The organism is Mesorhizobium sp. M0410, from assembly GCF_040321435.1.
Classification (GTDB): Bacteria; Pseudomonadota; Alphaproteobacteria; order Rhizobiales; family Rhizobiaceae; genus Mesorhizobium.
Map to the genome: position 1 here is coordinate 1 of NZ_JAMYRN010000031.1, position 54,355 is coordinate 54,355.

Here is a 54,355-nt window from a genome sequence, read left to right on the forward strand (position 1 = left end):
CGGTGGGCGGCGGCTCCGACCGGGTGATCACGTCAGTGAGCCATGCGCTTTCGGCGGGCACCCAGATCGAGCTTCTCGCCGCAAGGTATCCATCCGACACGACGGCAATGAACCTCAGCGGCAACGAGTTCAGTCAGACCATCCAAGGCAACACCGGCGCGAACATCATCAATGGTGGCGGCGGTGCCGACATCTTGACCGGTAACGGAGGCAATGATGCCTTCGTGTTCAACAGCGCTCTTGGGGCCGGCAATATCGACAGGATCACCGACTTCAACAAGCTCCAGGACAAGATCCAGCTCGACGACGCGGTTTTTGCCGGGCTTAAGCTGGGAGGCCTTTCATCCGATGCTTTCTTTGCTGGCACGGCCGCGCATGATAGCTCCGACCATATCATCTACAACAACTCAACAGGAGCACTCTCTTTCGACAGCGACGGGATCGGTGGCGCAGCTCAAATACAGTTCGCCACGCTCTCTCCAGGTCTGTCGCTTGCAGCAGGTTCGTTCCTTGTGATCTGAACGACCCGGAACGGCGGACCCTCTGCTCGAGCCGGTCCGCCGCTCCGTCTTTGTTCAGCACCGGATTTTTCCAAAGCGGGTGCCCATTCGGGCTGATACTCAACCTTCGTCACCAGCGGGTTCGCTAGCAGGGTATCATTGAAGGGTGGCTTGAATCTGCCCGCCACCGAGTTTACTCGGCGCGGTTCGCGGCCCGCTTCCGTGTCTTGAACGGACTTAGTGCATCTCAGTGAAATAGAGGCTCATCGCACGGTGCACGACGACGAAGCAAACGGCTTCGCGACCAATCCGGTTCTCGTCTCTTTACTCTTATTCGATTCTTGTCGGCAACGAACGGTCAGATCCCATCTGAGCCCGGTATCGACTATCAGATCCCTGGGCCGCTATCAGATCCGCTGCGCAATAGCGGCTATGGCTTCACAAACCGCCCCTTCGCAGATCACGATCTATAAATCGGGACTGCCAATTACTTGAGCGCGAGAGCAGGAACCAGGCACCGCGAACCCGGCAGTCATTCCGCAGTTGTCGCTCGCTTGTAAACGTGGGCCGAACCGCTTTAATGTCGCTTAAGTCTTCCTCATGGGCGAGTGCGGCAGGCGCTCCAGCTGGGAACCGCCCCTATTCTCACCTTGAGCGGCTTCCTACATTGACTTGATCTCGATCACGGAGATCTGCCGCCCGCTGAGCGCGCAGATCCCTACGAATTGTCCACAACTAATTGCTTGCGGCAGTGAGACCACGGGAGACCACGGAGCAGTTTGGCTCTTGTGGTTAACGTCTGTCTGATTTTCATCTCGTAAGGTAAATTGACAAATCAAAAGCAAACAAGAATGTAATTTCCCGTAATTTAAACGTCATAAGTTGCGAAGCTACAGCTATTTCAAAATAAAGTCGCGATTCCGCCGGAATTGTGACCTAAGAAAAGCGATAAGTTTCTTGTGTACAACCCGTTTTTATCAAAATAAGCCACAATGCATGCAGCATTCCAACAAACGCTCAATGATTTTATCAACGGGTGTCTTTATGTGATTTGGCGCTAATATACACCCTCTAGTAGGTAGGCCTCGGGCGCTATCGAACGAGAAAAAGGATTACTGGATGGCAACTCTGCACTACACCTCGGGTGGTTCCGCCACCGAAATCGCAAACGCTGGCTTCAATCTGGCCGACGTTCAATATGTTAGCCAGGTCAACGCATTGCCGGATGGCATGAAGGGTTTGGTTTACCTGAATGAGCACGAGGGCGTAACCTCATCCTTCATCGAGAAAATGACCCCCTTCCTCGGCAATCCGAATGTGTTTGGGTTCTATCTTGTTGACGAGCCCGATCCCACCGGCAGGTGGGGCACCTACGCAACCGCTGAGAACCTGAAGGCGGAATCCGACTGGATCCATGAGCATTTTCCAGGCGCCAAGACCTTCATCACCATGATGAACATGGGGTCCCCGACCAATCCGGATTTTACGAACACCTACAATCCGGCCAACACGCATATCGACTATTTCGGAATAGACCCCTATCCGGTGCGCACGGGAACGGACACGGTCGATTACGACATGATCGATCGAGCCGTGGCTGCAGCGGTGAAGTCGGGCATCCCGGCTAACAACATCGTTCCGGTATATCAGGCCTTTGGCGGCGGTAACTGGGAGACTTCCGATGGCGGAAGACATGTCATGCCCACCCCCGAACAGATGCAAACCATGATCGATCATTGGGCCGCATTGGTTCCGACGCCCGGCTTCGACTACACCTACAAATGGGGAACGCAGAACGGCGACACCGCGCTTGAAAGCTCCTCCGAATTGCAAGCCGTTTTCCGGGAGCACAACCTCGCTACCACCGGGGCCGAACCTTCCGACACCAGCGACGGCAGCGCTGCCGCGACACCCCCTTCCGATGCCGCCGCCAGCGATAGCAGTTCGACTGTGACTGCCCCATCCCATGACGCCACCGGCGACAACACTTCGACTGCGACTGCCCCTTCCCATGACGCCACCGGCGACAACACTTCGACTGCGACTGCCCCTTCCCATGACGCCACCGCCAGCGATAGCAGTTCGACTGCGACTGCCTCTTCCCATGACGCCACCGGCGATAGCAGTTCGACTGTAACTGCCGCTTCCGACGCCGCCACCGGCGATATCAGTTCGACTGCCACGGCCCCTTCCGACGCCACCGCCAGCGATAGCAGTTCGACTGCGACTGCCCCTTCCCATGACGCCACCGGCGATGGCAGTTCGACCGTAACTGCCGCTTCCGACGACGCCGGCAATACCAGTTCGACTGCCGCGGCCTCTTCCGAAGCCGCGACGGGCGATAGCAGTTCCACTGCAACTGTGCCTTCCACTGCCACCGCTGCCGATAATAGCTCTACTGTGGCCGCCTCCGACTCCAAGACCAGCCATGGCACTTCTACTGCGACTGCTACCGCCATCGCCCCTTCCGACGCCAGCACTAGCGATAGTAATTCTGCTGGAGCTGCGACTTCCCACCGCACGGCCAGTCACGGAAAAGCCACCAGTGATGCCTCCCATGCAAGTGCAAGCACCGACAAAATGGCGGGCCATAGCGGCAACGACACCTCCCATGTCGACACTGGCGGCAACAAGATGGAGGATTTGGGCAGCGGCGTTGACCGGGTGCTGGCTGTGTTGAGCCATGCTCTTTCTGCCGGCTCGGAGTTTCTCGCCCCCAACAATCACTCCGACAGAACCGCAACCAACCTGACCGGCCATGGGTTCGCCCAGACCGTCCAGAGCGGTGAAAATGTCGGGGCCCAGGCAAAGAACGGCGCCGCCGCCGAGATCATGTCGGGTCACGGAGGCAACGATGCCTTCGACTTCAGCAAGCTTCAGGACAAGCTCCACCTCGATCAAGCCGCTCTTACCGAGCTTAAGTCGAGCGGGCTTTCATTGCATGCGTCTCCTGCTGGTACGGCCACGGATGATGGTTCCCACCACATCATCTTTGACAGCTCAACCGGGTCGCTCTCTCTCGACAGCGACGCGGTCGGCGGCTCAGCTCAAGCGCAGCTCGCCACCCATCTCCCGTTGCAGCATCACTCTTTGATCTGAAAACCGGAGCGGCGGACCTTCAACTCGAGCGTGTCCGCCGCTCCTTCAATCGCGCCACGGAAGCTTGACTAAGAAAAATGCGATATCGGCAGACAGCAGAGAGATCGAAGTTGGTCGCGTTATCGCCAATGCGAATTTCGGATTCGCCACACCCTAAGCAGTCTCGGCAATTTTCAGCACGGCGTCGATCTCGGCCATCACCGCTGCCGGCAGCGGCCCTTTTTCCAGCGCACCGAGATTGTCCTCGACCTGCTCGGGCCGCGTGAAGCCGGGAACCGGCAGCGCGATTGCCGACTTGGCGAGGATCCAGCCGAGCGCGCCCTGCGCAAGCGTGCGTCCGCCCGACGTGAGCAGGTCGCGGATTGCCGAGAGCCTTGACAGATAGTGCGGGTTGGCGGCGCCATCCCTGAAAAATACCATCCATTCGGCATTGCCGCCGCGCACATCGTTGGTGGGCAGCCGCATGGCCGGCGTGTATTTGCCGGTGAGCAACCCCATTGCCAGCGGCAGCCGGCTGAACGAGACGAGGTTCTCGCGCGCCGCAACGGCCATCAGCCCGTTCGCCGGGGTAAACACATTGAAGTCGTTCTCTACGGCGACGAAGCCCTCGCGCGGCGCGTAGGCGGCAAGCCGTTCGCGGTGATCGGTGCTCCAGCCGAAGCCGCCGATCTTGCCCTCCTGGCGCAACAGGCCGAGCGTATCGAACACCTCGCCGGCGCGCTCGATCGGATACTCGTTGATATGTAGCAGCGCGACGTCGATACAATCGCGCTGCAGGCGCTGCCGCGAATTGTCGATCGATGTCCGGATCGCTGCGGCAGAGGCATCCTCGGGAGCAATCTTGCGCGTTTCGGGATCGCCGAAATAGCCGACCTTGGTGACGATGACGGCTTCGTCCTTACCCTTCAACGCTCGCCCGAGGATCAGTTCGGCATTGCCGGCGCCATAGGCGGCCGCCGTGTCGAACACCCGCGCGCCGATCTCATAGGCCATCGCCAGCGCGGCTTGCGACCTGATGTCATCGACCTCGCCATAGGTTGTCGCCGTGTCACGCCAACGCGCGGGGCCACCCGCCGCCCAGGTGCCGATGCCAATGCCCGGTACCGAGCGGCCATCCCAAAGCTCAATCATCTGCATGCCCGGTTCCTCAACGACGCACGCTGGCGTGGCGGGCATGCTCGCGGATCTCTTCGCGAGAAATGCCAGCATCCGCAAGTGTGCTGTCTGGGGCCCGCCTCAAGCTCGCAAGCGTCTGGCGATAGGCAAGCCAGCGGGCGAAACGGTGTCGAAGTTCATCCAACATGATCGTCTCCTTTGGCGTGCAGAATGCCCGCGCGCTTGGGTTGGTCGAAAGCGCAAAGCATCGGCGCGAAGCGCATGCGCGATCGAAAAGATTGCGCTGGCTTCTTAGCCAGCCGAGGCGCTTGTCACTGTCCCGCCAAGCAAGAATGTCCAACGCGTCCAACGCCTGCATACTTGCGCATGATGCCCCTTCGCGCTACAGCCACGGTCGCAAGGAGTTTTTCATTTCTGCAAAATGGATATCGGCTGGGACGATCTGAGGTTGTTTCTCGACGTTGCGCGGCTGGGTGGCTTGAGCGCAGCGACGGGAACCACGCGCCTCAGCGCAGCCACCCTTGGACGACGCGTCACCGCGCTGGAAAAGCAGATCGGCGAACCTCTGTTCGTGCGCCAGCAGACCGGCTACCGGCTGACCCCGGTCGGCGAAGAACTGCTGCGGCGCGCCGAAGACGTCGAGGCAGCAATGCAGTCGCTGACCCGCTGGCGCGAGGGAAACCTGCCCGACCGCATTGTCCGCGTCTCGGCCGGGCCATGGACCTCGGCTTTCATTTCCGCCCATATCGGCGAGATCTGGACGGTCGACGACGGCATAAGGGTGGAGCTTGTCACCACGACCGAGCGGGTCGACATCGGCCGCCGTGCCGCCGACATCGGCATCCGCAGCGAGCGTCCGACCGAGCAGTGGCTGGCCGGCCGTCAGAGCGGCAAAGTCGCTCACGCCATTTATTCCGGACGTCACCTGATCAACGGCATCGCCGCTGGATTGTTCGTCGGCGTCACCGGCGAAGGCGCAAACGTTGCATCGGCGCGCTGGCTGCAAGCCCATCACGGCGACCGCATCGCCGTACGCGGCAACAACACCCATGCGGTGCGTGAACTGGTGGCCGCCGGCGCCGGCCTTTCGGTCTTTCCGTGCTTCGTCGGTGACAGCGATCCGCGGCTGGTTCGCGTCGCTCAGCCTATCCCCGAGCTCGAAACCGACCAATGGATCGTCACCCATCACGAGGAACGTCACTCCCCGCCGGTACGAAAAGTCGCCGACCGGATTGCCGCCTTGATGCGGGCGCACCAGCCGCTGTTTCGCGGCGAGACGCCGATCCGGTAAGCCTCAGGCGTCGATCGGCCGCCAGTGGATCAAGAATCAGATATTTTGTGGGCCGGACGATGTGCCGCCGCCGTTGAGGACGGCGGAGTGAGGCGCGCTGCTCGTCGAGATCCTTGCCTTGGGCGAAGAGAGCGGTACCAATCAGTACCGGGCCGCCTATCCGGTCACTCGTCCTCCTGCCGGCTCATAGCCGTATGCTTCGCCCTTACGCACCACGCGACCGATGCCCGGCCAGCCAAGGTGCGCGCCGGCGATCCACGTCCCCGCCTTGGCCGCGTCACTGAAAACATTTAGGCGGGTTGCGCGCGCCGTCGGCTGATCGTCGTCATAGCCCCAACTGAACGCGGGATTGCCGAACTGCAAGGCCGGCACATGAACGACGTCCCCGAAGAATAGGAAACGGTCCTCGTCCGTGTCGAACGCGTAGCCGGTATGACCGGGAGCATGACCCGGCAGGGCGACCGCCCTCAATCGCTCACCCACCAGGTCGCCATTCTGGACAGGCTTCAGCAGGGGCCGGAACTGCGCAAGGTGCGCGTAAGCGAAAAAGCTCCCAACAGCCGCCTCGGGAATTACGATCGCCGTCAAGTTTGGAAAGAGCACTCGGCCGTCGGGGGTCAAAAGTCCGTGCACATGATCCTCAGCAGTTCGCCTTCACGTATTCTTCCTGAAGTTTGAATCGAAGCAGTATATGATTTCGGAAGCAGCTCTGCATTTCCACAAACGACCCAAACCCGAGACGCGATGCAAGTCGGGACACGGTCGCGGGTGATACATGGCATCGGCGCGCGATTGCGGTGGCATTTTCGAAAGCCACGTAATCCGGCTCCGCAAATATCACCCGGGCGACAGCCTCCGACTTCTCCGGAAGTGTCAGTTCCCTTTTGGCAATCAGCGCTTTGAGCTCGTCAAGCGATGGCGCTCGGCGGTTGTCAACTGATACGCGCTGTCGACCGCATGTCCGTGAGGGATAAGATGAGCCCACAGACATAGTTCTCAACCTTTAACTATCTTCATGAAGATATCGAACTCGGCATCCACAATCGGAACCGTGTGCTCGTAACCGGGATATCTGCCTGAATCGACGTCTGCCTTGTAGTCCTTGAAGGCAGCGACGCGCTCGTCCTGAATCTTCTCCAGCTCAGGGCCAAGGTTTCGATAAACTTTTCCGTGTCGCGGCTTATGGTTCTTGCCGTAACCGCAAACGTCTTCTGTGAAGAGGTACTGCGCATCGGCATATTTGCCAGCGCCCATGCCTAGCATGACAAGCGAGGAGTTTTCGGTGAGGAATTTCGCGACGCGATCTGGGACGACTTCCAGCTCCGCGCCGAAGACTCCTATTTGCTCCAGCTTTTGGGTGTGTCGCCAAATGCGCACTGCTTCGTCCGCGGTCTTGCCGACTGCGCGCCAACCCGTCCAGGTGATATAAGACGGCACTAGGCCGATATGGCCAACGACAGGAATGTAGTTGTCGCATAACGTCTTCTGGATGTCGTATGACGCCGCACAATAAAAGGCGTCGCCGCCTGTGCCGGCAAAGTGGAACGCTGCACGCAGATAGTCCTCCGCTGTTGCGAGCGGGCGGCCCGCGAAACTCCCATAGCTGCCATATGGCAAACCGACTTGTACGAAACAATCGCCGGCTGCTTGGCGCATTTCCGGATCGAAATATCGACCTTCGATGGAGAGCATATGGATGCCGGCAGCGGCTGCGGCAGCCGCCTCATCCGGGGTGCTGACGAAGAGCATGGAGATTTTCTGTCCGCTCTTCTTCATCTTGCGGATGTCCTCGACATGAGGACGGTTGTGATACATGCCCATAATCAGCCTCCGCAGGGGATCAGGCAGTCAAACAGCGCCTTGGCGATGAATGGCCAATTCATTTCGGCGCGCCAAGTAATCGGGCGGTCGCGCCAGAGCATCTCGGCGCAGGCTGCAAGCTGGAACGGCTGGTCCATATGGCTCAGATCTCGATCATGACGCGGCCATTTTCGACCTTCGTCTTGTACGTCTTGAGATTCTCGCAAGCGGGCGGGGTCTCTACGTCCCCAGTCGTGAAGTCGAAAACGGATGCGTGTTTAGGACACTCCACTGTATTCCCCATTACGAGACCGTCAGCGAGGTGAATACTCTCGTGCGTGCAAAGCCCGTCGGTGCAGAAATATTCGTCCGCATCATTTCGAAAGATCGCAAAGGTGCGACCGCCATGATCGAAGCGCTTGGCTTCCTCGGCTTCGATGTCGGCGGCGGCACAGGCGTCGATCCAAGGCATGGAACCTTCCTTCAGATGGCTTGCGGTTTGTAGTCGGCGGGGGCGGACGGCATGACCCCCTGCAGTAGCGCTACGGACTTTTCGAGTCCCTCCAGAGAGTTCAGGAGCACGTCCTCATGCTCGATGGAAAGCCAGCCGTCATAGCCGGCCATCTTGAGGCGATAGCAGAATTGCCGCCACCACTCCTCGCCATGGCCGAAGCCAAGCGTGATGTAGCTCCATGACCGGGCTGGAAGATTCATCAGGCTGCCATTCTCGAGCAGAGATGTCGTCGCCTGCACTGGTGCGTTGAGCATCGTGTCCTTGGCATGAACGTGATAAACCGCCTCGCCCAACGATTGAGCCGCCGCCAGCGGGTCGGCACCCATCCAGAACAGATGCGAAGGGTCCAGATTCGCCCCCACGACGGGTCCGACCGCCTGTCGCAACTTCAGAAGCGAGGGCACGTTGAAGACACACTGGTTGCCGTGGAGTTCAAGCGCGATGCGCTCCACGCCGTTCTCTTCAGCCAACGCCACGATCTCGGTCCAGAAGGGAATCAGCTTCTCTTCCCACTGGTATTTCAAAATGGCCTGTGTTTCCGGCGGCCAAGACGAGATGACCCAGTTGGGCATGATATCTGCAGCGTTGCCGGCCGGGAGGCCGCTCATGGTGCAGACCGTCCGGATGCCCATTTCGCCTGCGACGCGAATAGTGGTTTTCAGCCCTTCGCCCTGGGCCGGGTCGGTCGGGTGCAGCGGATTGCCGTTTGCGTTGAGGCTGATGATTTCTAGCCCGCGCGCCTCGAACGCGCCAACGAAGCGCTTCTGGCCTTCCCTGTTGCCCAGCATGGACGAAAGCCGAAAATGCGGCGCGGTGGACCAGCCACAGGTGTTCACCTCGACGCCGGAGACACCCATGCGCTTCGCATGATCCAGCATCGTTTCGAAGGGCAGGTTGCCGAGGCTGTCTGAAACGAAACCCAGCTTCACGCGTAAAACTCCGGCTTTGCGATCATTTGGACGGGTACGCGGCGGCCCTCGTGCAACGCCTTCACGCCCGCCTCGGCAACGACGGCGGCGCAATAACCGTCCCAGCAATTCGCAGCGGTTGCCGGGAACTCACCAGTCATGGCGAAGCGTAGGAAGTCGCGGTTCTGCCGACGGTACGCATCGGCATAGCGGGTCCGCCAGTCGGCGTCGTAGCTCGTGCTCTGTGCAAGCGCAGAATCGATGCGAGTGTAGGCGACGTTGTTCATCGCAACGGTGCCCCGCTCGCCGATCAGCTCGGCACGGACATCGTAACCATAGGCGGCATTGTTGTTGATCTCGATGTTGACGAGTTGGCCATCGACCGTCTCCAGCACCATGAAGACAGGCGCGACCCGGGCATCTGAGCGCTTCGGCTGGAAGGCCGAAATCGACGCATATTCCGTCGAGAGCACATAGCGCACGACATCGAACTCGTGTGGGGCCGAATTGGTGATAGCCATTGCGCCGGTGAAATCTGCCGCCGGCGTTTCGACATTGCGGTGAAAATTGTGCATCATCAGGGGCCGGCCAAGGCGGCCGTCTGTAAGCGCTCGCTTCATCTCTTCGTAGGAGCGATCGTAGCGCCGCATGAAACCAAGCTGGACGAATTTCGCGCCCGACTTCTGTTCGGCCTCCATCACCGCGATACAGTCAGCGGACGCTTGTGAGAGGGGCTTTTCGCACAACACACGCTTGCCGGCGGCAATACAGGCCTTCGACAGCGGCGCATGCGTGGTATCGGGACTCGCCACGATGATTGCGTCCACGTCCTTCCGCGCGGCAACATCTTCTGGATCGGTGGAGATGTCGGGCGCACCAAAGGTGTCGGCAACAGTGCGGGCACGCGCCTCATCCATGTCGCACACCAGCTGAAGGCTTGCTCCGGGAAGGTCTTCCGCCACTATCCTGGCGTGGTCGGCGCCCATCACACCGGCACCGATCACTGCGATCCGTATTGTCATATTTCTTCTGCTTTGTTCGACGTGAAGAGGCTGGTGGCGCCAAGGGTCATCAGGGCCGGTCGAAGGCAGAGGTTTCCCGAGGAAAACGATCGGGCCGCCCGCCCATCCAGCTCGAGAGGCGGCGCATTTTCATTGTGATCATGCATGCAATTCATGCTCGATTTCCGCCTCGAGGTCAGCCATGGTTTCACCGCCGGCCATCAGGTCGGTGATCTCCTCGCGGGTTTTCTCGCGCTTCCGGAAATCGGCGGCGATCGCACCGCGAATGAGGACGGCGAAATGGTCTCCCACCGCCATCGCGTGCATCACCTGGTGGGTGATGAAGATGACCGCGAGACCGCGCCGCTTGGCTTCATTGACGATGCGCAGCACGTGAGCTGCCTGCTTGACGCCGAGCGCTGCCGTCGGCTCATCGAGGATCAGAACGCGAGCGCCGAAATGCACGGCGCGGGCAATGGCCAAAGACTGGCGTTCCCCGCCTGACAGGCCACCAACAAGCCGGTCACCGTCGTCGATACGCGTGATGCCGAAATCCCGCACCGCTTTCACCGCGATCTCGTTGGCGCGCTTGCGGTCGTAGATCTTGAACGGACCCCAACCCTTTGTCGGCTCCAATCCAACGAAGAAGGAGCGGCCGATGCTCATTAAGGGGAACGTTCCGCCGAACTGGTGCACGGTGGCAATGCCCCGCTCCTGCGCAGCGCTCGGACGGTCGAAGCTGACCGCCTTTCCGTCCATCAGGATCTCGCCGCTGGTCGGCTTGTGGACGCCTGCCAACACCTTGATGAGAGTGGACTTTCCGGCGCCGTTGTCGCCGAGGAGACACAAGACCTCACCCCGTCGAATTTGCAGCGAGATCTTATGCAACACGTCGATCGGGCCGAAAGACTTGTTGACATTTTTCAGTTCGAGAATGGCAGGTTTTTCGCTCATAATTGTCGCATCTTTCGTTCTTCCAAGCAGTCGCTGATCGCAACTGCAGCCGCATCGCTTAGTGCTGTATGGGTGCCCTCGGCACGCTTTGTTTCGAACCTCGCCGGTAAGACAGAGCCAGTTCCCGGAATGCCTGATTCATCAGCACCGCCGTCAAAAGCATCACGCCGATGATCAGGTTCGACCAGTTCCGGTCGATCTGGGTGAAGTAGATGCCTTGGCTGACAATGGCGAACGTGATGGTGCCGACGAAGATGCCGATGACCGAGCCGAACCCTCCCGTGAGCAGTACGCCGCCGACCACCACGGACACGATTGCGTTGAAGATGAAGTTCATTCCGCCGGAAACCTGGGCCGAGTTGAACAGGATCGCCTGGCACATGCCAACGAATGTGGCGCTGACGGCGGACAGCACGAACAGTGCGATGGTCATGCGGTTTATCGGAATGCCTGCATTGCGGGCGCTGACGCGATCGCCGCCCATTGCAAACAGCCAGTTGCCAAAGCGGGTCTTGTGCAGCACGAAGCCAATGATGACAGCGAACACTACCCACCAGACGATGATGACCTGGTGGCTTCCACCGATAAGCTGTCCGAACAGGAATTTGGCCCATTCGGGCGCGGTGACGGCAACGCTAGCGTTGCCAGTTAGCAACACGGACCCACTGAGCACCAAGCCCTGCATCGCAACCAGGGTGGCGAGCGTAATGATCAACGAAGGCACCGAGGTGCGGATCGTCAGCAAACCATTGACAAGGCCGACCGCCACACCGACCGCCAGGGCGCCGGCCATGCCCACCGCGATGGGCAGGTCATAGTAGCCGCTAAGGATGGCGGTGGTCATAGAGCCCGCGGGAATCAATGCGCCGATGGAGATGTCGAGTTCACCCGAGATCATCAGCAGACCGACCGGAATGGCGACAATGCCGAGATTGGCGGCGAAATTCACCCAGCTCGCCGCCCCAAGGAGTGTACCCAGGTCCACGCCACCGAAAAATACGAAGAACAGCACCACCCCGATCAGGCTGAGGATCGAGCCTGCTTCCGGGCGGCGCAACAAGGATTTGATTGCCTCAGTCATGGCGGTCCCTCAAACCTTCTTCGATGAGTAGCTGAGCGCCAGCTGCCGAAAGGTGTCGTTGGTGAGTACGGCGATCAGGAGAAGCGCGCCGATGATGACGCTTCCCATGTTGGGATCGATACTCGTGAAGTAGATGCCCTGGTTTACGATAGAGAAGGTGATCGTGCCGAACACGATACCTACGACCGAGCCAAATCCGCCGGTAAGCAGAACGCCCCCGATGACCACGCACATGATCGAATTGAAGATGAAGGACTGCCCAGCCAGAACCTGAGCGCTCTGGTAGACCATCACCTGGCTGACTCCGACGAACGCGGCGGAAAACCCCGAAAGCATGAATAGACCGATGGTAAGCCGCTTGGTGGGGATGCCCGCGTTGCGCGCGCTCTCCTTGTCGCCCCCGAGTGCATAGATCCAGTTGCCCACGGGCGAGATGTGGAGGAGCCACAGAAGGGCGGCGATGTAGACGAGCCACCAGAGAATCGTCACTTGGAACATGCCCCCGAGATATTGGCCGAGAAGCGTCTTCGTGAGTTCGTCGGGCACCAGCGAGACACCGGTGCTGCCGGCGATCATCACCGTAAGGCCCAGCGTCAGGCCCATTGTGCCGAACATCGTTCCTATTGTAATTATCAAGGACGGGATCGTGGTTCGTGTGACGAACACGCCGTTGATCAAGCCGATGGCAAGACCGAGCCCAAGGGCGGCCGTGATGCCGAGCCAATCAGGCAGGCCATAGTAGCCGGATATGATCGCGGCCGTTAGAGAGGCCGCGGGAATCACGGCGCCGACCGAGATGTCCAGCTCACCAGCGATCATCAGCAGCCCTATCGGCAGAGCGATGATGCCGATCTCGGAGGCGATGCTCAGCCAACTGGCCGTACCGGCTGCTGACAAAAAGCCACTGCCTCCGAATATGGCGAAGAACAGAAAGACTGCGACCATGCCCAGGAACGAGCCCGTCTCGGGCCGCCGCGCCAGACGACCCAGGGCCAGTCCAGAACGGCCGCGATTTGCCATCGGCGTTGGGGTGGATGTCACGGGATGTGCCGTCATGGGTAATCCGCGAGTTATCGAGCGCCAAAAATTGCGGTCGCTATGGAAGTAGAATGCACTGGCCGCCCGCCTCACAAGGCGGGCGGCCGTAAGGACACCTATCGCGCGCCGGCCTTCACGCCGGCAATGGTCAGCTCGACAGTGTTCTTGTCGATGATCCCAGGACCGGTGAGGATCTCGCGCGTCGGCACAGTCAGCCCGTAGTTTACCTTGCCATTCAAGATTGAGACGGCGAGGTAGCCTTGCCAGTAGCCCTGCTGGTCGATCGCGCAGGCCTGTTTTCCATCCTTGATGTTGTTCAGGATGGTCTCGTCAAAGTTGATGCCGCAGAGTTGAACCTGCCCGGCCTTGCCGGCCTGGGTAATACCGTTCATGGCCGAATTGGCGTCGACATTGCCGATGGTGAACACCGCGGTCACGGCTTGATGCTGCAGCAGATAGGCCTTCACCGCCTGCGCCACTGCTGTTGCCGAGCCGAAGGAGGTAGCTGGCAACGGCAACACATCGGCCTCGCCGCCGCCATTCTTCATCCCTTCCCTAAAGCCACCACAGTAGGCCTCGATATTGGCCGCACCCGGCAGTGTGTTGATGCAGACGCCTTTCTTGTTGCCGGCCTTAGCGAGATACTCGCCGCCGGCGACGCCACCTTTGTAATCGTCCGAGCCGACATAGTTCATAGCGCCGAGGCGATCAGCCGCCTGCAAACCGCCGGCATTGTAGATAACAAGCGGAATGCCAGCGTCCACAACCGCCTTGAACGCCGGATCCATGGCTTCCGGCACCCAGTCCGGACCGACAATGGCGTCGGCCTTCTGGTCGATGGCTTGGCGGATCAGTTCGGCCGCGTCCACACCCAGATTGTCGTAGTTCTGCGGCCCGAGCCAGGTGACTTTACCACCTTGAGCTTCGACCACCTTACCGGCGTCTTCGGCACCACGCTTGACGATTGACCAGAATGGATCGTCCGGCTTGCCGCCGATAACGAAGATGTCGGCGGCGAGCGTGCTGCTGGTGCTGTACGCAGCCAGCACTGCTGTGGACACAAGTATCTTGAAAAGCTTCATAGTCTTCCTCCCGGTTTACCCGCCCCGCGGGGTTTCAACAAAAGCCTGGCTGCCCCGCACCCGCTCCTCTCGGGCTTAGTCGAGACAGCGTCTGATCGTCATTCCGCCGGCATTCCAGTGGCCGGGCCGCCGCGGGCTTCCTGCTGCGCGCGCAGCTTTTCTTTCTTTTTGCGGAAGCGCGCCTTCATAGCCTCGTCAGCTTCTTTGCTACCGTCGTGCCAAGTGCCAAAAAGCTTATCGAGAGGAACCAGACCGTCACCGCCGTAGTTCACCTCGAAATACTTGTGGTGCAGGTAGTGGACATAGGAATGGCTATCGAGCTTGATCTTGTCCGTGAGTTCGAAGGTCTCAAACCCAAGATGGCCATTCACCGCTCCGAAGCCGGCCCCATGCAGTGTGAAGTACGCGCAGACAGGGTTGGATGGGATCAGCAGGTGCAGCCAGGCTTCGGCATGGTAGAGGAACCCTTCCACCGGATGCATGGACAGCGACGACCACGGACTGGGGTTGATCGAGTTGTGGTGAACCGAGTGCACCCATTTGTAGAGCGGCGGCCAGTGGATCGCGCGGTGCAGGAAGAAGAAATACACTTCGTGCACAGCCGGAGCGATGATGACGAGGAACGACAGGTACAGCCAATGCGTCGTCCACGGCAGCCAGACGGCCCAGCTGTTCGCGTATGCCCATAGCATCACGATTTCGACCACGGTCCACAGCGGTATGGTGATGAAAAACGACCGGCTGAAATTGTCGATATTCTGGCTCTGAAACCAGAAGACGTCGGACGGCGCGTCGGAGGGGAATTTCGGATTATACTTGAAGCGCGTCTCTTGCTTGCGCTGGATGTAATAGCGCAGCTCAAAGAATCCGTAGAAGAGAAAAATGCCCCCCGCGTTCAGCCCGTAAAGCCAAAGGTAGTTGAGCAGGGAAAAGCTTGCCAGGCTGTCCCAGCTCGGGATGAGCAAGTTGACCCAGATGATTGCCGTGGCCATGTGGAACGCGTTCCAAGGCCAAAGAAACTCGGGAATCCAGGCTAGTACCTTCTTGGCGTTGAACGGGCGATGCCAGATCGGCACCGGCTCGGCGCGGCGGTGCGGGACCCAGTTTCCGCGCTTGTCGCGCATTCCATACTGAAGGTCATCCATCTTAACAGCCTCCCGACCGACCATCCAATCGGCCTTGAACCAGTTCGGGCTCTAGTGCGGAGGCGATTCATATCGGAGGCTTGATATCATCGGAATACAAAAATAGTATGGAGATCGCATTCGTATCATTTAGTGTCAATCATGATGATACAGCATTGGGAGGATTAATGAGGCGGCCTACGATTCGCGACCTCGCTCAAGCCGCCGGCGTATCCGTAGCGACCGTGAACAGAATCCTCAGCGGCACTGTCTCGGTTCGCCCAAAGACTGTTCAACGCGTACAAAGAGCAGCCGAAGAAATCGGCTTCTATGGGATCGGAGCGATCGACGACCGGGCCAAGAAAATATCGCCGCATCATCGATTGGGTTTCCTGTTGCAGCAATCGACCCGTGAACTCTACCAACTGTTCGGGAAGAAAATCATCGCAGCCTGTCGCGATCGTCGCGATGAGGTGGTCGAGGCCATCGTCGAGTTTGTGGATCTACTGACGCCGGAGACTATCTCTAGCCGCCTTATCGCGCTCGGCAACACCTGCGACGCAGTCGCGGTGATCGCACCAGATCACCCTATCATAGGACAGGCCATCCGTTCACTGAAGGAAATTGGGAAGCCCGTTGTTGCTTACATTACCGACCAATCCGCGCCGGAAAGAGCGGCCTACGTGGGAACGGACAACTGGAAGCTCGGGCGTACGGCGGCATTCTTGATTGCGCAAACCACCCAAGGTCCCGGTCGCATTGCGGTTTTCATAGGCAATCACCGGTATCAATGCCAAGACGTCTCAGATGCTAGCTTCCGTTCCTATTTGCGCGAACACGCGCCGCGACTCACAGTGGAGGAGAGTCGACCTACTCATGAGGAATCGAGCGAGGCTTACCGTATGCTGGCTGAGCTCCTAAAGACGACTGATGATCTTGTGGGAATTCTGATCGTGGGTGGTGGGATAACCGGAGTGCTCCGTGCGCTGAGGGAGGTCTCTGCCGAAAGGCGCGCGGGGATCAAGCTGGTTTGCCGTGACATAGGGCCCGAGACGCGAAAAGGCTTGTCTGAGGGATTAGTCACTGCAGCTCTTTGTCATCCACTCGAGGCGACCTCGGCCCTTCTAGTGCAGACAATGATCGACGTGATTGGGCCACAGACACCGTTGGCAACCCTTCAGCGGTCAATACCTTTTGAAATAGTCACGCCGGAAAATATCTGACGCATTTATCTCGGCGATGACTGAAGCGGTGCTTTGCGGATCGGGCTAGTCCGGCCAAGGCTGCCGATCGCTGGTTCCGAACCTCGTCGAGACTGCATGAACAATCTAAAGGCACCATTCATCATTGGTAGGACGGTCACTGTCGCGCACCGTTGGAGAACGTCCTCGAACTATTGATTTTATTGGCTTTTTCGTGGGCCTAAATCAGAGAGTTTTCCCGTATTGTCTCGTATCGTTCCGCCCCCACCGGACGCTTTGAAATTGGCCACACCAAATGCCTGCTTCGCATCATCCACGAAGAGCTGCGCGCCATCTCCAGCGCCGAGCAATCCCGGCTGCAGCGCTTTGAACAACCAACGCTGTGGCCATCGATACAGCCCTTTGCGTGAGCCCTTCAGGAGTTGGCCAACCGCCAGCCGTCAGTGGTTCCTGGCCGACCTCAATGAATTGTACTCCTTTCGTATAAATCAGAAATCTTCCCGCATCGTTCCGTATGGTTCCGCGACCCCGGCGCCACTATTCCGCAGGTGCCGTCTGGCTTGGTTTCCCGAAAATACGCTTTTAGGAAAGTCCTGGAGCCGGATGACCGATCTTGCGACGCAGTTCCGAACCGATCCCTCGATGACGGGCTACCGAACATGGCCCGTCAAAGGTCTGTCGCTTACCAAGGAGCATCGGGACGGCAGCGACCGGTCTTGACCGGTCGGCGAGGATGGCGAGCGTTCTTGTCGGCGACAGATCCGCCCGCCTTTTCACGCCCTTAGCCACGTGATTGGATACGACGTATCTGTATATCAATTTCGTTGCTAGGGTCCTTCATGAACGAGCAAGATCGACGTTTTACGCGCGAGCGCATGACAATCCTCGGCGATGTCAAAGCGGCATCCTTTCTTCCATGGATCGAGCGTCATGCCGCCAAGCTCGGCCTCGCGCCGGCAATATTCGTTGCCGGTGCCGACCGGATCGAACTCGACGTTGCCGGTCCTGCGGAACTGGTCGATATGATGGAGATGGGGTGCTCTCTTGGACCAATCGATGTCTGGGTCGAGGCCATTCGTCGGACGCCGATAGAGAACGAATCAGGCTAGGCTGGACCGGTGCCTTTGCCTCTTTTTTGGGCATTGTTGCCAGTGCGAAAATATTGTGCAAACGTGATCGGGCTGATCGTCATGCCTTGACCGCGAATCTGCATTTGGGAAGATGGGTCGATGTCGTTCGAAGGTTGATGCATGCTGCCCTATCCGTCCGGCTCATGGATGCCAGTTGCCCTCTCCGCGGACTTGCCAGCGGGAACCGTAATGCCGGCGCAAACCCCGGTCGGACCGATTGCCCTTTGGCGAAGCCGGTCCGGCCGCGCGGCGGCCTTCGCGGACAGATGCCCTCATCGCGGCATGCGCCTTTCCCGTGGTTTCGTGCGCGGTGAGGCCCTGTCCTGCATTTATCACGGTTGGAGCTATGCCCAGGCCGGAAACTGCTTGCGCATTCCGGCCCATCCGGGCCTGACGCCGCCGGAAACGATTGGTGTCGCAACACAGCCCGTCGAGGACAGCGGCGGAATCATATGGATTTCCGTAGGCGAACCCACCGCTCGGCCGCCGCGGTTCGACGGCCTAGCCCCTCTTCGCTCCATGATAGTAGAGGCGGGCATTGCAGCCCTGGAGGCGGCCGCCGGTACGAAGGCCGACGGAGGCCTGCTCGACTACGCGCAAAATGCCCAGACCCTACGGCTGCTGCTCACCCCCCAGAAGAAAGCGCGGACGCTGATGCATGTTCTGGTCGACGAAGGCACTGGTCCGGCCAAGCGTATCGCTGCGTCGAGGGCAGCCGAGACGCTACGGCGGACCGCCGAGGATATTCTGCGCGGTGGCGTCGCCCAATGACCCGCAACGCGATGATCGACGAATGGTATCCGGTCGGCCTTGCCGGCCGGCTTGACACGCATGAGCGCCAGACGGCGCTCATGGGCGAGCCGATCGGGGTGAGGCTCGGCGCAGACGGAAACGCGAAGGTTACGGGCAGCAACGGGCGTGCCCTGCCGGTCTGCATCCGCTACGGCCATGTCTGGTCGTCGCTCGGCGACCCGCAAAAGGCGCTCTTTGCCATCCCCGAGGCTGATCAGCCCGGCCGCCGGCTCGTCGATGTCGGGGTTGTGCGCGTGCGCTGCTCGCCGCTGCGCGCGGTGGAGAACTTCCTGGACATTGCGCATTTCCCCTTCGTGCATACGGACATATTAGGGGCCGAACCGCACACGGAAGTCCCGAACTACAAGGTCGAGATACGGGAGGACGAAGACGAGGTTTGGGCGACCCAGGTGAAGTTCTACCAGCCGCAGGCCGCCAAGTCGGCGGAAGGCGGCATAACCACCGAATACATGTATCGCGTGCCTGCGCCGACCTGCTCGATCCTCTACAAGACCTGCCCGCCGCGCCCGGATGAATGGGACGTCATCACGCTTTTCGTGCAGCCGCTTGCCGAAGACCTGTGCGACGTCTGGCCGTGGATGGCGTTGTTCGACGACGAAACATCGATGGCAGACCTGATCCATTTCCAGCAGACGATCTTCCTTCAGGACCGGTCGATTCTCGAAAACCAGATCCCGAGGCTGCTGCCGCTCGATCCGGGCATGGAGATCCCCACAAGGGCGGACCTGACATCGGTTGCCTACCGGCGCTGGCTGAAACGCCACGGCTACACATACGGCGCGCAACTGGTGGCGCAATGAAGCTCTACGACTACGTGCTGTCCCCGAGTTGCTACAAGGCGCGCCTGATGGCGGCGCTGACCGGGGTGAAGCTTGACATCCGCCCCGTCGATTTCCATCCCGGCGCCGAGCATCGCGGTCCCGAACTCATGGCGCTCAATCCGGCGGGTTCGATCCCGATCCTGGAGGATGGCGACCTCGTCCTGACCGAATCCTCGGCCATGCTGGTCTATCTTGCCGCGAAGGCCGCACCGCAATGGCTGGGCAACGATACTGCTCTGCAGGCGGCACGCGTCCAGCAATGGCTTTCCTTCTCGCATCGGCTGACCGGCAGCCTGGGGGCGGCGCGCTTGCACGAGATGCTGCTGCGTCCGGGCGATATCGCCACCCTTCATGGGCAGGGGATAGCGGCCCTGCGGGAGCTGGAAGCCGGCCTCGTCGAACAGCATATCCGCGGCCAGCGCTTCCTCGCGTCGGACAGGCCGACGATCGCGGACGTCGCCTGCTTTCCTTATGTGGCGCTGGCGCCGGACGGCGGCGTTTCGCTCGACCCCTATCCCGCGATCCGGCTCTGGTCGCGGGCGATCCGCAGTCTCGAGGGCTTCATCGAGATGCCCGGTATCCACCGGCTGCACGAACTGAAGCCCGAGCCCGTCCTCGAAGCCGGCGAGGCGTGACTTGGCGGGCCACTTGCTGAAGAACTGCGCAGCGGTCATCGTGGACGAGGGCAACGGTCCGGACATCCGGCGCAATGTCGATGTCTTGACCGACGGCCCGGCGATACGGGCCATCGGCGAAGGCCTCGACAAGGGAGAGTTGCCCGTCGGGACCGTCACGCAGGACGCCGCCGGCTGGTTCGTCTATCCCGGCCTCGTCAACACCCATCATCACTTCTTTCAATGCTTCCTGCGCAACCGCGCCGATCTGGACTGGACGAAGTTGTCGGTCATCGAATGGCTCGACCGCATCTATCCCATTTTCTCGCGGCTGACCGAGGAATGCTTCTACCACGCTTCGGTCACGGCGATGGCCGAGCTGATAAAGCACGGTTGCACGACCGCATTCGACCACCAGTATTGCTTTCCGTGGAAGGCCGGCAAGCGGCTGGTCGACCGGCAGTTCGAAGCAGCCGAACTCCTCGGTATGCGCTTCCATGCCGGACGCGGCGGCAACACGCTACCGAAATCGAAAGGCTCGACCATCCCCGATGCCATGCTGGAGACGACGGACGAGTTCATCGCCGATTGCGCCCGGCTGATCGACGCCTATCATGATGCCGGTCCTTTCAGCATGCGCCAGGTGGCCGTCGCGCCCTGCCAGCCAGTCAGCTGCTATCGCGAGACCTTCGTGGAATCGGTGGCGCTAGCGCGTGATCGCGGGGTGCGTATGCATACCCATGTCGGCGAGGGCGAAAGCCCGGTCATCGAGGACCGTCACGGCATGCGGACGGTGGATTACTGCGCGGAGATCGGCTTCTGCGGGCCGGATGCCTTCTATGCCCATTGCTGGGAGCTAACCCACGACGAGCTGCGCAAGATGGCCTCAAGCGGCACCGGCGTTTCGCATTGCCCTGAGCCGGTCTATCTCGTCGGCGCCGAAATCACCGATATCCCGGCGATGTCGGCCTTCGGCCTCAGCATAGGACTAGGTTGCGACGGTGCAGCCTCGAACGACAATTCCAACCTGATGCACTGCATCCATTCCGCCTACATGCTGCAATGTCTGTCGGCATCGACACGCGACCATCCCGTTCCGCCGCCGGCCGATTTTCTCGGTTATGCGACGACCGGGGGCGCGGCGCTGCTCGGGCGCGGCGACATCGGCAGGCTGACGCCTGGCATGGCTGCCGACCTTTTCGCCATCGACACGCGGCGCATGGACTATGTCGGCACGCGGCACGATCCGCTGAGCCTGCTTGCCAAGGTGGGCATCGGGATGCCGACCGACATGACCATGATCAACGGCCGCATCGTCTGGGCCAAGGGCGAGTTCCCGGGGCTCGACGAGGCGCAGCTGTTCGCTGAAGCCGAGGCGGCGCTCGCGACCGTGGAATTCTAGAAACCGAAAACAAGGGGAACCTACATGCTGACAAATCTTACCCGCAGAACATTGATGAAGGGCGCGGCCGCCTCCGGACTCGTCGCAGCGGTGGGTGGCCGCGCGCTTGCTGCCGACGAACCTCTGGGCATCGTGCTCGTGGTCCCGTCGCCGGTCGGCGATGTCGGCTGGGGCCGTGCGCTCGCCGACGGGCTCGAGCCGGTGAAGGCAGCCTACGGCGACAAGGTGAAGGTCACCATCATCGAGAATATACAGGAAGGACCGGATGCCGACCGCATCATGAACAAGGTGGTCGCCGACGGGAACAAGTTCCTGATCGCCGGCTCCTTCGGCTACCAGAACGGTGCCCTGCAGATCGCGCGCCGTAACCCCGACGTCACCGTGCTGCATGCTTCCGGTTTCCAGGTAGCGCCGAACTTCTCGCCCTTCGCCGCCCAATATTTCCAGGGTACCTACCTGATGGGCATGGCGGCCGCCGCGCTGTCAAAGACCGGCAAGCTCGGCTCGGTCTCCGCCTTCGCCATTCCCGAACTGATCACCTCCATCAATGCCTTCACGCTGGGCGCGCAAGCAGTGAAACCCGATGTCGAGGTTTCGGTCGTATGGGTGAACTCCTGGTTCGATCCGGCCAAGGAGCAGGAAGCCGCCAAGGCGCTGCTGGCGCAGAAATGCGACGTAATCTTCTCCAACGCGCAGGACACGCCCTCCGTCGTGTCGGCCTGCGAGGAGGCCGGCGTCCCTGCCTTCAACCTCAATTCGTCGATGAAAAAATATGCGCCTAAAGCCTATCTAGGCTGCGTGGCGACCGATTGGTCACCCTTCTTCAAAGCCTCGGTCGACGCCCACCTCGCCGGTAAGTTCAAGGGCGTCAACGCTTTCCTAGGTGTCGGCGACAAGGTTGTAGAGGTCGTTGACTGGAACCCGGGTATCCCGGCCGACATGATGAACAGGATCAAAGAGGTTGAAGCCAAGATCGCCGGCGGCAGCTTCTCGCCCTTTGCCGGTCCGTTCGCCAAGGCCGACGGCAGCGAGGGAGTCCCCGCCGGCAAAACGATGACCGATGCCGAGATCGTCGCAATGGACTGGCACGTCAAGGGTGTCACCACGCCGCTGCCCAAGTAACCATGACCACCCCGCTCCTGTCGCTGCGCGGCATCTCCAAGAGCTACGGCCAAATCCATGCCAATAGAGACATCGATCTGGATGTGGCTCCGTGCTCGATCCATGCGATCCTCGGGGAAAACGGAGCGGGCAAGTCGACGCTGATGAAGCTGATCTATGGCGTCGAGCAGCCGGACGCCGGAATGGCGACCTGGAAAGGGGAACCCCTGGCCCTCGCTTCCCCGGCGGATGCGAGGCGCAAGGGGATCGGCATGGTCTTCCAGCATTTCTCCTTGTTCGAGACGCTGACGGTGGTGGAGAACATCCGGCTGGTCGTGCCCAGGGGCAAATCGGATCTTGCGGATCGCATCCGCATGCTCGGCCGCGAGTTCGGACTCGAAGTCGATCCGCTCGCCCATGTGCACGCGCTCTCTGTCGGAGAGCGGCAGCGGGTGGAAATCATCCGCTGCCTGATGACCGAACCCCAACTCCTGATCCTCGATGAACCGACCTCCGTCCTGCCCCCGCAATCGGTGGACAAGCTATTCGAGACATTACGGCGGCTGCGCGACCGCGGCGTCTCCATCCTGTTCATCTCGCACAAGCTGGAGGAGATCCGCGCGGTCTGCGACCGCGCGACCATCCTGCGCGGCGGGCGCATCACCGGCCGCGTGGACCCGCGCGACCACGACGCGCACGACCTTGCCCGGATGATGATCGGCCGCGACATGCCGCAGCCCATGCCGGCGCTTGCGCATTCCGGCGGCGAAAAGCGCCTCGAAATCGTCGGCCTCGACCATCGGCCGGACGATCCCTTCGCGGTGGCGCTTTCCGACGTCAGCCTGACGGTCCGGGCCGGCGAGATCCTCGGGATCGCGGGCATATCGGGCAACGGGCAGAGTGAACTCGCAGCGTTGATTTCAGGCGAAACGGTGCTGCCGCGCGAACAGTCCGACCGTATCTATATGATGGGAAAGGATGTCGGCGCGCTCGACGCGGCCGCCCGCCGCCGACTGGGCTTCGCCTTCGTTCCCGAGGAACGGCTTGGCCGCGGCGCGGTGCCGGAAATGTCGCTCGTCCTCAACAGCCTTCTGACCGCCCATCCGTTCGGCCTGTTGAAACGCGGCCTCGTCGACACGAACCAGGTGAAGGCTTTCACCGAGGACTGCATCCGGCAATACGACGTGCGCACGCCCGGTTCGGAAGCGGAGGCCGGCGCGCTTTCGGGCGGCAATCTGCAAAAGTTCATCGTCGGTCGAGAGATCATGCTGTCCCCGCAATTGCTGTTCGTGGCGCAACCCACCTGGGGCGTCGACATCGGCGCCGCGTCCGCCATCCGCCGGCGCCTCATTGCCCTGCGCAACGAAGGCATGGGTATCCTCGTCATCTCAGAGGAACTGGAGGAGCTGTTCGAACTCTGCGATTCGATCCAGGTGATCCATCAAGGCCGGCTGAGCCCGCCGCTGGTGACGCGCGACACGAGACCCGGGGAGATCGGCCGCTACATGATCGGCGCGCATTCGACGGCTAAAAAGGTCCCTGCATGAGCGCTCTGTCCGCGCCGCTCCTTCCCGTTCTGGTTCGCCGGGAGCATGCCTCGCTTCCCGTCAAACTGATCGCCCCGCCCGTCGCGCTCGCCTTGGCGACGCTTCTCAATCTCGGGCTCTACCTCCTTATGGGCCGCGATCCGGTAGCCGTTTTCCACGCGATGCTTCTGGAGCCCTTCCTGTCTTGGACCTCTTTCTCGGAAGTCCTGCTTAAGACCGCGCCGCTACTGCTGATCGCGCAGGGGCTCGCGATCGGCTTTCGCGCAAAGGTCTTCAACATCGGCGCCGAGGGCCAGTTCATCCTCGGCGCGATTTTCGCATCGGCCATTCCCATCTGGTTCCCAGAGGCAACGGGCCAATGGATCTGGCCCTCCATGCTTGTCATCGGTGCGCTGGGCGGCGCTCTGTGGGCGTCGCTCACGGCCTTCTGGCGCGTGAAGCTCAATGCAAACGAGATTCTGGTATCGCTCATGCTGGCGCTCGTTGCCGCGCAACTGCTCAACTACCTGCTTCTCGGCCCCTGGAAGGACCCAAACGGCTTCAACTTCCCGCAGTCGGTGATGTTCCAGTCCGACGCGATGGTGCCGATCCTGATCCCCGGCACCCGCGTCAACGTCTCGCTGCTTATCGCCTGCGCGTTCTCCCTTGCGGCCTGGATCTTCATGCAGAGGAGTTTCGCCGGCTTCAAGCTGCAGGTCGGCGGCCTCGCGCCACGCGCGGCCGGATACGCCGGCTTCAACGAAGGACGGGCGATCTGGCTTTCCCTGCTCATCGGCGGTTTCGCGGCAGGCCTCGCCGGAGCGGCCGAGGTGGCCGGGCCGCTCGGCCAGCTGCAGCGCTCCATCTCGACCGGCTACGGCTATGCCGCCATCATCGTGGCCTATCTCGGTGGCCTTCACCCGGTCGGCATCACCTTTTCCGCGTTGCTCATGGCGGCCCTCTATATCGGCGGCGATAACGCCATGGTCTCGGCAAATCTGCCGGTCGCTGCGGTCAGGGTTTTCCAGGGCAGCCTGCTGCTCGCATATCTCGTCGCCATTGCCTTCGTCCGCTACCGGCTCGAATGGCGCCATGCCGCCCACGGAAGCACGTCATGAACGCCGTCGAGTTCATCATCGCCGGGATGTTGGCGGCGGCTACGCCGTTTCTCCTGGCGGCGCTCGGCGAACTGGTGGCCGAGCGGGCCGGCGTCCTCAATCTCGGGGTGGAGGGACTGATGGCCCTCGGCGCCGTCATCGCCTTCATTATCGTCTATCAAGGCGGCGGGCATCTCCTCGGTTTCCTCGCCGCGGGCCTCGCCAGCGCGGCTCTTTCCCTGGTCTTTGCCGTCATCGCGCTGGGATTTCGCGCAAACCAGGTTGCGGTAGGCCTTGCCATAGGCATCCTCGGCCAAGGCCTCTCGGCGCTGTTCGGCAAGAGCTATGAGAGCCTCACGGTTAAGGGGCTTCCGAAGCTTTCATTGCCCGGGCTTTCGGATATCCCGGTGATCGGCGGCTTGTTCGCCCAAGACGTTGTCGTGTGGCTTTCGCTTGCCGCGACCGTCGCCATCTGGGCGATGTTCGCCTACACCAAAACAGGCCTCGTCGTCCGCGCCGTCGGCGAGAACCCCAAGGCGGCCCGTGCGCTCGGCTATCCGGTGATCGCCGTGCGCTTCGCCGCGGTCGCCTTCGGCGGCGCGTTGGCAGGTTTCGCCGGTGCCTACGCATCCGTGGTCTACACTCCGCTCTGGGCCGATGGCATGATCGCAGGGCGCGGCTGGATTGCGATTGCGCTCGTCGTCTTCGGCACTTGGCTTGCCAGCCGTATCTTCCTCGGTGCGTGCCTCTTCGGCGCCGTGTCCCTCGCAAGCCTCGCGGCCCAGGCGACAGGGCTGGACGTTTCCTCGCAACTTCTATCGAGCTTGCCTTATCTCGTGACCGTGATCGTGCTCGGCATCATCTCTTCGAACCGCCGTCTGCTCAAGCTCAACGGCGTGGCTTCGCTGGGAGAACCTTTCGAACGATAGTGTCGCTTGGTACGGCCCATCAAGGATCCCGTGAAGAATGGTGGATTGCGCCCGCGCTCTCAAGCCATCCAGCGCGCCTACTCGGCCGCTCTCGTGGCGTGCGGCCGGCAACCAGCGCACCCTCACAGAATGTCAGCCCCGACTCGAAGCATTCAGGCGTGAGCTAAAAGCGATAACGCACTCCGACAGTATTCGCGTTGGAACCCTCTCCCATGTTTCCAAACGTGCCTCCGGCGCCGGATCTGTGATGGAGTTGATAGACAAGCTCGACGTTGGGAGCTTGCCTTAGTCTGAAAGAAAGCTCCGCGCCGATAAAACCAAGGAAGGATGCATCGCCATCGTAATGGATTTCGCGGGCGTGCTCGATCTCGGTGACGCCTGTAACGGCACTGACACCGGCCGTCAGCGCTGGCGCAATCGCCAGATCGCCGATGACAAGGCCCTGGTGGCGAAGCCGCATCCCGGCCCAAAGCTCTCCGGATGTATCGTCGTCCTCGCCAAACCTTATGGCAGCCCCAGTCACACCGCCAAGGACAAAACCGGCGCCAACATCGGCGAAATCACGGCCGTAAGCAGCTCCAATCATGTAATTGTTCGTATAGTCGGCTCCGAAGACGTTGATAGTATCCCCGAAGGACCCGGTCACAAAGACGCCCCCAAAAACATAGACGTCGTTCTTCGTCGGTTGACCGGCAGCGAAAGGATCTTCGGTTGCAAAATAGATGAAGGGAGAACTGTTGTCGGCGAGGGCGGAAGTGAAGGAACCGGTCAGAATCAGCGCAGCCAAAGCCGCTTGCACCCCGCGCATGCACAAGCTCCGAATCAATTCTCAGTTGATCATCATTCCTCCGGTGTTTCCCGTGAAGAAGCAAGTTCCCTGCTCCAGAAATTGGAGGGCTCTACCCCGTTGCTTGACCAAGGTTTTTCGGGACGCTGACCTTCGGCTATATGGGGCAGCCCAACATCCCCCGCGCGCTGGCGATCTGCCGCAAGAAGGCTGGAAGTTCGACATCACGAGATCCTTCTTCCTGTCGCGGCGCTCGCTCAAGACATCGCCCAATTCCGGCATGCCAGTCTGGCGGGACAAGCTGTTCACCGGGCTGGCGCGCACGGCGGCTGATGCGACTGAATATTGCAAGATTCCGACCGGACGTGTGGTCGAGATCGTAACCCAGGTGGCTGTCTAAGCTTCTGCATATACAGTAGGCGCTGGTCCGACTTGGCACCTGCCCATCCGTCAACCCAACGTGAGCCCACAGGCGCATTGGCTCGCGTCGACATCATATGGATTTATCCAACCCATGCGAGCATACTGCCTGAATGCGTTCCTTTAGCGAGGAACAAGCTGATGCGCGTCGGTACGAGAGGCGTTCCGATCGAATACTACACGCTAAGGATTGCCGAGCCGGCAGGCTCGCAATCTGGTGCTGGAGGCGACCCCAAAGCAGAACACCGCAACGAGATAGCCGACGAGACTGAAGCGCAGATCACGAACGGCCAGGCCGGCAATGATGGCCAGTTGCGCAACACCAATGTACCGTAGGATGAGTGTGAGCGAGTCCGTGAGTGCCATCGGATATCAGGCCGACCCCCGGTCGACTATCTGCGGGAAGGTTGGCGCGAACCTTTGGCGGCCTCCTGCATCGCGATGGCAACAATTGCGCCAGAGACAAACGTCAATGCGGCAATCGATGTTATCGCCCACGAGAGCCCGAAGCGATCGGCGATGAGACCTGCTGAGAGCGCGCCGATCGCGTAGCCGAGATCGCGCCAGAACCGATAGACGCTGAGCGAGCGGGCGCGCCAGCTGGGATGCGAGGCGTCGGAAACGGCAGCGATCAGACTTGGATAGACCATTGCCGTTCCAAGGCCGAGCAGAAGACTGCCGATGAGCCACCATTCGAACCGGCCCGTGGCGGCGGTAAGAAACAGACCGCCGGCCTGGGTCCACATCCCGGCGACGATCAGGCCCTTGCGGCCCCAGCGATCGCTCAAGGGGCCGGTGACGACCTGCAGGATTCCCCATGTTGCAGGATAGACCGCCTTCAGGATGCCGATGCGCTCGATGCCAAGTCCGAAGGACACGAAGAACAATGGGAAAATACCCCAGCTCATGCCGTCGTTGAGGTTGTTGACGAGGCCGGCTTGCGAAGCCGCGAACAGATTGCGATTCCGGAACGAGGTCAGCGCAAACACCTCCCGGAAACTGATCGGCACGGATTGCATTGCGTGAGCGGATGTTTCCAACCGGAGGTGGTCGCGCGTGTCACGGATTAGCAGCACCGACAATACGGTGCCGACGATGGCGTAGCCGATCCCGAGATAGATGGGCACCGGGCGCAGACCGCATCGCGAAGCGAGATAGCCCGTGAGGAATGCCGTTACGCCGACGGCGAGATAGCCGGCAAATTCATTGAGGCCGACTGCAAGGCCACGTGATTTCGGACCGACGAGATCGACCTTCATGACCACAGTCATCGACCAGGCCAGTCCCTGATTGATGCCGAGCAGTGCATTGGCCGCAATCACCCATCCCCAGCTCGGAGCCCAGATGATCATGAACGGAACCGGCAAGCCGACAAGCCAGCCGAGGACGAGAACGCGCTTGCGTCCCCAGCTATCGGCGAGTTGGCCGGAGACGAGATTGGCAAGCGCCTTGACCACGCCGAAGCTCACGATGAAGGAGACGACAAGTGTCGTTGACGTGATGCCGAACTCTTCCGATCCGATGAGCGGCACGACCGTTCGCTCGATCCCGACCATGCCGCCGACAAAAGCATTCACCAGCATCAGGAGAGCAAACTGCCGCCAGTTTTCCCTAAGCCCAAGTCTGACAGTCGAGCCTGCTGACCGCGAAACGCCCATCGGTCAGGCCGCGGCGACCAACCCGGCATTGGTGGCTCGGTTGCGCGCCGCATCCGGCGGCGGGGGTGGTGTGTCGGCGACCATCGTGGCGACGAAGGTGCCCTCGTCCTCAATGCGGAATGCTTTGTTGAAGCGCTTCTCGAAGCCAATCGTCGATGTCGGCTTGCCGCTGAGCGAGCGCCCGCAGACCGAGCCGGAATATGCGCCGGGCAGCACCTCGACGTGATCCGGCAGTTGCTTGAAACGGCGCACGCTGGAAAACAGCGTCCGCGCCCCGGCCTCGGCGTCGGTTGCCAGTTCGGTTCGCCCGAGATCGCCAACCATCAGCGTGTGGCCTGTCAGCGCGAACCACGGCTCGCTCGCGCGTGTCCGATCGGTGACCAAAAGCGAAATGTGCTCCGGCGTATGCCCGGGCGTGTGCATGTCGGCCATCGTCATATTGCCGAGCTCGAGCACGTCACCGCCCTTGGCGCGCAGAAACGGGAATCCGGCCTCCGCGCCTTCGAAGAGCAGGTATTCCGCGCCGGACGCTGCAGCGAGCGCCCGCCCGACGGAAATGTGGTCGGCATGGATGTGCGTGTCGACCACATAGAGGATGCGCATGCCCGTCGCCTCGGCGACCCTAAGGTAAGGCGCAATGTCACCGACCGGATCGACCACCGCAGCGGCCGATTTTCCACGACATCCGAACAGGTAGGATGCGGCGACGGGATCGGAATGGAGGAATTGACGGAGGATCATGGCTTGCGCTCCCTACCTCGCCTGCGGTAATATTCAATTATTCTGCTGAATGTTTCACCGAGGAACAGTCGTGTCAAGCGTTGGACCAAAACAGGCGATTTTCGCCAGCCTTGCCGAGGTGGCTCAGGCGCTCGGGCATGCGCACCGGCTGGAATTGCTGGAGCACCTCGCACAGGGTGAACGCAGCGTCGAAGGACTAGCGGCTCGGGCCGGCCTCAACTTTGCCAACGCCTCGCGCCACCTTCAAATCCTTCGACGCGCGCGACTTGTCGAGGCCGAGCGGCATGGCAAGCATATGCTCTATCGCCTTTCAGGAGATGTTCTGGTGGTTGAATTAATGAAGGCTCTGGGGCGCGTGGGCGAGCGGAACGTCGCCGAGGTCAACCGCGTCATGACCGACTATTTCCAGGCTCGCGACGCCTTGGAGGCTGTGTCGCGTGAAGAGCTTGTCTCAAGGTTGCGTGATGGCCTTGTCACGGTTCTCGATGTCCGGTCGGAGGACGAATTCGCGCTCGGACATCTACCGGGGGCGCTCAACATCCCGTTCGCTGAACTTGAAAACCGGCTGGCGGAACTTCCCGCGAACCGCGAGGTCATTGCCTATTGCCGCGGCCGTTATTGCGTTCTCTCGTTCGAGGCTGTCGCGGCACTGCGGGCGCGAGGGTATGTCGCTCACCGGCTCGAGGACGGGTATCCCGATTGGAAGGCCGCAGGCCTTCCAATTGAGGCAGCGGCCTGAGTGGTCCCGCAGCCAAAAGTTTTCGATCGAACAACATGACGCCACCAGTTCCGCGATCACCGCTGCTTGAGCTGAAGGACTATTCGGCCGAGTCCGTGTTTCAGGTTGAAACATGCTTCGCGAGGCGCGGCGGCAAAAAGGCCTGTCGCCGGAACGCATGCCTTCTGTGTGTGTCCTTGATCCGGACGGCGACATAGTGCGCCGGTTGCGCAAAGAAGGCCGCGCCCGCCCATCGTCGGGCTGGGCCTGCTATCATACCGTCCTTCACGAGTTCGAACTGGATGGCCAGACGCTTGGCATCATTTGGCTGTGCGGTCGGCTCCTCGTTCGCCGTGCCGGTCGCCGAGCAGCTTTTCGCGTCGGGGTGCCGCCTGCTGATCAGCATCACCTCGGCCGGCCAGATCACGGTGCTTGGACCACCGCCCTATTTCGTGCTGATCGACCGGGCCCTTCGCGATGAAGGAACTAGCCATCATTCGTTCCGCACGCTGAATTCACCGAAGCCAATCCGGAGCTTATCGCGTAAGTCCTTGATGTCGCAGCATCGGGGACTTGCAAAAGCTGCATTTTGCGGCCAGCGTAGGCGGATGATGGCCCGGCTGTCGCCAAAGCATCTCCTCGTCATGCTAATAGCGGTCTTCCTGACCGCCGGGTTCAGCCTGTCTGCCGCTCAGGCCAGCGTCATGTCGGCCAAGATGGCGGACGCTATGGCGATGTCCACCGGTGCCAGCACAGGCACTTTGGCCGGTGCTTCCATGAACGGCGACTGCAGGGCGTGCCTCAAAGACATCGGCGACAGTGGCAACCCGATGCATTGTCCGCCGACCTGCATCGCACCGGTGCTGGCGGTGCTGCCGCAAGACCTCGCGGTGACGGCAGTTCTCCACGTGCAGCAGCCATCGACGCAAGCTGCCCCGTTCCTGCAGGGACGAAGTTCCCTACCCGACCCATACCCTCCCCGACTCAGCGCTTGACGCCGTTTCAGCCGTGACGCGGCTGATTCCCGGCGCCTGATCGCCTGTGTTGCGCATCGTTGCGCGCGCGGGCGCATACAGCATTCCAGTTCGATGCCGAGTGGCTCGCCATCGATCGAGATCGCAAAGGGCTAGCAGGGTGAAATACGATTTCAGTCATTCGATATCGCGCCGCGGGTTTTTTGCGGCGGCGGCGGGCGCTGCCGTGTCCTGCTCGCTGCGTCCTGCACGCGCCTCGACCGAGGACGAGCGCCGGATCAAGGTCGGCCCGGGCCAGGCGCTGCTCAATGGCGCCGACGGTCCGTCTACCGCAGTCTGGACCTATAGCGGCACCACCCCCGGCCCAACATTGCGCCTGCGGCAGGGCCAGCCGGTCCGCATCACTGTCGAGAACGGACTAGACGAAGACACGGCCGTCCATTGGCATGGCATCCGTTTGCCGAACGCCATGGACGGCGTGCCGGACCTGACCCAGAGGCCGATCGGACCGGGCGAGAACTTCGTCTATGAGTTCACGCCGCCAGATGCCGGCACCTTCTGGTACCATTCGCATGCCGACAGCCTGGTACAGATCGGCCGTGGACTCGCCGGCCCGCTGATCGTTGAGGAACGGGAGCCCGTCGCCGCCGACCGCGATCTCCTCTGGCTGCTGCAGGACTGGCGGCTCACCAGTGACGGCCAGATCGCCGGCGGCTTCGGCAGCATGATGGATGCGTCGATGTCGGGCCGCGTCGGCAATGCCGTCACCATCAACGGCGCGGCGCCGGCCGACCTGAGCGTGACGGCAGGTGAGCGCGTCAGACTGCGGCTCGCCAATGCCTGCCTTGCCCGCATGGTGGCGCTGCGCTTCGAGGGTCACCGTCCGGTGATCGTCGCGGTCGACGGCCAGCCCTGCGACCCGCATGAACCGGAAGACGGCCGCCTGGTGCTGGCGCCGGCCATGCGCATCGACATTATGCTCGACATGCAGGGTGGTCCCGGCAGCAGGCACGCCGTGGTCGATGACTTCTATGACGGCCCCGTCTACACGCTGACAACGCTTGCCTATGACAAGGCGCCGCCGCTGCGCCACCATCTTCTCGATGCTCCGCGTCGCCTGCCCGCCAATCCGCTGCCGGCCCCCGACCTGGCCAAGGCTGAACGGCATGAGATCGTCCTGCAAGGCGGCATGATGGGCGGCGGCAAGCTGGCCGGCGTCGGCGGCATGATGGGCATGGCGATGCCCGGCATGAACGGCGCCGCCGCCTGGGCAATCAACGGCATGTCGATGACCGGCGATGGCGATGCCGGCATGGCGCCGCAGTTTACGCTCAAACGCGGCGTGACTTGCCACCTCACTGTGCGCAACGAAACCGCCTGGTGGCACCCCATGCACGTTCACGGCTTCAGCCTGTCGGTGCTTTCGCGCAACGGCTTGCCGGTACCGCACCGCCAATGGCAGGACACGGTGCTGCTCGCCCCCAAGGACACGATCGAATGCGCCTTCGTTGCCGACAATCCCGGTGACTGGATGCTGCACTGCCATGTCGCCGATCACCAGATGGCCGGCCTGATGACAGTGTTCCGCGTGACCTGAAAGTTTTATCCAACCAAGGAGAACTGCAATGAAACTGACCTACCGCCTTGCCGCACTGTCCCTGCTGATCGCAACGCCGCTGCCCGCCTTCGCCGCAACGATCAACGCCGTCATGTACAAGAACCCGCAATGCAGCTGCTGTGAATCCTACGCCAACTATCTTGAGCACAATGGCTTCAAGGTCGATATCAAGCCGGTCAACAATCTCTCTCAAATCAGCAGCGATGCCGGCGTGCCGGCGGACCTTGAGGGCTGCCATACACTGATGGTCGACGGCTATGTCGTCGACGGCCTTGTGCCAGTCGAAATCGTCAAGAAGCTGTTGACCGAGCGGCCAGCCATTAGCGGCATCACGCTGGCCGGCATGCCGGCAGGCGCGCCCGGCATGGGCGGCGAGAAGTCCGAGACCTGGACGATCTACGCCTTCACCAAGGACGGCAAGGGGCCGACCGTCTATGCGACCGAGTGAGCGCACCGTGATCAAGTGCAAATGGGCTATCTTCCTTGTCTGCTCCCTGCTGGCGTTTCCGCCGCCCTCCGTGGCAGCGGGGGCACCTGAGAACTTCACACTGCTCGATACGCCCGCCGCCGTGCCGGAAATCAGCTTCGAGGACGGCACCGGCAAGCCGAAAACGCTCGCCGATTTCTCCGGTAAGGTGGTTCTGCTCAACATCTGGGCGACATGGTGCGCGCCCTGCCGCAAGGAAATGCCGACGCTTGACCGGCTGCAGGCCAAGCTCGGCGGACCGGATTTCGAGGTCGTCGCGCTGTCGATGGACCGGAAGGGTCCCGACGCCGTGAAGAAATTCTTCGCCGAGACCGGCGTTACACACCTTGCGCTGAACATCGATACCTCGGCCAAAGTCATGTTCACGCTCGGCGCGGTGGGCCTGCCGATGACCGTGCTTATCAACCGCGACGGCAAGGAGATCGGCCGGCTGATCGGGCCGGCTGAATGGGATTCTCCCAACATGGTCGATTTCATCCGCAGCCGTATTGCCGCTAGCCCGAAAGGAAAAGGCTGATGCTTGCCAGAAACCGGGAGCCGACCGTTCGGGACGTTTCATCCGCCTGGAACGAATGGATGCGTCTGTTGTGCGGCCTGATCGTCTTCACCGCGGTGATCGCCGGCTTCACGCATGGAGCGCGGGCGCATTCAATGGACGAAGTCGACGCCATGCTGCAGAACGACGAGAAATATTTCCAGCAGATCGACAGGCCAACGCCCGATTTCACGCTGCGCACCGCCGACGGTCGCATCGTGCGGCCGGCCGACCTCATCGGCAAGGTCGTCGTCCTCCATTTCATCTACACATCGTGCCCGGACGTCTGCCCGCTGCATGCCGAGAAGATCGCCGAGATCCAGAAGATGGTGAATAGCACGCCGATGAAGGATCAGGTCACCTTCGTGACGATCACCACCGATCCCACAAAGGACAAGCCCGATGTGCTCAATGCCTATGGACCGGCGCATGGGCTCGACCCTGTCAACTGGCTGTTCCTGACCACTGCCCCGGGCCAGCCGGAGGATATGACCCGCAATCTGGCGGAAGCCTTCGGTCACAAATTCAGCCTGACCAATGATGGCTACCAGATGCACGGGATCGTCACGCATGTGATCGACAAGGAGGGCCGCTGGCGGGCGAATTTCCACGGCCTGAACTTCGCGCCCGTCAATCTCGTCACCTTCGTCAACGCGCTCACTAACAATGTCGAGCGCACGCACCACGAACGGGACGAAGGCTGGCTGGCAAAATTGAAGAGCCTCTTTTGACGGAGAGGCACCGACATTCTCGACGACAAGAAAGGGAGACGCGCATGTTCACCAAGCCAAGAGATGCAGCCAGGTATTGCAGCGGCATCGCCCGCGCCCTGCTCTTTGCCGGCCTGACAGGATGGTTCCTGCTCGATCCGGGCTTTCAAGCCATACAGGCGAATGCTGCAGGCGAAATGTCCCAGGATCAGTTCGACCAGCGGATACACGACTATATCCTGGCGCATCCGGAGGTTCTCGTGCAGGCGCTGAAAAGCCTGGACCAGCGCCAGCGTGAAGCAGATGCAGCCCAGGCCAGGCAGGTGCTCAAGGCGCGCGCGGACGACATCTTCCGTGACAAGCAAAGTCCAGTCGGCGGCAACGCCGAGGGCAACGTTACCCTGGTCGAGTTCTTCGACTATAATTGCCCCTATTGCAGGCAGATGGCGCCGGTCATGGAACAGGCTGCGGCCGACGATCCGCAACTCAGGATCGTCTACAAGGAATTCCCCATCCTCGGCCCAGATTCGGTGTTCGCGGCCAAGGCGGCGCTCGCCGCCGACAAGCAGGGCAAATACACAGCGTTTCACAAGGCGCTCTATGGGTCCAAGACAAGGGTGACCGAGGCGGCCGTCCTCAAGATCGCCGCCGAGGCCGGGCTGGACGTCGAGCGCATGAAGGGCGATATGCGGCAGCCGGACATCCAGGCGCTGATCGACCGCAACATGGAACTGGCCCAGGCGCTGAGAATAACGGGAACGCCGGGATTTATCGCCGGCGACCAGATTTTTCCCGGCGCCACCGATCTTGCGACGCTGAAGAAGCTCATCGAGCAGGCGAGGAGCGGCAAATGACAAGGACCCCAAACCGACGCACCGTCATTCTCGGCGTCTTCGGCGCCGCCGCGGCTGCAGGCTTTCTCGCACCGGATTTGGCAATCGCTGCCGACGATCCCGAATTGACCAAACGGTTCAAAGATCTTAGCGAGAGCGGCAACAGCACCTGCTCGGCCAAGTTTACCGAGTCGATCGCGACCATGCCCGCGATGGCGCGCATCAAGGGCTCGTGCTGCAGCCCGATGGAATTGAAACGCTATCGCGAGCAGGTAAATGGGCTTACCCAATATCGCGCCATCCCGATGATCCCCAGCGACCCGTACGACATACCGGCGGCGACCGCGCAGCAGATGCTGCCTTACTACGATCTGAAGCTCACCGGGGACGAGCAGAAGGCATACGATTACGCGATGGCCAATTCCGAGGAGAAGGGCCCCTGCTGCTGCCCGTGCTGGCGCTGGAGAGTGTATGGCGGACTGGCGAAATACCTGATCCACGAACACGGCTTTGACGGCAGGCAAATTGTGAACGTATGGGACCTGTCCGACGGCTGCGGCGGGGGAATGTAGAATTGCCGGAGTATGCATCTTTCCCCGTTCTGTAACCGGAATCACCGTTGTCTTGACGGAGGTTGCCGGCGACTTAACTTAGCTTGCACTCGCCAATCGTGGGCGGCGAACTCAGCCTTCGCGCCAGAGGATCATTTCCATGATGGATGGGTCAGGGGGCATGTGGTTGATGGGCGGGATGGGCCTCATCTGGATCCTGGTGTTGGTCGCCCTCGTGCTCGCGATTGCGGCGCTCGTCAAATATCTACAACACTGACCGATTGAAGCGCCGAGGCGTTGGCCGCCGAGGCGGGCTTCGGCCGAGATCAGCAACGATGCGGATCAGGGGCTTGCCGTCACGCCCCACGTCGACGACCCTGCCACGAGTCGGCAAGGCTGGCGCTCAGTTCGCACGACCCGCCAGACTGCTACCCTTCGAGGCTCGGGCTCCATGTCGCGTGACTTTTCGGGGCGACGCTTAAGTCTGGCGGCTGTCGCATGCCTCGGTCACGCTGATCGGACCTTGTCCGTCGTCGCGCGAACATAGTTCAGGTTCTTGGTTCCGACGGCGCCGATGTCGCCGACCTTGAATCCGCTCTCGGTCAACAACGAGGCGATCCCATTCATGTCCACGTGACCATGTCGATGAAGTCTCGGCAATCTGGACTTGCGTACCGGCCTGCCGAAATCGATAAGCAACAGCCGGCCAGTGGGCTTCAAGACGCGTGCTGCCTCGCGGACGAAGGCCGATCGAACGGGCTTCGACAGATGATGCAGCATCAGCGTACCGATCACAATGTCGAACTGCGCGTCCTTGAAGGGAAGCTTCTGCGCCGTCCCGTTGACGAAGGTCAGATCGAGGCCAGACCTTTTGGCCTTGGCGCGCGCCCTCTCGATCATTTCAGCCGAAGCATCGACGCCCGTGACGCCTCCATCAGAACCCACTAGCCGCTTCGCGGCAATCGCAAGGGTTCCCGTCCCGCAGGCGACATCAAGCACCGCTTCGCCGGGCCGGAGCTTCGCCAAGCGAAGCATGTGCTCGCGAAACCGCCCCTCGCGGCCGAGGGTCAGAACGCGCGCAAGCCAGTCATAGCCCGCCGCCCGGTGCAGGACGATGCCGATCCCCCTGTCGCTCGCGCCGTGCGTGCCTTTTCCGCCGAGGCCTATGCGAGAAAGGAAGCCCCAGAGCAATACGATCGCGATTGCCGCTAGGATAAGGCCGTGGAACGCCGCCACCCAGGCGCCGGCGCCGATGTAGCCCATGCCAAAATTGCCCAGAAAGAGGAAGCCGGCGACGAGCGACAGTTTGGCAAGCAGGGCCATCGCGATCACGCCCTTGCGCGAATGCCGTCCGTTGCCGGCGCGGTGACCAGATAAGTGCATGTCGGCGACCTTCCGTTGCGGCCTGTCCAATATACGATTTGAGCTTCTGGACTTGGCGTATCATACTGGACACAATGTCCAGCATGAGATTCCGGACACCAGAGCTTTGAATGTCCAGAAGCAGGCGCCGAACGTGGCGATGACCATAAAAATCGACCGAACGAGCGACTCAAACACCATCGATCGCCGCGTCGCGCGGACGCGCGCGCTGCTGCAGGATGCGCTTATTGCCCTGATCCCGGAGCACGCATATGCGGCCAAAACGGTCGACGACATTTGTCAGAGAGCAAATGTCGGCAGGTCTACCTTCTATACCCACTACGCAGACAAGGATGCTCTACGCAGCGCGACCATCGAGGCGCATCTGGGGTCGCTAAGCCGTGGGCGCATGTCGGCAAGTCAGGAGATTGGTGCTCGCCTGTTTGCGTTTAGCCTTCCCATGTTCGAACACGCACTTGCGTTCCGGTCGCTTCACCACGCGCTGCTTGCGAGCAGCGGCGACACGATCCATGACGAATTGCGCGAGCGTATCCGGCGCGCCGTCCGAGCAGAACTTGTCGGAAAGCGGGTCGGTGGAGGTGGAGTGCCCGTCGAATTCGCCGTCCAGTTCATCGCCGGCGCATTTCTTGCGGTCCTCACCTGGTGGGTCGCCACCGACACGAACCTTTCACCGGCGCAAGCGGATGATCTGTTCCAGGGAATGGCGGGAAACGGTGTCGGCGCCTGGGATATATCAGGCTCCGATTCGTAAAACGGGATTGGCCTTGGCGGCGGCAGACGTGGCGCCTGATAGCGGTCGCCAGGAGGACTTATCGGGCTGGACTTGCCGAAGTGCCGATGGCGAGAAAGCTCCACTCCAGCGGCTCGCGCCAGAGACGATCCGCGTGAAGGTCGGCGAGACCCTGAAAGTGCGTTTCATCGGCACCAACAACGGCTTCATCCACCCCATGCACATCCATGGCGGACCCTTCGAGGTGGTCGCCCGCGACGGAGAGACGGTTTTCCCTTCGGCCCGCTTCCTTGCCGACGCCGTTAATGTCGGGCCGAGCCGCCGTCGGCGCTACCCTGCCATCCATGGCATCGCCACCGCGCCGCTCGCCACCGCGATGCCGAGTGCGAGCAACGCGATCCCCACCGTCGCCTCGAAGCGGCGGCCGCGCGGCAACAGCTTCTCGACGAAGACGACCAGCGTCAAAAGCAGCATCCAGGCGAGGCTCATGACACCGGCCGCGACCAGAACGGCAAACAGCGCCCAGCAGCAGCCGAGGCAGTACAGGCCGTGCCGCAGCCCCATGCGAAGGGCGCCGATCCGCCCGTCGCGCCAGTGCTCGGCAATGAAGGCCAGTGGCGAGCGGCAGTGCCCGAGGCAGATGTGCTTGGCCGCCGTGAACTGGTAGAGCCCAGCCGCTGCGAGCGTGGCGCCGAGCGCGAGCGGCGCCCAACGCGAACGCTGAGGCGGATCGAAGCTCATCGCGATATCGCTGCCGAGCTGGACCAGCGCATACACTAGAAAGCCGGCTCCAGCCCAGACGAGGATATAGCCGGCGACGAAGATCCAGGTCGGAACTGCAACGCGGCGTTCGCGCCTTGACTGTGCCGACGCGAACATGAAGATCATCGGCGCAGCAGCAGGCAGCATCATCGCCGCCATCATCACGGTCCATACCGCGAGAAACACGGCGGCGTTGCCGATCGACCAAGGCTCGGCGGCGATGCCGCCCATCGCCATGCCGGCCATACCCTCCACGCCTCCCATCCGGCCGCGCACGGCAATGCCCATCGGCATGTTCATGCTGAGGGTTTGGTAGAGCGTCACCGCCCAGGCTGCCGCCGTCAGCAGCGCGATGGAAGCAAGCAGGCCGAGTGGCACGCCGCCCAGCCTTGTGACAAGCGGCGGCAAGGAGAACCGGCCGATGGCGCGTGGGTCTGCCACCGCCTTAGCTCGGGCCGGTCCACTCGAACGGTATGTGCTTGCTCGAGCGGGCAGTGCCCGTCCAGTCGAGGCCGAAGCCCTTGGTGCTGACCTCGACGGAACGGCCCCAGGTGGCAACCTGGCCGGGACCGACCTCGGAGCCCGGTGGGTTGATCGTCTGCACGCGTTTGCCGGGTGGGGTAGTCGGCCCCGAAAGCGCTTCCGCACGCCCGACGACGCGGCCAGGGATCTCGACCCGCCAGGTGGCGAGGTCGCCCGCCACCTCGAAGGCGATCGGCACAAACTCCATGCCGCGCAGTTCGCCAATGTTGGCGGCAAAGCCCGCCGGCCAGCCGCCGGCCTGCCCGCCGAAGATGGTCTGCAGCGCCTCGCGCTGCTTCTCGTTGGCCTTCTCATCAAGGTACATGCCCATGACGGCCTTTGCCTCGCCGGCCCAGAGATTGCCTTCGAACTCTCCGAGCGCCACCAGCGTCAGGCCGTCGAGCTTCACGTCGCCGTATTGGCCCTCACGCACGTGCCAGGCGAGCACGCCCTGGCAGTGATTGCCGGTCGGCCGCTGTGCAAATTCGCAAGGACAAGGGATGTCGCAGCTGCAGATGTCGAACCAGTCGCCTGCGAGCCGCCATCGAGGAACTGCGTTCATGGCTCTTACTCCCGAGAACTGATGGGGCAAGATTACTCCATCGGCGCTCGCGGCGCCACGTCTTACCTAGGCGGGTAATGGGCCGCTAAGCGGGCGGCTCACTTTGCTACGGCGCTTGGGTGGCGCGCTCCGCTCGCGGCTTTTTGGCGGTCCGTTACCCCATCTAGTCAGCGAAACAGGCGCAACGTCTGACAGCTTGTGACCTTAACCTTGCTCACCGCCCAACCCAGTGGAGTGCGGTGCACATAGAAACCGCCAGCAAACTCTGCCGGCGCATCGACGCGCGCGTTTTCGCACGGCGCACCTTTTGGGCGGCGGCCCGATGGCCACCGCCTCTGAAACCGCCCGCGGATCAAGCTTGCAGAACCTGCCCGGTAGTGGTGACCGGCGGCATCATTCCGTCTTCGACCAGGATGTCTTTCTTCCTGGCGAACTGCACGAGAACGCCGCGCGCCGTCTCCGCGTCGATCTCGCCGGCCAAAGCGGCTTTACAGGCGCGGATCGCAGCCCTTTGTTCAGGGCTGTTCCCGCACCAGTCGGTGACGAACTGGTAGGCATCCACGACCGAATTCAGCTGCCTCGGGAACCCGAGTCCGACCCAGACGCGAACGGGCTTTTCGAAGGGCTGAGAAAGCATGATTTCCTCCCTCCGAAACGGTCAGGCGGCAACGCCGCCCGTCTCGCCCGACTTTGCGGCCGCCACCCAAGGCATCGCCGTTGCGACGTCCTCGAGGATCTTCACGGAGCGGGCAAAGCCGGCGAACGCATCCCGCGCGACTTTTAACGGTATGAGACCGTCGTAGGCGCGGTGACACGCGCGCGTTGCCGTTTCGTAGATCACGCCTCGCCGATGCTTCGGCCATTCGTCGAGAAAATCGAAAGCATCCTCAAGACAGGCGATCTCTTGAATGAGACCTTCCGCGGCTCTCACGAACACGGGACTCTCAAATGTTCTCTCGCTCATCGAAACCTCCAATCTTTGAACGATTTCAGGTGGTTGAGGATGGTCGCCCCAGCAATCGGCAGCGACCTGCGGGAAATATGTGAAGGCCGATTTTCGACGTCAAGACCGCATGAAGCCAGTGCGCTATCCGACAAAAGTCCTCGGTTACGACGGACACGGTGAGTGCTACTCAGGCGACGGCCCGCTCGGTCCAGCCGGTGGGTTGAACGAACGTCACTCGCTTGGTCTATGGCACACGTTCACCATCTGCGTAGAACGCGGACGAGATCGGCCTCTTCTCCTGTCCTATTGTCACGCCGCAGCCGCCCTTTTGCCGACTGGGCAGTCCGACCCGTGGAGAAGTGGATCCGGATCAAGCCGTGCAAGACAGACACGAGACAGACAAAAGCAAGGTGCGCAGCCAGCCGGTGGTCGTCGAATTGCCGTTGCTGCCGGAGCTCGCGGCCGAGCTTTCCTGCGCACCGGCGGGCAATGGCAGCAGTGAGCCAATGGTGGGCCCGGAGGGTGTTCAGAAAGCGATAAAAATCAATTTCTTAGAGATCAGTGGGACTTCAGAGTATTCAAATCTTTTCCAATGTTTTTCGATGTTGTTGTCCCACTCAGAAGTGCCTCAGTCCACCAAGCCGACGCACTGAACGCCTCACTCGGAAGGGAGGTTTGCGCAAGGCGAAAGGAAGATCGCGTCGGTGTGCAGCCTTCCTGAGGAAGGTCGCGGTAGCGCCAACTGCTGACGCTCAGCGCGAAGACATCAATGTCCTGTTATGGGGCCGTTAGAGGACCGGCCGCTTCTCGCGCCAAGAAGCGATAGCAGACATGCAACTAGGTGGTACAAAATCTCTAGCGTGACCCTTTAGAGACATTTGCGTGCGGCATTTGCGTCTCGAAAGCGGATCTTTCAGTGCTACCAGCACCAACGACCGTCTGCGGTCGTTCAGAACACGGGTTACCGTCTCTAAACCGTATATTGGACCGGGCAGCCGCCGGAAATTGATCGAATCGAGGTGATCGCATGTCAGGAGGCGTTCAAAAACGACCTACGACCGCGATCTACATCGCGGCCGTTTTCATGGTGTCATTCCCGGCTATGCTGACAAGTTCTTTATGATCGGCAGCTTGCGGATCGTCTTGCCCGTCGCCGCCCGTAGCGCGTTGGCGACGGCCGGGCCGATCGGCGGCACACCCGGCTCGCCAACGCCCGTGGGCGGCTCGTCGGACGGCACAATGTGCACCTCGACGCGCGGCATCTGCTCGATCCTGAGCGGCATATAGGTGTCGTAGTTCTCTTGGTCTACGACACCGCCCGTCAGGGTCAGCTCCTCCTGGAGGATCGCGCCTAGCCCGAAGCCGATACCGCCCTCCATCTGAGCGCGAATCTGGTCAGGATTTATCGCGGTGCCGCAATCTACCGCGCAGACGACGCGGTCGACTTTGAAATCATTTCCATCGTTGAAGGTGATCTCCACCACCTCGGCGACATAAGTCGAGAGGCTTTCATGCAGGGCCACGCCGCGGAAACGGCCTTCCGGCAGAGGCTTGTCCCAGCCTGCCTTCTCAGCAGCCAATTTCAGCACGCCGACATGCCGTGGATGGTGACCGAGCATCGACAAGCGGAAGTCGACCGGATCACGGTTCGCAGCGGCGGCGAGCTCATCGATCAGGGTTTCCATTGCGTAAGCGGTGTGGGTGGAGCCTACCGAACGCCACCACAGCACTGGGATGTTCACGTCCGTGGTGGTCAGCTCGACCTTCAGGTTCGGGATCGCATAGGGCAGGTTGGTGGCGCCCTCTACGGAGGTCGGATCGATGCCGTTCTCGATCATCGCCGCAAAGGGCGAACCGCCCGCGATCGATTGGCCCACGATGTGGTCATGGAGAGCGACGACATTGCCTTCCTTGTCGAGCCCCGCCTCGACTGCGTGCACATAGGCCGGCCGGTACCGCCCACCCCGCATGTCGTTCTCGCGGGTCCACTGCACCTTCACTGGCTTGCCGGGTCCCAGTGCACGCGCTGTGGAAACAGCTTCGATAATGAGATCTGCGTCCGAGACCGCTCGGCGGCCGAAGCTGCCGCCGGTCTTCATCACGTGCAGCCTCACCTTGTCTGGCGTGGTGCCGCCTACTTGAGCGGCAGCCGCCTGATAAAGGTCGGGCATCTGGTGTCCGCCCCAGACGTCGATGGTGCCGTCTTCGTTGATTCTGGCGGCCGCGTTGAGTGGCTCGATCGAAGCATGGACAAGATAGGGGAATTCGTAGTGCCCTTGGATGACTTTCTCAGCACTGGCCAACGCTGCGGGAGTGTTACCGTCGTCGCGCGCGGTGGCCGCGCCCGGATCGTCTGCTGCCTTAGTGTATTCGGCCATGATCTCGGCCGTGCCGCGCCTTTCGGCCTTCTCTTCGTTCCAGGTCACCTCCACGAGATCGCGGCCCTTGAGCGCCGTCCACATGTCCCTGCCGACCACGGCAATGCCGCGCGGCGTCTGGACGACATCGACAATGCCGTCGAGTGCCTTGGCCTTGGAGGCGTCGAAGCTCTCGATCTCAGCGCCGAACTTCGGCGGATGGATCATAACGGCCGTATTGAGTCCATCTATCTTGAGGTCGATCGTGTAGGTCTGCGCGCCATTGGTCTTGCCGGCGGAATCGTAGCGCTTGAGGCTGTCCGATCCGATCTGGGCCCACTTGTCGCGCGGCTTTAGCGGCACGTCGTCGGGAACCGGCATTCCCGCTGCGGCTTTAGCCAGGTCACCGAAGCGCGCCTGCATCCCTGAGGCGTGCGACACGACCCCGGAAGCGACTGTGATCTCGCCGGCTGGCACGTCCCACCGCTGCGCCGCGGCCGCCACCAGCATGGCCCGTGCGGCAGCACCCGCCTTGCGGTAGCGCTCCCACGACGAGCTCATCGACGTGGAGCCACCGGTTCCCTGCGCGGCCCCGCCCCAGGCGAGATTGCCGTAGAGCGCGGTATTGCCATATCCGCCGACCACGTGGACCTGCGCCCAGGCGCCGTCGAGCTCTTCCATAACCAGGGTGGCGATGCCGAAATAGGAGCCTTGTCCCATCTCGAACTGCGACGAGTGGATGACGATTCGGTTCTCCGGTGTGATCTCGACATAGGTCTGGAAGGGGTTCGCCTGGACCGCTGCAGGCGTCGTTTGTGCGTTGGCGGGCGCGGCCATCATTAGCCGGTAGCCCACGGCGAAGCCCGCGGTGGTGACGGCCGTGCCGAGGAGGAACTGGCGCCGCGTGGGCCCCACGGCATTATGCTTCGGGAGAAACTGCAACATGCCTCAAGTCTCCAGCCGGTTGGCGGTCTCGTGGATGGCCGCGCGGATGCGATGATAGGTGGCGCAGCGGCAGAGATTGCCGCTCATCGCCGAATCAATATCATCGTCCGTCGGCTTCGGCGTCGCTGTCAGGAGGGCCACGGCCGACATGATCTGGCCAGACTGGCAATAGCCGCATTGAGGTACGTCGAACTCGGCCCACACGGCCTGGACCGTTTCGCCGATCTTGCCCGACACGCCCTCAATGGTGGTGATCGAGGCTCCTTCGATGTCACCGACTGCGGTCTGGCACGAGCGCGTCGGCATGCCGTTAACGTGAACCGTGCAAGCGCCGCACTGGGCAAGGCCGCAACCGAATTTCGTTCCTGTGAGTCCGATGCCGTCACGGATCGCCCAGAGCAGCGGCATCTCTGGATCGACGTCGAGTGTTCGCGCCTCGCCATTGAGGGTAAAAGCGACCATGGCTTGCTCTCCTTGTCCTGAGCTGGCTATCTCGTTGCGCCTCCGCCCGGCTAGGAACCGGACTCTTCTTGCTGAGGCATAGCGACCACAGACTAGGATCGCGCAGCTCGAGCAACAAGCCGCTAGCTGGCAATCGCGAGATCGTGAAGTGGCTCGTGTCGAAAGGCTGGAGGCAACTGAATGTCATTTTTGGGCTGACCGGCCGGTCAGTTTCCGGCTCGATGACCTGGTTGGCAGTCATTCCGCTTCTAAGCCGAAACCCCAGACATGAACTGTAGCAGCATCATAAAAGACGACATCAAGCGGCGATTTTTCGTTGCGCTGCACCGCTAGCTCGTTCGCGTGGTTCATGATCCGCTGGTTATCCGCGGATGCTGGTTCACCATAGATGCCAACACAGAGCTTGCGAAACTTGCCACGCGCTATGCGGTTAAGGATGTGGTCGTCATTCGTAGCGAGCGAATGGCCGAAAATGAAGAAGCAATGGCTGGCGGTCTTCACATTCGCGGTGAACTGCTTGAAGCCTTGGTACAGGTAGGCATTGTGACGGATCTTCGCCTTCTTCTGGGCGCTGGTGGGCTGATGAAGGGCGGCTTAGGGTCATGATTTCCGGTTCATCGCGCTGCAATGACCCATGAGTCACAGACGCTGCATTTCGCGCTAGACCGCAGCTGCGGTATTCTCGATCATACGCTCAGCCATCCTATTCGCACCTCGTTGCCGCCGTTCGCCGCACCTATCGATCGGAGGCCTTCCAGCCTCGCGATAGCCGCGCTATGTGGCTGCACACGACGAACAGGAGCAAGATTGGACACATAGAAGCCAGCACAAGATCGCCCTCCCCCTGTCCTTGCTCGTTTTCAACGAAAACAATCAAACTGAGTGCTGCGGGGACAGCGAGGTCGATTTGGCCCACTTCAGAGCGAAGTCGGCCATAAGCCATTGATATAATTTTGGTGGGCCCTGAGGGTGCTTGGAAAGTCAGAACTATCAAAGGCTATTCGACAGTGGGACTGTGTTGCGTTACTATGCTCTCCGGTCTTTTCCGGTTGATTTGTCCCACCCTGATGCCGATTGCGGTCATTCGCCGCTGCCTTGGTCAATTCCCGATTCCACAAGTATCCGGTCCTGAGTGGGCAGACGGCCTTCCTAGTGGTAATTAGTCAGCGACACGTTGACCGTTCTCGTCATGCGCGGGTGAAATCTACGTTCGACCATATACGTCGTCGAAGCGAACGATATCATCCTCGCCGAGATAATCGCCGCTCTGCACTTCAATGATCACCAGGTCAATTCTGCCTGGGTTCTCCAGCCGATGCTTATGGCCGCAGGGGATGTAGGCTGATTCGTTTGTCGCCAGGAACAACTCCTGCTCGCCATTGACGATTTTCGCGGAGCCGCTGACCACGACCCAGTGCTCCGAACGATGATAGTGCATCTGCAGGCTCAGCCGCCGACCGGGCTTCACCTCGATGCGTTTGATCTTGAAGCGCTCGCCTTCCTCAAGAACCGTGTAGGTACCCCACGGCCGGTGTACCGTGCTATGGACCAGGTGAGCTTCATGTCCTGAAGCCTTGAGGCCCTCGAACAGCTTCTTGACGTCCTGAACGCGGTCGCGGGATGCGACAAGCAAAGCGTCCGGGGAATCGACGATCACCAGATCGCTGACACCGACCGTGCCGATGACGCGCTTGTCGGAGCTCACATAGCTGCCGGTCGTGTCGACCATATGCACATCGCCGCGTATCCTGTTCCCGCTTTCGTCGGGGGCGATCAAATCGGCCATTGCGTTCCAGGATCCGATGTCGTTCCAATCCATGTCGCAGGCAACCACGGCAAGTTTGTTCGTCTTCTCCATGACAGCGTGGTCGAGCGAGATTCGCGGGGCGGAGCCGAAATGCTCAGGCGCGAGTTCGATTTTGGCAAAGCCTTCGCCTTGACTGAAGCGCCCGTTCTCGTAGCTGTCGGAGACGGCCCGGATCACCGCGGGGCAATGCGATGCCATCTCGTCGAGCATGGTTTGTGCGCTAAAGCAGAAAATGCCGGCGTTCCAGAAGAAGCGCTTGGACGCGACATAGGCTTTGGCTGTGTCCAGATCCGGTTTTTCAACGAAACGGACGACTTTCTCACCATCCGCTTCGATATAGCCGAATGCCGTGTCCGGTCTGGTTGGGGTGATGCCCAATGTGGCGATCCGCCCGAGCTTCGCATGTTCGATGGCCCGGCACATGACGTCTAAAAATGCAGGCAGGTTGCCAACCATGTGATCGGCTGGGAAGACGCATAGAATCGCGTCAGGGCCTTGCGTTGCCTTGGCATGGATGGCGGCTGCCGCAACGGCTGCGGCCGTATCCCGGCCTTCAGGCTCGAGCAGAAAGGTGCGTGGCAGGACCACGGAATCTAGTTCGTCGAACTCGTCCTTGGTAAGGAAGAGGTGTTCCCCAGATGTCACGGCGACGAGTTCCACTACGCCCTTTATCGAACCGACGCGCAGCACAGTGTGCTGCATCAGTGAATGCCCGTCTGCCACTTTGAGGAAAGGTTTAGGGTGCGATTGCCTTGAGGCGGGCCATAGCCGCGATCCGGCTCCGCCGCTGATGATGACGGGAACCACTTTCATATAACAACCTCGATTTCGTCTCTGGAGTGATTGCCCGCGCCCTTTCGAGCGTTAGCGTCACGATCGCCGTCGCTCTGGCTTGGTCTGCGGCTTCCGAGTAACGGCGAAGTTCTGGCGCGTTGCCGAACGGCCTCAGATGACGACGCTATCGGTATCGTACGACGCTTCCGTGGCCTCGATGAGAAATGGACATTCAACTATGCCTGTTGGTTGCATCCGCCGAATTGTGCAGGGGGCGGGTCTTAACTGAGACCAGAGATTCTTTGGCTGTCTTCTATCAAAATCAAACGACTTGGCTCCTTCAGATCGAACTCAATTACGCGTGGTACGAAAAGGCGTGCATATCGTGTAAAGGCGCTCGTCGGAGGAAACCGAATTACAGTATCGCAGCGCCCGAGAAGATACATCTCAACGAGGGCGGAAATTGCGCCGTCCATCCCAAGTGCTGCAGTGTGTAAGGGGCCGTCTTGATCGGATCGGAAATGCTTGGGGACGGTGAGAAGATCGGGAAACTTGGCCGACAGGTGATCCAGGATTTGCGCGCTGTCCGTGCACAAGAACAGCCGCACAGGCTTGGGGTGCGGTAACGCTTTAGCCTTATCAACCGCAGTGCACACTTGTCGAACGGCGAACTCCGGATCGGCCCAGTAGGGCGCATGTTCCATGATGTCTTCACCGTTACCATGTCGAACATGAACCCCGATGATGCTGTGCCCCTCAAAACATTCTTGGTAAATGGCATCTATGCGTGTTTGAATTTCAGACCGAGGCTTGACACTCTGGAAGACCTGCCGCTCGGCATCCTCATCGCAGCGCCACATCAAACAAGCGTCACACACTACTGTGTTCGCTTCGACATCGTGTTCGGCCTGAAAGAGCTCGCCCAACTCGTCGCGCTCTTGGAAAATCTGCTCATCTGGGCGGTAAAGGCAGTCGATCGCTGGCCTATTCCACCACTCCGGGAAGAATGGACCCGGGAAGGAAAAGTCGTTGATCCGGTCGTCGCAAATAGCCGGTACGCCAGCGATGTCATTGATCGGTTCGAAGAACACCGGAAAGGCATTTGTGAAGGGTTGGTCGAGATAGCAGGACCCGCGCCAGTCGACGGCTAGCGTTCGTCCCGACCGCTGAGCGTAGCGCCAAGCGGCCGCCAGCGACCATAGACAATCACCGAACCCAGTACGCCTCTGAGAGACGACGAACCTGCGCTTTACCAATCCACTGACCTGCATTTTCGGAAATTTCGTTTCAGAGACGAGGTTGCATCTGGCTTGGGATCTCTTAATCGATACTAGTCGACCGTTACGCCGGGCGATTTGGTAGAGGCTGCGCGTGGGGCAGAAGAGCTCCCTCTGCACTGCCTATCCTTATCTCTGTGACGCTCGCAAATCTTGACGCCGGGTACTCCCGCTTCCGGTTAAATTCAGCGTTCTCTAATGCGCCGGGCGACATCTGTAAAATTGATTGCGTGGATGTGGCCCATCCATGTGTTGGATACTAAGGCATTCCTTGACGATGGGCCTCTGCTGACGCGAGGCCGCGCTTTGCTAAGCGAAACAGCCGTTCGAGGCAGTCCACAAAGTCCCTTTTTCAAGTCCAATTCTTAACTGCCTCAACGTAACATGTCATTTGCGGGCGTTTCCTGAAGGACGGATGTGCAGGACCCGCCAGCCGTCGAATGTCAGGCGCAGGCCATCCACGTCATTTATGGCCATCATGGCGTCCGGTCCCATCGAAAGATGCGACACGGCGCCCTCTGACGCTTTCAAGTGCGCCAACATGGCGCAACTCGTGTCGACCGGATAGCTTTCGATCCGGCCGGACTGAGCGACTGGCACGCGATGCTGTGCGACGACGGCCGAGAGAGGAATTTTGGCGTCTGCAGCCATGTGGAGGATCGTTCCAACGGTTCTGCGGGTTCTCGGTGTCGGAGCCGACACCTGTGCGAACCCGCTCTCGTCCGTTTTCGACAGGCCCTTGAGGTTCATGACCCTGTTGTTCGCCGAGATCACCCGCCAGTTCAGCGATCCAGGTGAAGATCGGCACGCCTGTCGATGCGGCGATCATCGCCTCGGCCAGCGAAGATGATGAAGAGGGCCATTGGGTCAAGTACAAGCGCCGACCAGCGTTTCATTGCTTCAAAGCCCATTTCGGTGCCTACGCCGATACGGCCCTTGTCGAGGAGATCGCCGTCACGGCGCCCACACCGAGGACGGCAACGCCGTTCCTGATGCTCTGCCCGACAATCCCGGCGAAGTGTTTGCCGACAGCGCCTACCGAGGCAATCATCTCGGCGACGCGGTGCGCGCCAAGGGTGGAAGGCCGCGCATCGTCGCAACCGCTGTGGGGGCGCGACGAGGCCGAAAGCTCGACGCCTGGAACCAACCGATCCACAGAATTTGTACTCGGATCGAGAAGATCTTCGGCACCTGTAGCCGGATGCGATGGCGAGGGCTGGCAAAGGCGGCCGTTCAAATTCGCCGCACTGCGATCGCCTACAGTATGAAACACAGTTTGATGGTCGCCTCGTCCCCCCATCGTTGAAGCCCAGCTACCGTTTTCGGGCTAGCGCGCCCGAAATTCCTTGGAGGTCAATACGTAATGCCCTACCCGGCTTTTCGCCGCCGTCTCAAATGTGCGGTTCGCCCAAAGCCCCCGACTGCCACGAACTTTGTCTTCGCGCGGAGCGAAACCTCGCGCCCACGACTTTGTGCCGCCGATGTGCCCGCGCTGCCCTGTCAAACAATCCATTTTATGGATGCACCTCATCCAAACAATCGATTTCACTGATCAAAACAATTTCCATTAGAAGACGCTGAAGCAGGCAATGATTAAGATTACTTGGTTAGCGCAAGAGAGCGGTAAGGTGGAGTTGTCGGCTTGGACCCACATGCCCGCCATTTTATCTGGGAATGGCTACGTGCCCTGTTGGCGCAGGGCAAGACGATTCTACTGGCCACCCACTTCGTGGAAGAAGCGGAGCGGCTATGCAACCGACCTGCGTGCTTGAGAACGGACGTGCGTCCTCACTCGCTGATTGATGAGCAAATCGGGTGCGACGTGATTGAAATCTATGTCGCTCACCCCGTGAGCTGAGTTCGGCACTCAGGCCGCATGTGCGACTTAGGCAGGTTAGCGGCGAGACTCTGTTTTGCTATGCCTCCAAGCAGGAGCAGGTGTGCTCGCTGGCTGACACTGTCAATGACGAGCTCCGCGCCGCATCTGTCGAAATCCTACCATAGGGTATGGGGCGGGCCGCAGTTTGCTGGCGGTGTGGCGAGCCGGAGTCGAAACTTCAACTATAATAGAGCAGGAAGAAAATGGGCGAGAACAGGAAAGTTGCTCTGGTTACGGGCATAACGGGACAGGATGGTGCCTATCTTACCCGTCTTCTGCTGGAAAAAGGCTACGTCGTTCATGGGATTAAGCGACGTTCCTCTTCCTTCAACACGGGTCGCATCGAAGACATCTACCAAGACCCGCACGATCCCGATCCGCGCCTAATTTTGCATTACGGTGACCTCACTGATGCGACTAATCTCATCCGAGTAGTTCAGGAATCCCAGCCAGACGAGATTTACAACTTGGCCGCTCAGAGCCATGTCCAGGTGTCGTTCGAAACGCCGGAATACACAGCAAACGCCGACGGTATCGGAACATTGCGACTTCTTGAGGCGATCCGCCTCCTCGGTCTGAAGGACAAGACCCGCTTCTATCAGGCCTCGACTTCAGAGCTCTACGGCCTCGTGCAATCCGTACCGCAGAACGAAACAACGCCCTTTTATCCGCGCAGCCCTTACGCCGCCGCCAAGCTCTACGCCTACTGGATCGTGGTCAACTATCGCGAGGCCTATGGTATCCATGCTTCCAACGGCATTCTCTTCAATCATGAAAGCCCACTGCGCGGCGAAACTTTTGTGACGCGCAAGATCACCCGCGCCGCCGCTGCTATCTACCTCGGCAAGCAGGACAAGCTTTATCTCGGCAATCTGGATGCTCAACGCGATTGGGGCCATGCGCGTGAGTACGTGCGTGGTATGTGGATGATGATGCAGCAGGATCAACCGGATGATTACGTGCTGGCGACGGGCAAGACGACCCCTGTCCGCCAATTCGTCGAATGGGTTTTCGAAGATGTCGGCGTCGCGCTCGAATGGCGTGGTGAGGGAGTCGACGAAAAGGGCTATGATGTCGAGACCGGCAGATGCCTAGTCCAGGTAGACCCACGCTACTTCCGCCCCACGGAAGTCGATCTTCTCCTGGGCGATGCCACCAAGGCGAAGGAGAAGCTCGGCTGGGTGCATGAGACATCCGTGCGCGAGCTCGCCGCGGAAATGGTGCGGGAAGACCTCAAGGTCATGCAGACATCGGTAATCATGAAGGAAGCATAATGTACGATCTGAAGGGAAAAGCCGTGTGGGTCGCGGGCCACAAGCATGGTGGGCAGCGCTGTTGTAGGCCGCCTCGCGTCTGAAGACTGCAAAGTTATGGCCGCCCTGACGTTTCCCCCAATTCTATCCAGTCGTGAGTTCGTTTCCGGGGGTGGATTTGCCCTGATGGCCGGTGGACGCGACGGGTGCTGGCGCGGAGCGTTTCACGTTGCGCAGCGCGAGCGACCGTCGCGGGTTGAAGGTCGATGCACATTCGTTGGGTGTCTGCCATCCGATGTGCGAGTGCGGACGCGCGCCGTTGTAATCGGCGCGCCATACATTGAGCCTCGCGCGGGCCTGGGCCAGGGACGTGAACCGCGGCTCGTTGAGGAGTTCATCGCGAAGGGGGCCGTTGAAGCTCTCGCGTTAGGGTCCTAGCCAACCTCCGACTGTGAACTCGCGGAAGCGATTTACGGCAAGCGCACACAGCAGCTCGTCCACGGCGTTCGTACATGAAGTTTGGAAACTTGTAATACTGGTACACACCTCCATGGGGGAACATTATCTCCAATATCTCAGCGATTACCGGATAGCTATCTGCCTTCACCTACCTCGGCCTAGTGCAGAATCTTGGCCGAATGAACTCGGCGCTCTTGCTGCACACCAATGGTCCGTCCCGCGCGAAGTGCGATCATACCGCCGCAGCTTACCTTCAATCCGGCACTGGCGAGGATCTAGATCCAAGCCGACGGCGCCGGGCATCAAATAAAAAGCCGCCGACCGAAGCCAGCGGGCTTGATTGGGATGGCCCGCGCGGACGGTCAAGGCTGCGCCGGCCGACCATGGCGGAGGGACCACCTCGGTCAACGGCACGGCCCGATGACGGCGTGGCGATGTACCCCAACATACGGCGAGATAGAGCCTTCCGGCGTCGCGGAAAAAAAGCCCGCCGGTTTTGAGCCAGCGGGCAAGTTCTGGAGTGGCTGAGATCAACCCAGCATCAGTCAACGACCGGCGGAAGGGTTGGTTGCAGTGGATGCCAGCTGGCCGCAGCATGCTGTGAATCGTAGCAAAGTGAAAAACAAAACTCTGGACTTCTAGGTCGGACTCGCCCCAATATTTGTTTGGGGGATTCACATGAAAATTGGAGCACTCATCGCAAGTGCAGCCCTGTGCGTCAGCGGCTGCTCTACGAGCGCTGTCGTGTCGGACAGCGATCTCACGGCAATGAATACCGTTGCGCTATGTCACGTTCTCGCCAGCAGCACGGACGAACAGTATCGTAGCAGGGTAGCGGCCCTTCTAGTGCGCAGGGGCGCAACAGCAGAGAAGTGCACCAGGCTTGTGCAAACCGACAATGCTGTCGCGACAGGCATAGCGATCGCGGCTGTCGGCGGCGCAGCTGTGGGTGTCGCTGCCAACAACGGCTATGGAGGCGGAACATATTACCGGCCACCGCCACCACAAACCTATGGCGTCGCGTGGGACCAATTCTATGGCCAGAACTACAGCGTTATCTGGCGCTGCCGCGACCGGTCCACCGGGCGGTTCCTTGACGATTACTATTGCGCCGGCCTGCCCATGGTCGACAGCGCATGGCCGGGCTGGTCGGCGTAGCGGATGAGCAGGCCATACCGCAAATATCGATCCAATCGGTGGCAGAGACCCACCGGTGCCAAGCTGTGGCGGCGCCAACTTGCGAGCGTGCCGGCAATGCTCGGTCTTACGGCAGCGGCGGCGGTGGCCGCCTTCCTGGCGCCGTCGGGCGCGCAACGTAGCGACGATGCATCAAAGGCCAGCCCACAAAGGGCGGCGCCCGCCTCGCTTACCGGTGTCGCTTCCGTCATTGACGGCGATACGATCGAAATCCACGGCCAGCGCGTCCGCTTCAACGGCATCGACGCGCCAGAGAGCCGGCAGCTGTGCCGCGATGCGAATGGCGCCGAGTATCCTTGCGGCCGGCGATCGGCCGAAGCGCTGGACACTTTCCTGGCCGCGTCGAGGCCGCTCGAATGCACATTCGTGACGTGGGACCGCTACCACCGCTTTGTCGGCGATTGTCGGCGCGCCGACGGCGCGGGCGTGGCCGCCTGGATGGTCAAGCACGGCCAGGCGCTGGATTGGCCTCACTACAGCCAGGGCGCCTATGGGGGGCAGCAGGCGCAAGCCCAAGCCTCAAAGATCGGCCTGTGGGCCGGGACGTTTCAGGCACCCTGGGAATGGCGCGCTGCGCACGCCGACGGCGCGGCGCCGTCGAGTCGCCCGCTGGGCATCATCAGCCGTAAGCTGGTCGCGCAGAGCGGCTATTCTTGCGAGCCGCGGAGAACGTGCAAGCAGATCGGTTCCTGCGACGAAGCCAACTGGTACCTGCAAAACTGCTCATGGGGCGGAAAACTCGATCGCGACAAGGATGGGATCCCATGCGAAACACTCTGCTAGGTCGTGAACCCATAAATGGGAATGAGGGAGATGGGTGAAAAGCGATCGTTGCGTCGTTTGACAGATCGCGCATATTGTCGAG

The 54,355-nt window shown here is 60.9% G+C and carries 52 protein-coding genes and 7 pseudogenes; 31 read left to right on the plus strand and 28 right to left on the minus strand.

Going from position 1 to position 54,355, the window contains the following annotated elements; all coding sequences use genetic code 11:
- Window positions 1-521 (plus strand): annotated as a pseudogene (locus tag NKI63_RS27835) (calcium-binding protein); the annotation flags it as partial.
- A gap of 1,098 nt (window positions 522-1,619) precedes the next feature.
- Entirely contained in the window at window positions 1,620-3,599 is a 1,980-nt protein-coding gene (locus tag NKI63_RS27840) for a calcium-binding protein (protein ID WP_352691299.1), read from the plus strand.
- Window positions 3,600-3,752: 153 nt separating this feature from the next.
- On the opposite strand, the gene NKI63_RS27845 is transcribed toward NKI63_RS27840, so the two are convergent.
- On the minus strand, window positions 3,753-4,736 hold the full coding sequence (locus tag NKI63_RS27845; protein WP_352509032.1) for an aldo/keto reductase: 984 nt from the start codon (window positions 4,734-4,736) through the stop codon (window positions 3,753-3,755).
- A 10-nt stretch (window positions 4,737-4,746) separates the two neighbouring features.
- Entirely contained in the window at window positions 4,747-5,055 is a 309-nt protein-coding gene (locus NKI63_RS27850) for a DUF1127 domain-containing protein (protein WP_352509031.1), read from the minus strand.
- Between the two features lie 81 nt (window positions 5,056-5,136).
- Here NKI63_RS27850 and NKI63_RS27855 point away from each other — a divergent pair, with 81 nt between their 5' ends.
- Window positions 5,137-6,006 (plus strand): LysR family transcriptional regulator, encoded by an 870-nt coding sequence (locus NKI63_RS27855; RefSeq protein ID WP_352509030.1) that lies wholly within the window; start codon window positions 5,137-5,139, stop codon window positions 6,004-6,006.
- Between the two features lie 156 nt (window positions 6,007-6,162).
- Here the strand turns inward: NKI63_RS27855 and NKI63_RS27860 are convergent, their stop codons facing one another.
- The 11 genes and pseudogenes from NKI63_RS27860 to NKI63_RS27905 all read right to left on the minus strand — a co-directional run bounded on the left by NKI63_RS27860 (window position 6,163) and on the right by NKI63_RS27905 (window position 15,529).
- A complete protein-coding gene (locus tag NKI63_RS27860) occupies window positions 6,163-6,639 on the minus strand; it encodes an MBL fold metallo-hydrolase (protein ID WP_352823976.1) in 477 nt (158 codons plus the stop codon).
- Window positions 6,640-7,002: 363 nt separating this feature from the next.
- The gene (locus NKI63_RS27865; protein WP_352479337.1) at window positions 7,003-7,827 is read right to left on the minus strand and encodes a 3-methyl-2-oxobutanoate hydroxymethyltransferase; all 825 of its coding nucleotides are present in this window, start codon (window positions 7,825-7,827) and stop codon (window positions 7,003-7,005) included.
- Window positions 7,828-7,877: 50 nt separating this feature from the next.
- A pseudogene (locus NKI63_RS30790) lies at window positions 7,878-7,964 on the minus strand (hydroxypyruvate isomerase); the annotation flags it as partial.
- 5 nt (window positions 7,965-7,969) lie between these two features.
- Window positions 7,970-8,278, minus strand: a complete 309-nt coding sequence (locus NKI63_RS27870; RefSeq protein ID WP_352509028.1) for a MocE family 2Fe-2S type ferredoxin — start codon at window positions 8,276-8,278, stop codon at window positions 7,970-7,972.
- An 11-nt stretch (window positions 8,279-8,289) separates the two neighbouring features.
- Complete coding sequence (locus NKI63_RS27875; RefSeq protein WP_352509027.1) at window positions 8,290-9,249, minus strand: sugar phosphate isomerase/epimerase family protein; 960 nt, start codon at window positions 9,247-9,249, stop codon at window positions 8,290-8,292.
- Complete coding sequence (locus NKI63_RS27880) at window positions 9,246-10,250, minus strand: Gfo/Idh/MocA family oxidoreductase (protein WP_352509026.1); 1,005 nt, start codon at window positions 10,248-10,250, stop codon at window positions 9,246-9,248. Before NKI63_RS27880 ends, NKI63_RS27875 begins: the two co-directional genes overlap by 4 nt.
- Before the next feature lie 138 nt (window positions 10,251-10,388).
- The gene (locus NKI63_RS27885; protein ID WP_352509025.1) at window positions 10,389-11,183 is read right to left on the minus strand and encodes an ATP-binding cassette domain-containing protein; all 795 of its coding nucleotides are present in this window, start codon (window positions 11,181-11,183) and stop codon (window positions 10,389-10,391) included.
- Window positions 11,184-11,241: 58 nt separating this feature from the next.
- Window positions 11,242-12,264 (minus strand): ABC transporter permease, encoded by a 1,023-nt coding sequence (locus NKI63_RS27890; RefSeq protein ID WP_352509024.1) that lies wholly within the window; start codon window positions 12,262-12,264, stop codon window positions 11,242-11,244.
- 9 nt (window positions 12,265-12,273) lie between these two features.
- On the minus strand, window positions 12,274-13,284 hold the full coding sequence (locus tag NKI63_RS27895; protein ID WP_352479442.1) for an ABC transporter permease: 1,011 nt from the start codon (window positions 13,282-13,284) through the stop codon (window positions 12,274-12,276).
- Window positions 13,285-13,418: 134 nt separating this feature from the next.
- A complete protein-coding gene (locus NKI63_RS27900) occupies window positions 13,419-14,384 on the minus strand; it encodes a sugar ABC transporter substrate-binding protein (RefSeq protein WP_352509023.1) in 966 nt (321 codons plus the stop codon).
- 98 nt (window positions 14,385-14,482) lie between these two features.
- A complete protein-coding gene (locus NKI63_RS27905) occupies window positions 14,483-15,529 on the minus strand; it encodes a sterol desaturase family protein (protein WP_352509022.1) in 1,047 nt (348 codons plus the stop codon).
- Window positions 15,530-15,696: 167 nt separating this feature from the next.
- Here NKI63_RS27905 and NKI63_RS27910 point away from each other — a divergent pair, with 167 nt between their 5' ends.
- The 10 genes from NKI63_RS27910 to NKI63_RS27955 all read left to right on the plus strand — a co-directional run bounded on the left by NKI63_RS27910 (window position 15,697) and on the right by NKI63_RS27955 (window position 26,143).
- Complete coding sequence (locus NKI63_RS27910; protein WP_352509037.1) at window positions 15,697-16,731, plus strand: LacI family DNA-binding transcriptional regulator; 1,035 nt, start codon at window positions 15,697-15,699, stop codon at window positions 16,729-16,731.
- Between the two features lie 818 nt (window positions 16,732-17,549).
- Window positions 17,550-17,819: an acylphosphatase gene (locus tag NKI63_RS27915; protein WP_254819364.1), complete on the plus strand. Its 270-nt coding sequence runs from the start codon at window positions 17,550-17,552 to the stop codon at window positions 17,817-17,819.
- A gap of 141 nt (window positions 17,820-17,960) precedes the next feature.
- The gene (locus tag NKI63_RS27920; RefSeq protein ID WP_352823977.1) at window positions 17,961-18,611 is read left to right on the plus strand and encodes an aromatic ring-hydroxylating oxygenase subunit alpha; all 651 of its coding nucleotides are present in this window, start codon (window positions 17,961-17,963) and stop codon (window positions 18,609-18,611) included.
- Complete coding sequence (locus tag NKI63_RS27925; RefSeq protein ID WP_352479347.1) at window positions 18,608-19,453, plus strand: aromatic ring-hydroxylating dioxygenase subunit alpha; 846 nt, start codon at window positions 18,608-18,610, stop codon at window positions 19,451-19,453. The genes NKI63_RS27920 and NKI63_RS27925 overlap by 4 nt, the downstream gene beginning before the upstream one ends.
- Window positions 19,450-20,109: a glutathione S-transferase family protein gene (locus NKI63_RS27930; protein ID WP_254819361.1), complete on the plus strand. Its 660-nt coding sequence runs from the start codon at window positions 19,450-19,452 to the stop codon at window positions 20,107-20,109. Before NKI63_RS27925 ends, NKI63_RS27930 begins: the two co-directional genes overlap by 4 nt.
- 1 nt (window position 20,110) lies before the next feature.
- Entirely contained in the window at window positions 20,111-21,490 is a 1,380-nt protein-coding gene (locus NKI63_RS27935) for an amidohydrolase (protein WP_352823978.1), read from the plus strand.
- A gap of 27 nt (window positions 21,491-21,517) precedes the next feature.
- Window positions 21,518-22,612, plus strand: a complete 1,095-nt coding sequence (locus NKI63_RS27940; protein WP_352704845.1) for a BMP family ABC transporter substrate-binding protein — start codon at window positions 21,518-21,520, stop codon at window positions 22,610-22,612.
- Window positions 22,613-22,614: 2 nt separating this feature from the next.
- A complete protein-coding gene (locus tag NKI63_RS27945; RefSeq protein ID WP_352704688.1) occupies window positions 22,615-24,138 on the plus strand; it encodes an ABC transporter ATP-binding protein in 1,524 nt (507 codons plus the stop codon).
- Entirely contained in the window at window positions 24,135-25,235 is a 1,101-nt protein-coding gene (locus tag NKI63_RS27950) for an ABC transporter permease (protein ID WP_352691291.1), read from the plus strand. Before NKI63_RS27945 ends, NKI63_RS27950 begins: the two co-directional genes overlap by 4 nt.
- On the plus strand, window positions 25,232-26,143 hold the full coding sequence (locus NKI63_RS27955; protein WP_254819358.1) for an ABC transporter permease: 912 nt from the start codon (window positions 25,232-25,234) through the stop codon (window positions 26,141-26,143). The genes NKI63_RS27950 and NKI63_RS27955 overlap by 4 nt, the downstream gene beginning before the upstream one ends.
- A gap of 163 nt (window positions 26,144-26,306) precedes the next feature.
- Here NKI63_RS27955 and NKI63_RS27960 read toward each other — a convergent pair whose 3' ends face one another.
- Entirely contained in the window at window positions 26,307-26,951 is a 645-nt protein-coding gene (locus NKI63_RS27960) for a hypothetical protein (protein ID WP_254819357.1), read from the minus strand.
- 122 nt (window positions 26,952-27,073) lie between these two features.
- Between NKI63_RS27960 and NKI63_RS27965 the strand changes: the two are divergent.
- Both NKI63_RS27965 and NKI63_RS27970 read left to right on the plus strand, forming a co-directional pair.
- Window positions 27,074-27,330, plus strand: a pseudogene (locus tag NKI63_RS27965) (KUP/HAK/KT family potassium transporter); the annotation flags it as partial.
- 161 nt (window positions 27,331-27,491) lie between these two features.
- Window positions 27,492-27,686, plus strand: coding sequence for a hypothetical protein (locus NKI63_RS27970; protein ID WP_254819356.1), 195 nt, complete (start codon window positions 27,492-27,494; stop codon window positions 27,684-27,686).
- A gap of 56 nt (window positions 27,687-27,742) precedes the next feature.
- Here the strand turns inward: NKI63_RS27970 and NKI63_RS27975 are convergent, their stop codons facing one another.
- The gene (locus tag NKI63_RS27975) at window positions 27,743-28,933 is read right to left on the minus strand and encodes an MFS transporter (RefSeq protein ID WP_352509017.1); all 1,191 of its coding nucleotides are present in this window, start codon (window positions 28,931-28,933) and stop codon (window positions 27,743-27,745) included.
- Between the two features lie 78 nt (window positions 28,934-29,011).
- Window positions 29,012-29,749 (minus strand): MBL fold metallo-hydrolase, encoded by a 738-nt coding sequence (locus NKI63_RS27980; protein WP_352823979.1) that lies wholly within the window; start codon window positions 29,747-29,749, stop codon window positions 29,012-29,014.
- Window positions 29,750-29,819: 70 nt separating this feature from the next.
- Here NKI63_RS27980 and NKI63_RS27985 point away from each other — a divergent pair, with 70 nt between their 5' ends.
- From NKI63_RS27985 to NKI63_RS28020, 8 genes are all read left to right on the plus strand, one after another.
- Window positions 29,820-30,488 carry an ArsR/SmtB family transcription factor gene (locus NKI63_RS27985; protein WP_352704682.1) on the plus strand — a complete coding sequence of 223 codons (669 nt, stop codon included), beginning with the start codon at window positions 29,820-29,822 and terminating at the stop codon, window positions 30,486-30,488.
- Window positions 30,489-30,820: 332 nt separating this feature from the next.
- Window positions 30,821-31,462, plus strand: coding sequence for a nucleoside phosphorylase-I family protein (locus NKI63_RS27990; RefSeq protein WP_352823980.1), 642 nt, complete (start codon window positions 30,821-30,823; stop codon window positions 31,460-31,462).
- Between the two features lie 139 nt (window positions 31,463-31,601).
- Window positions 31,602-33,038, plus strand: a complete 1,437-nt coding sequence (locus tag NKI63_RS27995) for a multicopper oxidase family protein (RefSeq protein WP_352823981.1) — start codon at window positions 31,602-31,604, stop codon at window positions 33,036-33,038.
- Between the two features lie 28 nt (window positions 33,039-33,066).
- Entirely contained in the window at window positions 33,067-33,507 is a 441-nt protein-coding gene (locus NKI63_RS28000) for a DUF411 domain-containing protein (protein ID WP_352823982.1), read from the plus strand.
- A gap of 7 nt (window positions 33,508-33,514) precedes the next feature.
- Window positions 33,515-34,063: a TlpA disulfide reductase family protein gene (locus NKI63_RS28005; protein ID WP_352704672.1), complete on the plus strand. Its 549-nt coding sequence runs from the start codon at window positions 33,515-33,517 to the stop codon at window positions 34,061-34,063.
- The gene (locus tag NKI63_RS28010; RefSeq protein ID WP_502900520.1) at window positions 34,063-34,812 is read left to right on the plus strand and encodes an SCO family protein; all 750 of its coding nucleotides are present in this window, start codon (window positions 34,063-34,065) and stop codon (window positions 34,810-34,812) included. The genes NKI63_RS28005 and NKI63_RS28010 overlap by 1 nt, the downstream gene beginning before the upstream one ends.
- Before the next feature lie 44 nt (window positions 34,813-34,856).
- On the plus strand, window positions 34,857-35,645 hold the full coding sequence (locus NKI63_RS28015; protein ID WP_352509008.1) for a DsbA family protein: 789 nt from the start codon (window positions 34,857-34,859) through the stop codon (window positions 35,643-35,645).
- A complete protein-coding gene (locus tag NKI63_RS28020; RefSeq protein ID WP_352479363.1) occupies window positions 35,642-36,196 on the plus strand; it encodes a hypothetical protein in 555 nt (184 codons plus the stop codon). The genes NKI63_RS28015 and NKI63_RS28020 overlap by 4 nt, the downstream gene beginning before the upstream one ends.
- Before the next feature lie 486 nt (window positions 36,197-36,682).
- Here NKI63_RS28020 and NKI63_RS28025 read toward each other — a convergent pair whose 3' ends face one another.
- On the minus strand, window positions 36,683-37,558 hold the full coding sequence (locus NKI63_RS28025; RefSeq protein ID WP_352509007.1) for a class I SAM-dependent methyltransferase: 876 nt from the start codon (window positions 37,556-37,558) through the stop codon (window positions 36,683-36,685).
- On the opposite strand from NKI63_RS28025, the gene NKI63_RS28030 reads away from it, so the two are divergent.
- Window positions 37,557-38,309 carry a TetR/AcrR family transcriptional regulator gene (locus NKI63_RS28030; RefSeq protein ID WP_352740991.1) on the plus strand — a complete coding sequence of 251 codons (753 nt, stop codon included), beginning with the start codon at window positions 37,557-37,559 and terminating at the stop codon, window positions 38,307-38,309. The genes NKI63_RS28025 and NKI63_RS28030 overlap by 2 nt on opposite strands.
- Before the next feature lie 121 nt (window positions 38,310-38,430).
- Window positions 38,431-38,613 (plus strand): annotated as a pseudogene (locus tag NKI63_RS28035) (multicopper oxidase domain-containing protein); the annotation flags it as partial.
- Between the two features lie 5 nt (window positions 38,614-38,618).
- Here the strand turns inward: NKI63_RS28035 and NKI63_RS28040 are convergent.
- The 4 genes from NKI63_RS28040 to NKI63_RS28055 all read right to left on the minus strand — a co-directional run bounded on the left by NKI63_RS28040 (window position 38,619) and on the right by NKI63_RS28055 (window position 41,098).
- Window positions 38,619-39,491 carry a DUF2182 domain-containing protein gene (locus tag NKI63_RS28040; RefSeq protein ID WP_352509005.1) on the minus strand — a complete coding sequence of 291 codons (873 nt, stop codon included), beginning with the start codon at window positions 39,489-39,491 and terminating at the stop codon, window positions 38,619-38,621.
- 4 nt (window positions 39,492-39,495) lie between these two features.
- Entirely contained in the window at window positions 39,496-40,134 is a 639-nt protein-coding gene (locus NKI63_RS28045) for a DUF1326 domain-containing protein (RefSeq protein ID WP_352509004.1), read from the minus strand.
- A 352-nt stretch (window positions 40,135-40,486) separates the two neighbouring features.
- Window positions 40,487-40,771 carry a DUF982 domain-containing protein gene (locus NKI63_RS28050; RefSeq protein ID WP_352479368.1) on the minus strand — a complete coding sequence of 95 codons (285 nt, stop codon included), beginning with the start codon at window positions 40,769-40,771 and terminating at the stop codon, window positions 40,487-40,489.
- Window positions 40,772-40,792: 21 nt separating this feature from the next.
- On the minus strand, window positions 40,793-41,098 hold the full coding sequence (locus tag NKI63_RS28055; protein WP_352509003.1) for a DUF982 domain-containing protein: 306 nt from the start codon (window positions 41,096-41,098) through the stop codon (window positions 40,793-40,795).
- A 359-nt stretch (window positions 41,099-41,457) separates the two neighbouring features.
- Between NKI63_RS28055 and NKI63_RS28060 the strand changes: the two genes are divergently transcribed.
- Entirely contained in the window at window positions 41,458-41,733 is a 276-nt protein-coding gene (locus NKI63_RS28060; RefSeq protein WP_352823983.1) for a hypothetical protein, read from the plus strand.
- Window positions 41,734-42,180: 447 nt separating this feature from the next.
- Here NKI63_RS28060 and NKI63_RS28065 read toward each other — a convergent pair whose 3' ends face one another.
- From NKI63_RS28065 to NKI63_RS28090, 6 genes and pseudogenes are all read right to left on the minus strand, one after another.
- A complete protein-coding gene (locus tag NKI63_RS28065) occupies window positions 42,181-44,382 on the minus strand; it encodes a xanthine dehydrogenase family protein molybdopterin-binding subunit (RefSeq protein WP_352823984.1) in 2,202 nt (733 codons plus the stop codon).
- 3 nt (window positions 44,383-44,385) lie between these two features.
- Window positions 44,386-44,844 (minus strand): (2Fe-2S)-binding protein, encoded by a 459-nt coding sequence (locus NKI63_RS28070; RefSeq protein ID WP_352739852.1) that lies wholly within the window; start codon window positions 44,842-44,844, stop codon window positions 44,386-44,388.
- A gap of 237 nt (window positions 44,845-45,081) precedes the next feature.
- Window positions 45,082-45,408, minus strand: a pseudogene (locus NKI63_RS28075) (DUF4917 family protein); the annotation flags it as partial.
- Between the two features lie 640 nt (window positions 45,409-46,048).
- Window positions 46,049-47,464, minus strand: coding sequence for a mannose-1-phosphate guanylyltransferase/mannose-6-phosphate isomerase (locus NKI63_RS28080; protein ID WP_352467056.1), 1,416 nt, complete (start codon window positions 47,462-47,464; stop codon window positions 46,049-46,051).
- 242 nt (window positions 47,465-47,706) lie between these two features.
- Complete coding sequence (locus tag NKI63_RS28085; protein ID WP_352823985.1) at window positions 47,707-48,696, minus strand: nodulation protein NodZ; 990 nt, start codon at window positions 48,694-48,696, stop codon at window positions 47,707-47,709.
- Between the two features lie 393 nt (window positions 48,697-49,089).
- Window positions 49,090-49,452 (minus strand): hypothetical protein, encoded by a 363-nt coding sequence (locus tag NKI63_RS28090; protein WP_156937465.1) that lies wholly within the window; start codon window positions 49,450-49,452, stop codon window positions 49,090-49,092.
- A 44-nt stretch (window positions 49,453-49,496) separates the two neighbouring features.
- Here NKI63_RS28090 and NKI63_RS28095 point away from each other — a divergent pair, with 44 nt between their 5' ends.
- From NKI63_RS28095 to gmd, 3 genes and pseudogenes are all read left to right on the plus strand, one after another.
- A complete protein-coding gene (locus NKI63_RS28095; RefSeq protein WP_352467054.1) occupies window positions 49,497-49,970 on the plus strand; it encodes a hypothetical protein in 474 nt (157 codons plus the stop codon).
- Between the two features lie 371 nt (window positions 49,971-50,341).
- A pseudogene (locus NKI63_RS28100) lies at window positions 50,342-50,643 on the plus strand (nodulation factor ABC transporter ATP-binding protein NodI); the annotation flags it as partial.
- A 141-nt stretch (window positions 50,644-50,784) separates the two neighbouring features.
- Window positions 50,785-51,855 carry a GDP-mannose 4,6-dehydratase gene (gene gmd / locus NKI63_RS28105; protein WP_352474458.1) on the plus strand — a complete coding sequence of 357 codons (1,071 nt, stop codon included), beginning with the start codon at window positions 50,785-50,787 and terminating at the stop codon, window positions 51,853-51,855.
- 123 nt (window positions 51,856-51,978) lie between these two features.
- Here gmd and NKI63_RS28110 read toward each other — a convergent pair.
- A pseudogene (locus tag NKI63_RS28110) lies at window positions 51,979-52,257 on the minus strand (integrase core domain-containing protein); the annotation flags it as partial.
- A gap of 921 nt (window positions 52,258-53,178) precedes the next feature.
- Here NKI63_RS28110 and NKI63_RS28115 point away from each other — a divergent pair.
- Together NKI63_RS28115 and NKI63_RS28120 are read left to right on the plus strand one after the other, a co-directional pair.
- A complete protein-coding gene (locus NKI63_RS28115; RefSeq protein WP_023680062.1) occupies window positions 53,179-53,451 on the plus strand; it encodes a hypothetical protein in 273 nt (90 codons plus the stop codon).
- A gap of 123 nt (window positions 53,452-53,574) precedes the next feature.
- On the plus strand, window positions 53,575-54,273 hold the full coding sequence (locus NKI63_RS28120; protein ID WP_245274837.1) for a thermonuclease family protein: 699 nt from the start codon (window positions 53,575-53,577) through the stop codon (window positions 54,271-54,273).
- Window positions 54,274-54,355 lie beyond the last annotated feature (82 nt).

Coding starts and splice junctions, on each gene's coding strand:
- NKI63_RS27865 (WP_352479337.1), bottom strand. CDS start 7,827: ATGGGCATGTATCACAACCGTCCTCATGTCGAGGACATCCGCAAGATG.
- NKI63_RS28065 (WP_352823984.1), bottom strand. CDS start 44,382: ATGTTGCAGTTTCTCCCGAAGCATAATGCCGTGGGGCCCACGCGGCGC.
- NKI63_RS27975 (WP_352509017.1), bottom strand. CDS start 28,933: ATGCTGGTGAATGCTTTTGTCGGCGGCATGGTCGGGATCGAGCGAACG.
- NKI63_RS27890 (WP_352509024.1), bottom strand. CDS start 12,264: ATGACTGAGGCAATCAAATCCTTGTTGCGCCGCCCGGAAGCAGGCTCG.
- NKI63_RS27945 (WP_352704688.1), top strand. CDS start 22,615: ATGACCACCCCGCTCCTGTCGCTGCGCGGCATCTCCAAGAGCTACGGC.
- NKI63_RS27925 (WP_352479347.1), top strand. CDS start 18,608: ATGACCCGCAACGCGATGATCGACGAATGGTATCCGGTCGGCCTTGCC.
- NKI63_RS28055 (WP_352509003.1), bottom strand. CDS start 41,098: ATGAGCGAGAGAACATTTGAGAGTCCCGTGTTCGTGAGAGCCGCGGAA.
- NKI63_RS27895 (WP_352479442.1), bottom strand. CDS start 13,284: ATGGCAAATCGCGGCCGTTCTGGACTGGCCCTGGGTCGTCTGGCGCGG.
- NKI63_RS27930 (WP_254819361.1), top strand. CDS start 19,450: ATGAAGCTCTACGACTACGTGCTGTCCCCGAGTTGCTACAAGGCGCGC.
- NKI63_RS27955 (WP_254819358.1), top strand. CDS start 25,232: ATGAACGCCGTCGAGTTCATCATCGCCGGGATGTTGGCGGCGGCTACG.
- gmd (WP_352474458.1), top strand. CDS start 50,785: ATGGGCGAGAACAGGAAAGTTGCTCTGGTTACGGGCATAACGGGACAG.
- NKI63_RS27855 (WP_352509030.1), top strand. CDS start 5,137: ATGGATATCGGCTGGGACGATCTGAGGTTGTTTCTCGACGTTGCGCGG.
- NKI63_RS27845 (WP_352509032.1), bottom strand. CDS start 4,736: ATGCAGATGATTGAGCTTTGGGATGGCCGCTCGGTACCGGGCATTGGC.
- NKI63_RS28010 (WP_502900520.1), top strand. CDS start 34,063: ATGCTTGCCAGAAACCGGGAGCCGACCGTTCGGGACGTTTCATCCGCC.
- NKI63_RS28080 (WP_352467056.1), bottom strand. CDS start 47,464: ATGAAAGTGGTTCCCGTCATCATCAGCGGCGGAGCCGGATCGCGGCTA.
- NKI63_RS28070 (WP_352739852.1), bottom strand. CDS start 44,844: ATGGTCGCTTTTACCCTCAATGGCGAGGCGCGAACACTCGACGTCGAT.
- NKI63_RS27920 (WP_352823977.1), top strand. CDS start 17,961: ATGCTGCCCTATCCGTCCGGCTCATGGATGCCAGTTGCCCTCTCCGCG.
- NKI63_RS28025 (WP_352509007.1), bottom strand. CDS start 37,558: ATGCACTTATCTGGTCACCGCGCCGGCAACGGACGGCATTCGCGCAAG.
- NKI63_RS27840 (WP_352691299.1), top strand. CDS start 1,620: ATGGCAACTCTGCACTACACCTCGGGTGGTTCCGCCACCGAAATCGCA.
- NKI63_RS28085 (WP_352823985.1), bottom strand. CDS start 48,696: ATGCAGGTCAGTGGATTGGTAAAGCGCAGGTTCGTCGTCTCTCAGAGG.
- NKI63_RS27970 (WP_254819356.1), top strand. CDS start 27,492: ATGCGCGTCGGTACGAGAGGCGTTCCGATCGAATACTACACGCTAAGG.
- NKI63_RS28000 (WP_352823982.1), top strand. CDS start 33,067: ATGAAACTGACCTACCGCCTTGCCGCACTGTCCCTGCTGATCGCAACG.
- NKI63_RS27905 (WP_352509022.1), bottom strand. CDS start 15,529: ATGGATGACCTTCAGTATGGAATGCGCGACAAGCGCGGAAACTGGGTC.
- NKI63_RS28020 (WP_352479363.1), top strand. CDS start 35,642: ATGACAAGGACCCCAAACCGACGCACCGTCATTCTCGGCGTCTTCGGC.
- NKI63_RS27950 (WP_352691291.1), top strand. CDS start 24,135: ATGAGCGCTCTGTCCGCGCCGCTCCTTCCCGTTCTGGTTCGCCGGGAG.
- NKI63_RS28050 (WP_352479368.1), bottom strand. CDS start 40,771: ATGCTTTCTCAGCCCTTCGAAAAGCCCGTTCGCGTCTGGGTCGGACTC.
- NKI63_RS27960 (WP_254819357.1), bottom strand. CDS start 26,951: ATGCGCGGGGTGCAAGCGGCTTTGGCTGCGCTGATTCTGACCGGTTCC.
- NKI63_RS27885 (WP_352509025.1), bottom strand. CDS start 11,183: ATGAGCGAAAAACCTGCCATTCTCGAACTGAAAAATGTCAACAAGTCT.
- NKI63_RS28045 (WP_352509004.1), bottom strand. CDS start 40,134: ATGAACGCAGTTCCTCGATGGCGGCTCGCAGGCGACTGGTTCGACATC.
- NKI63_RS27900 (WP_352509023.1), bottom strand. CDS start 14,384: ATGAAGCTTTTCAAGATACTTGTGTCCACAGCAGTGCTGGCTGCGTAC.
- NKI63_RS27910 (WP_352509037.1), top strand. CDS start 15,697: ATGAGGCGGCCTACGATTCGCGACCTCGCTCAAGCCGCCGGCGTATCC.
- NKI63_RS27980 (WP_352823979.1), bottom strand. CDS start 29,749: ATGATCCTCCGTCAATTCCTCCATTCCGATCCCGTCGCCGCATCCTAC.
- NKI63_RS28090 (WP_156937465.1), bottom strand. CDS start 49,452: ATGAACCTCAAGGGCCTGTCGAAAACGGACGAGAGCGGGTTCGCACAG.
- NKI63_RS28015 (WP_352509008.1), top strand. CDS start 34,857: ATGTTCACCAAGCCAAGAGATGCAGCCAGGTATTGCAGCGGCATCGCC.
- NKI63_RS27870 (WP_352509028.1), bottom strand. CDS start 8,278: ATGCCTTGGATCGACGCCTGTGCCGCCGCCGACATCGAAGCCGAGGAA.
- NKI63_RS27915 (WP_254819364.1), top strand. CDS start 17,550: ATGAACGAGCAAGATCGACGTTTTACGCGCGAGCGCATGACAATCCTC.
- NKI63_RS28030 (WP_352740991.1), top strand. CDS start 37,557: ATGTCGGCGACCTTCCGTTGCGGCCTGTCCAATATACGATTTGAGCTT.
- NKI63_RS27880 (WP_352509026.1), bottom strand. CDS start 10,250: ATGACAATACGGATCGCAGTGATCGGTGCCGGTGTGATGGGCGCCGAC.